The sequence below is a fragment of the Streptomyces sp. NPDC018000 genome, from assembly GCF_044328025.1.
Taxonomy (GTDB): domain Bacteria; phylum Actinomycetota; class Actinomycetes; order Streptomycetales; family Streptomycetaceae; genus Streptomyces.
The window spans coordinates 518916-576586 of the sequence record NZ_JBIRGM010000004.1 but is presented as its reverse complement, the minus strand read 5'-3'; the positions used below and the strand labels follow the sequence as shown (position 1 = coordinate 576586).

The window sequence follows — 57671 nt, the reverse complement described above, 5'->3', positions numbered from 1 at the left end:
CCGACATGGCGCAGGTCCGACGGTGATCGTCTCGCCGCTGCTGGCGCTCATGCGCAACCAGGTCGAGGCGGCGGAGCGGGCGGGTATCCGGGCGCGCACCATCAACTCGGCCAACCCGGAGGAGTGGGACACCATCTACGAGGAGGTCGAGCGCGGCGAGACCGACGTTCTCCTCGTAAGTCCGGAACGTCTCAATTCTATTGATTTTCGCGATCAGGTGCTGCCCAAGCTTGCGGCCACGACCGGTCTGCTGGTGGTCGACGAGGCGCACTGCATTTCCGACTGGGGCCACGACTTCCGGCCCGACTACCGTCGGCTGCGGGCGATGCTCGCGGATCTTGCCCCCGGCGTGCCGGTGCTGGCGACCACCGCGACCGCCAACGCGCGGGTCACTGCGGATGTGGCCGAGCAATTGGGTACCGGTGCCGGCGAGGCCCTGGTACTGCGCGGCCCGCTCGAGAGGGAGAGCCTGCGGCTGGGTGTGGTCCGGCTCCCGGACGCCGCGCACCGCCTGGCCTGGCTCGCCGAGCACCTGGACCAGCTGCCGGGCTCCGGGATCATCTACACCCTCACCGTCGCCGCGGCAGAGGAGGCCACCGCCTTCTTGCGGCAGCGCGGCTTCCCGGTGGCTTCCTACACGGGGCGCACGGAGAACGCCGACCGGCTGCAGGCGGAGGCCGATCTGCAGGAGAACCGGGTGAAGGCGCTGGTCGCGACGTCGGCGCTGGGCATGGGCTTCGACAAGCCGGACTTGGGCTTCGTGGTCCATCTCGGCTCGCCGTCCTCACCGATCGCCTACTACCAGCAGGTGGGGCGTGCGGGGCGCGGAGTCGAGCACGCCGATGTGCTGCTGTTGCCGGGCAAGGAGGACGAGGCCATCTGGCGCTACTTCGCCGATACCGCCTTCCCGCCCGAGGCGCAGGTTCGCCAGACGCTCTCGGCCCTTGCCGGTGCGGGACGGCCGCTGTCCGTGCCGGTCCTGGAGGCGTCGGTGGATCTGCGGCGCAGCCGGCTGGAGACGATGCTGAAGGTGCTGGATGTCGACGGCGCCGTCAAGCGCGTGAAGGGTGGCTGGACAGCCACGGGAGCCGAGTGGGCGTACGACGCCGAGCGCTATGCCTGGGTGGCGCGGCAGCGTGCGGCCGAGCAGCAGGCCATGCGCGACTACGTGAATACGTCCCGGTGCCGGATGGAGTTCCTGCGCCGGCAACTGGACGACGAGGGTGCGACCACGTGCGGCCGTTGCGACAACTGCGCAGGGGTCTGGGCTGATTCCTCTGTTTCGGCGGAGACGCTGACGGGGGCGGCGAAGGAGTTGGATCGCCCGGGGGTGGAGCTTGAGCCGCGCCGGATGTGGCCGACGGGGATGCCCGCACTGGGCATCGATCTCAAGGGGCGTATCCCGGCCAAAGAGCAGTGCTCCACCGGGCGTGCCCTGGGGCGGCTCTCGGACATAGGCTGGGGCAACCGTCTGCGCCCGCTGCTGGCTGAGAACGCGCCCGACGGGCCGGTGCCCGACGATGTCCTGCGGGCCGCGGTGGCGGTCCTCGCCGATTGGGCGCGCTCTGCGGGGGGCTGGGCGTCGAACGTCCCGGACGCCGCTGCCCGGCCGGTGGGAGTCGTCGCTGTGCCGTCCCTGGCCCGCCCGCAACTGGTCGGTTCTCTCGCCCAGGAAATTGCGACCATCGGCCGCCTCCCTTTTCTGGGCACCCTGACGTACACCGGGCCGAGCGGCGCGCACGCGGCACGCCGCAGCAACTCCGCCCAGCGCCTCAGGGCTCTGTCCGGCACCTTCACCATCTCTGAGGATCTGGCTGATGCCCTGGCCCGCTCTCCCGGCCCGGTCCTGCTCGTGGACGACTACACCGACTCCGGCTGGACCCTCGCAGTTGCTGCCCGCCTGCTCCGCCGGGCAGGCAGCGAACAGGTGCTGCCGCTGGTCCTTGCCGCAGCGGGCTGACCTCGCCTGTTCCACTCCCGCCACCGACCCGTCGCCAAGGACGAGGTCGGCGTCCTGCCCCGGTGGCGTTCCGACCTCGATCCGCGGGTGGCGACTTTCTGGGTGTGCCCGGCCTCCCGCGACCGAACACACCCAGTCCGTGCTTCCAGTGGAATGACGTCAAGTCAGAGGACCGGCACACTGTTCCAGGGGCGGACGGACTCGATCGCTGCCGCGGCTCGGAACACCGTGGTGTCGTCGTAGGTGCGTCCGACGACCTGTACCCCCGTCGGTACTCCGGTCGAGGCGAAGCCGGACGGCACGCTCAGCACCGGGCAGCGACTGGCTATGTTGAACGCTGTGGTCATCGCGGATTCCAGATAGAAGTCCAGCTCGACGCCGTTGATCAGGACCTTGGTCGCGAGGTAGTCGTCGTCCGCCTTGAGCGCCGGGATGGCGGTCGTCGGGCACAGCAGGACGTCATAGCGGTCCAGCAGGGCGCCGAGCGTCGTCTGCACGGCAGCCTCGATCTCAAGGCCCTGCAGGAAGCTGCCGGGCTCGCGGACGGCCTCGGAGGCCCGCTGGGCGAAGTCGAGCGCGTACGTGGTCAGCTGATCGCCGTGCTCGGCGGCGACCGACGCGATGTAGGGGCCGAAGATCGAGCCGAAGTGGATCATCGCTGCCCGCATCACGTCCGCCCGCATGATGGGGACCTCTACCTCCTCGACGACGGCTCCGGCCGCGCGCAGCGCCTCCGCGACCGCGCGGGTGTTGGCCTCGACCTCGGGATCGACCGGCCAGTCCCCGAGCGTGACCGAAAGCGCCACCCGCAGGCCTTCCACGCCCTCGAACCGCTCGGGCAGGACGAGCTTGGGCCGCAGCGAGACCGCGTCCAACGGGTGGGGCCCCGCGATGACGTTCTCCAACAGGGCGCAGTCGCCGACGGTGCGCGCCATCGGACCGTCGTGGCAGTACGTGTCGAGGTTGAACGGCGTCATCGCCGGCACACGCCCGTACGGCGGCTTGAAGCCGACTGTGCCCGTGTACGAAGCGGGGATGCGGATCGAGCCGCCGATGTCGGAGCCGGTTGCGAGCGTCGTCTCACCCGCCGCGAGCGCGGCGCCTGCGCCGCCCGAGGAGCCGCCCGGAGTGAACTCCAGATTCCACGGGTTGCGTGTGACGCCCCACAGCCGTGATTGTGTGTACCCCGCGCAACTGAACTCCGGGGTCGTGGTTCGCGCGTGCACGATGCCGCCGGCAGCCTGGACCCGCTCGATCACCGGGTGCGTCTGCTCGGCGATCTCACCCTGGAACGCCAGGGAGCCGTCCGTGATGCGGCGGCCCGCGATGGGCTGCTCCTCCTTCGTCGCGACGGCGAGGCCCTCCAGCGCGCGGGGGGCCTCGCCCTTCCCCCCGTACCGCGCTTCGGCCTCGCGGGCGGCGTCGAGCGCCTCCTCGAAGGTCCGCTCGGCAAGGGCGTTGACCTTCGGTTCGACGGCTTCGGCGCGCGCGATGACCGCGGTCATCAGCTCGACCGGTGACAGGGAGCGGTCGCGGAATCGGCGCAGGGCCTCGGTGGCCGGAAGATAGGCGATGTCGGTGAGGTCGCTCATGTGGCGGTCCTTTGCGATGAATCGGAAGAGTCGGGTGACGGGCGGCGGTCTTCGGAGATGCGGGTCGGACAGAGAGGGAGCCGATGCCCTCGTCACGCCGGCCGTCGACGAGCGCGTCGGCGAGGGAACCGGGGCAGCCGTGTGCCGAAGGTGCGGCCGTCAGGAGGCGGAGTGCACCAGCGCTCCCCCCACGTAGGTCTGCAGAACCCGGGCTGTGTGGATCTCCTCGGCCGGGGCGGTGAAGATGTCCCGGTCGAGGACCACCAGGTCGGCGAGGTGGCCCGGCCGCAGGGTGCCGGCGTCGTCCGTGCCGTTGACGTGGGCCGACCCTGCCGTGTAGGCCGCGACCGCGGTGGCGAGGTCGAGCCGTTGTTCGGGCAGGAAGACCCGGCCGTCTGTTGCCCCGGGCTCCATCCGGTTGACGGCGACGTGGATTCCGGCGAGAGGGTCGGGGCTGCTCACGGACCAGTCGCTGCCCGCGGCGAGGGTTGCGCCGGCCCGCAGCAGGGAGCCGAAGGGGTACTGCCAGGCGGCGCGTTCGGGACCCAGGAAGGGGATGGTCAGCTCGTCCATCTGCGGCTCGTGCGAGGCCCAGAGCGGCTGGATGTTGGCTATCGCACCGAGCAGGGCGAAACGCGGAATGTCGTCGGGGTGGACCACCTGCAGGTGAGCGAGGTGGTGTCGCGTGGCACGGCGGCCGTTGGCGGTGCGGGCCGCCTCGATCGCATCCAGCGCCTCGCGCACCGCGCGGTCGCCGAGGGCGTGGAAGTGCACCTGGAAGTCGAGCGCGTCGAGCTCGGTGACGTACCCGCGCAGCGCGACCGGGTCGACGAAGCTCAGGCCGCTGTTGGCGGTGGCGCAGCCGCAGCCGTCCAGGTAGGGGCTGGTCATCGCGGCGGTGAAGTTCTCCGCGATGCCGTCCTGCATGATCTTCACCGAGCCGGCCCGGAACCTGCCGTGGGCCAGTGCCTCGCGGCGGGAGACCAGCTCCGGGATCTGGTCGGATCCTCGGCTGCGGTCCCACCAGAGCGCGCCGTTGACCCGGGCGGTGAGGCTTCCCTCGCGGGCGGCGGTGAGATACGCGTCGGAGGGGTCGGGCTGGCCGTTGAACACGCCGAGCAGGGCGTCCTGCCAGCCGGTGATGCCGAGCGAGTGGAGCAGCCGCTGCGCGCGCAGCAGGCCGTCGAGGCGGTCGGCGGCGGTCTTTGCGGGCAGCAGTCGGGCCACCAGGCCGGTGGCGCCTTCCTGGAGGACGCCGCTCGGTGTACCGTCCCCCTCCCGTTCGATCCGGCCGTCGGCGGGGTCCGGGGTGTCCCGGGTGACGCCCGCGAGTTCGAGTGCGAGGCTGTTGGCCCAGGCACCGTGGTGGTCGCAGTTGACCAGGTACACCGGCCGGTCCGGCACCACGGAGTCGAGCAGCTGGCGGGTCGGAAGGCCGCCCTCGAAGCTCTCCATGGACCAGCCGCCGCCGGTGATCCAGGTGCTGTCGGGGTGGGCATCGGCGAACTCGCGGAGGCGGCGCAGGTATTCGTCGACTCCCACGGTGCCGGTGAGGTCGCACTCGGCGAGCTCCAGGCCGCCGTAGACGGCGTGGATGTGGGAATCCTGGAAGCCGGGCAGGAGCAGCTTGCCACTGAGGTCGACCACTTCGGTCTTCGGACCGATCAGCTCCCGTACCTCGTCATGGCCGACGGCCGAGATCCGCTCTCCGGTGACGGCGAGGCTGCTCGCCCGGGTGCGGGCGGGGTCCCCGGTGTGCACGGGGCCTTGGGTGAAGACCAGGTCGGCCTTGGTCATGGGAGGTACTCCTGGTAGGTCGGCGGTCCGCGAGCGGACCGCTTGAGGGAACGATGTGCCGCGCGTCAGCAGGGCACCGGCTGGCCGGCGCTGTTCGGTTCACTGTCAGCGGCGGCGTCGCGGTTACGGGTGAAGTAGGGCGACCGGCGGTGCCAGCGGGCCCACGCGGCGGCCAGCAGGCCCGAGCCGATCATCAGCACCGGGACGAGCAGTGCGAACCAGCCGTTGTCTGCGGAGACTTCGAAGTGGTCGGTGGAGCGATAGAAGGTCCAGGCGAGGTAGCCGCCGGTGGCGAGCAGCGCGAGCGCGCCCAGCACCGGTCCGACAACCGCGCGCAGGGCCTCCAGTGGTGAGGTGCGCAGCAGGTGGCGGAAGTGCACCGCGGAGGCCATGGCGGTGAGGGCGTAGTAGAGGGCGACGACGATGCCGATCGCGTTGACGGCGGCGAAGATCAAGTCGTTGACGGTGGGGATGACCAGGGCCATCGCGGCGAGGGCCAGGGCGATCGCGGTGATCAGCAGGGTGCCGACGGCGGGGGTCCCGTGCTTGGGGTGGAGGCGCGTCCAGACGGAGCCGAGAACACCGTCCCGGCCCATCGCGTACATTCCACGGGCAGTGGGGATGACCGAGGCTTGGAGCGACGCCACCGCGGAGAACATGAGGGCGATGAGCGGCAGCGCGGCCAGCGGCTGCTCGGCGAGCTTCATGCCGAAGTAGGCGAGCCCCTGCGCGCCGTTGTCGGCCAGTTCGTCCAGTGGCAGGACCCTCTGGAAGGCGGTGCCGGCGAGCAGGAAGAGGAGCAGCATGACGGTCAGGGCGATGAACCCGCCGCGGGAGGCGTCCCGCGGGTCACTGACCTCTTCACCGACGCTGAAGACCGACTCGAAGCCCCAGTAGCAGAAGACCGCGAGCACCATGCCCTGGGCGAGGGCTTCGGCCGAGGGGATGTCGAAGGGGTTGAACCACTGGAGCGAGAAGGGCTGGTCCCCGGCGAACAGGCCGTAGCCGCAGAAGGCGAGCAGCACGCCGTACTCGAAGATCAGCAGGTACTTCTGGAGACGCGCAGCGAGGTCGAGCCCGCGGACGGCGACCAGCGCGGCGGCGACCAGGACGGCCATGCCGAGGAGGGTGGACTGGAGGGTGGAGTCCGGATCGAGGGAGAGGCCGGCGACGCCGTGGACGCCGGCCTGGCCGAGGAGCTGGATGATCGCCGAGCCGGTCACCGTGGTGGTGTAGGCCATGAACACGATGGTGCCGACGACGTTGACCCATCCGGTCAGGAAGCCCAGCCAGGGGCTGAAGATGCTGCCGACCCACTTGTAGCTGCTGCCGGCGTTGGGTTCGACACGGTTGAGCCGCCCGTATCCGCCGGCTATGCCGAGCACGGGCAGGAAGGCCAACAGCATGATTGCCGGCAGATGCAGGCCGACGACGCTCGCCATCAGACCGAGTCCGATGCCGATACTGCTGGTGGCCGCAGTGCTCGACGCGGCGAGAACGATGCCGTCGACGACGCCTACGGACTTCCGCATCTCGGCCTGCGGAGCCTGGGCGTTTCTGCTCGGCGTGGTGCTTGCATTCTTCACTGGTATCACCAACGATCTTCACCTTGCTCGGGGGAGGGTGGCCGGAGGGGCCGGATGGCAGGCCATGAAACCGTTGACACCTTCACACGTCAATCACGTTGTCATAAGCTCCCGGTCATGACTGAGCGTGTGGTTCCGGAGCCGCAGCGGCGGCGCAGAAGGCCGACGAAGCAGGGCACGGTGCTGTCCGAACAGGTCATTGTGGAGACGGCCCTGCGACTGGTCGGCAGGCATGGTGCGGATGCGCTGACGGTCCGGCGGCTGGGAGCCGCACTGGGCGCCGATCCCAGTGCGCTCTACCGGTACTTCCGCAACACCGACGACCTGCTGCTGGCGGTCGCCGACGAGCTCATCGGCCGTGCCCAGCTGGGCTGGCAGCCCACCGGCGAGTGGCGTGCCGACCTGTGCGAACTGGGTCTGCGCGTCCATGCCTCGTACCAGGCGCACCCGCAGGCCGCCCTGTTGGCGGCGCACCGGACGACCGGGCGGGACAACGAGATCCGGGCCGTGGAGCTGATCCTCGGCGTGCTGCGGTCGGCGGGTTTACACGACCAGGAAGCGGTGCGGATCTATCACGCCTTCGTGGACCAGGCGCTCGCCTTTGCGGCCCTGGACGCGGCCGCGCTCGCTCTGCCGGCGCCCGCGCAGGCGGCCGATCTCCGGGTGTGGCAGGACCGCTACAGCCGTGTGGAGGCGAGCGCCCACCCCCACATCGCCGCCACTGTGCGCCTGCTGGCCGCCGACATGATGCTCAGTGGCTATCCGTTCGCGCTGGAGCTGCTGCTCGACGCCGTCGCGGCCAGGCTGCCCGGGGCAGGCAGGGAAGCCGGCTGAGTCCGGATCAGGCGCTCTCGCCATGCTCGCCCGGCTCGGCCTCGGCTTTGGAAGCCGACCTCCGCGTTCGACGCCGCGCTTCGTACGGTCTGGAATGAGGGCCGGTGAAGCGAGTGGCGTCCCTGCATCCGCTCCACGTTGTCACTGCGTCAGCGGTTGATCTCGACGAACCGTGTGCCGTCGTTGTTGAGAGGATTGGCATCGGTCGAGCCGGCTGGCTGGATGCTGTACCGGACGGCCTCCGGAATGCCGGTGGCTTCCCTGGGTATCTTGACCTTGAAAGTGAAGGTGGCCTGCGCCGGGATGTTCCCGAGGTGGCAGGTGACCGTCCCGTCCTTGGCGGGCATGGCGCACTCCTTGGGCCGCCCGTGCAGCGAGTATCCCGGGAAGGACTCGAGCCGGATCGTCCCCTTGGCGGGCTGCGAGCCCTGATTGCCGTAGTCGAAGTCGTACGTGACTACTCCATCGGCATCCGGCTTCGAGGCGCGGGGCGGCGGGAACATGAACAGGTCCACGTCGGCCTCCTTCTCCACGGCCTTGGTCTCGCTGACGCTGTCGCCCGGGGCGGAACCGTCGGCCACACTCTTCTCGGCCAACTTGACGCTCAGCGCGGGCTTCGAGGCGTCCCATCCGCCGTCGGGCGCCTGCAAACGAGCCTTGGTCGTACCGGACTTCGGCAGGTCGTCGTAGGTGATGCTCACCGTTGACCTGTTCACGCGCGTGCCCCTGCTGGCGACGGCCGCCCAGGTGAATCCGTTCTCCACGGTCATCCTCAGCTCGGCCCCCTCCGCCGGGCGCTCGCCCTTCCACCCGAAGGCCACGGGGACGGCCAGGCGGCCCCCGCGCGGCACGTTCAACGAATCCGCGGTCTGCACGAAGAGGCTCATGCGGGCACTGGTGGAGGCGGAGGCAGCACTTGGCGTGGCCTTCGCGGAAGAGGCGTCGGGCGACGAGCATGCGCCGACCAGCAGCGTGGCGGAGGCCAGTGCGGCGACGTAGACGCGTCGGGTGGCGCGTCCATGGGACGGATGTGCGTGCTGGGCAGTCATGTGGTTCGAGTCAACTCCGCGTAGACGATGATGTTGTCGGGCCTGTGGCCGTCGGCGAGGGAGCCGCCGCAAGTGACGATGCGCAGGGCGGCTGTGCTGGTGTCGCCGTAGACCCGCTCGGTGGGAAAGTGGTCCTTGGGGACCTGTTGCAGCTCCCGGACGGTGAACTCGGCCCGCGTGCCGTCCGCCCGGTCGACCAGAATCGTGTCCCCGGGGCGTGTACGGGAGATGTCGCGCAGCACGGCGGGGCCCTGGACGGTGTCGAAGTGGCCGATGAGCACGGCCGGCCCACGCTCCCCCGGAGTGACCGCTCCGGCGTACCAGCCCATGCGGTCCGCCTGTGCGACAGAGGGCACCTGCACGCCCCCGTCGCTGCGCAGGCCGAGTCGCAGCAGCGGGCCCGTGTCCACGCCCGCGGCCGCCATGCGGACCCGGACCGGCTCGGACCGGGCCAGGGGAGGTGCGGCAGCGGGCGTGGTCGTCAAGGGAGAGTTGTCTTGCCGGGAGGCTGCCGCCGGGATGTGCGCGCCCGTGTCGTCGGCCGGGACGCCCAGACCTCCGTACACGGCGATGCCGACCCCCAGGGCAAGCGAGCCCGCCCCCGCCACGGCGCCGCCGCCGGGGCGCCGCGGACGCGAGCCCGCGACGCCCCGGCGGCACGCATGCCTGCCGGTCATCAGGCGGCGGAGCCGCGGCGCCGCCTGATGACGGAGTAGCCGAGGGCCGCGGCACCGAGGGCGGCGACACCGCCGCCTACGGCGATGAGAGTGGTGTTGTTGTCCGTGACACCCTCGGCACCGGCGTCGACGCCACCCTTGGGCTTGTCAGCGGTCTGTCCGGCATCCTTGTCCTTGCCTGCGTCGGAGCCCGCACCACCGGCGGAAGCCTTGACGGCGAGACGCTCGCCGTCGGCGCCGACGAGGTACCAGGTGGTCCCGGCACCGGCCGGGGCGAGGCCGTGCCCCTTGACATCGCCGGCCGCGTCGTCCTTGGAGAAGTAGTACAACGGCTGGTCGTTGATGGTGAGCTGCTGCTTGCCCTTGGTCGGGGCCTGCGCGGAGTCGATGTGTCCGAGTTTGCCGGTCACAGCGCTGTCCGCCTCCTGCTTGTCGTCCGCGAGTGCGGCCGGCCAGGCCGCCACGCACTTGTCGTCGGCGCAGGCAGAGGTGCCCGCGGAGTCCTTCTCCCAGACGTAGAGTGCGTTGCCGTCCGAGTCGGCGAGCACCTTGCCGTACTGAGTGTCGATCAGTTTGAGTTCGCCGGTCACGGTGGACTCGGTGAGCGCGAGCGCGCTGGAGGCGCCGAGGCCGACGAGAAGGAAGGCGGCGGCAGTCGTGGTCGCGAGGCGCTTACTGGTCATGCTGTTGCTCCTGTTGATGTCGTCATGCGATGCAATGGTCGGCATTTCTGGGCCGAACTGCCGTACCGGAAAGGGAAGTGAAGCGGAACCGCGGCTAGATATGACGTTGTGTCAGATCCTTTTGCCGGGCGTCGAGGATGCTGATGTGGACGATGTCCTGGGCCTTGATGCCCGTGGCGCCGGTGACGCTGACCTTGCCGTTGTCGGGGCTGATCCAGGCCGCTGCCACTTCCTTGCGGCCGTCGCGGTTCTCGGTCACGAGCGTCACGCGCTCACGCGGTGGAAGGTCGCGCAGAGTGAGGCGTACTTCAGTGCCCCAGGGCCGGGAAGCAAGCTCGGCGCTGCCGGTGACCTGGCCGGGGGCTCCGCCGAGAGCGATATCACGTACGACGGCGGCCTGCGGCGGCGCGTCGTCACCGGACGTGGCGGTGCCGAGAGCGAAGCCGACCCCTGCGGCGCAGGCGGCCAGGGCGAGCCCGGCCGCGGCCAGCCGCCATCTCATCGGGCGTGCCGACGACGCCATGGTCTCGACGCGGCCTGGAGGCACCGGTGGGGCGCCTGTGGCCAGGACGTCGGGGACGTCGAGCAGCGCGTCGCAGGCACGGATGCACTCGGCGCAGGCCAGCAGATGGGCATCGACACGGGCTCGGTCGCAGGTGCTGAGTCCGCCCAGTACGTACGCCCCCAGCCAGCCGCTGACCTGCGCGTGCTCGGACGATGGACGGTGTTGCGGGTCATCCGGGTCGGACGCGCTCATGGCACCAGCCCCTGGTCCTGCAGGGCGGCACGCAGAGCACGGGCGCCGTAGTAGGCACGGGACTTGACGGTGCCTTCAGGTATACCGATGCGTTCGGCGGTCTCTGCCACGGTGCGTCCGTGGTAGTAAAGCTCCACAACTACCTCTCGATGGGATGGGGCAAGCCGGTCGAGCGCCGCGCGCACGAGCCAGACGTCCGCAAGCCGGTCGGTCTCCGTGGCCGGCGGGCTCGTCGCGTCGCTGAGGGCGACCAGTTCCTCGTGACCTCGGGTCAGTGCGGGCCGTCGGCTCTCGGCCCGGTGGTGGTCGACCAGTACGCTGCGCGCGATGGTGAACAGCCAGGACCGAATCTGGGCATGCGTGTACGGACTGTCCGGTGCGGGAACGCCCGAGCGCCAAGCCCGCAGGAAGGTCTCCTGGAACATGTCCTCGGCCTGGTGCCTGTCCCGCCAACGGGAATTGAGGTACGCGCGTACCGCAGGGCCGAACTCCAGCTGGAGCCCGTCGAGGCTGCGGATCGCCTCGGTCAACGGGGTGCCACGGCGGCTGCTGTCTGCTGGCGGGTTTGGTTCCTTCGCATGTCGACTCCCGGGTCACGGCATTTACCTTGCTCAGCACCCGGAACGGTGAGCCCGGGCGCCTGGTTCAACGGGAGGCGGATTTCTTTGAGCCCCATGAGACCCTCGGGGCCGGCGAAACGTGGAAGACATTCACATTCCAGGCGGAGTTGGAGCCTGACCTGAGTCAGCACGGCGATCGAGGATGGTCGGGGCCGAGCGCTCTTCCCTGGACACCGTCCCGCCGCAAGCCCGCCGCGCGCACGGAATTCGGCTGGCAGGGCACTTCTCCGGAGTCGACCGGCCCGTGCTCACGCGGCGCGGCGCCGTACGGGCGGGCTTCTCATGGATTGTCAACTTCTGGGCCGGTTCCAGTCCTGAGCGACTACCAAGTGAGTGTGTATGCATTCGTTCGGCATATCCCGGTCTCGCTTCCGGCCGGCCGCCGACGAGCATGTGATCGTGCTCTCCGAGCCGACGGCAGGGGACGAGGTGCCCGACGAGTTCGCGGCGGCCCGGAAGGAGTTGCTGGACTGCGGCCTGCATTGGTCATGGCCCCATGCAACCTGATGGATACGACAAACCGCGAACGGCCCCGCGGGCCTGTGGATAAAGTTATCCACAGGGGTCGCGGAATTTGTCCTCCCGCGGGACGGTCGTGCCATGAACCAGCACCACGAATCCACCGGTCCGGCCGACGAGCAGCAGATCACCCTGCGGGGGCCTGCCGAACTTGCCGATGCCCTCCCATATCTCATGGGGTTCCACCCGAACGACAGCGTGGTCATGGTCGCCCTCCACGGCGGCCGAGGCCGCTTCGGTGGGCGGCTCAGGCTCGGCATCCCGCAGTCGCCCCAAGAATGGCCACCCGTAGCCGAGCAGCTTGCCGAGTGCCTGATCAAGGGGAGCGAGCGGCGTGGGGAGCGCCCAGACGCGATCGTCATCTTCCTCTGCCAGGATCCTGCCGAAGGCGAGAGCGGCAGTCAGATCATGGAGCGGCTGAGGCCCCTTGCCCAGCGCCTGCGTACGGCCTGCGGTGCGCTCGACGTACCCGTACTCGAAGCGCTCTGTATTTCTGACGGCCGGTACTGGTCCTACTGCTGCCCGGACGAGCGCTGCTGCCCGACCGAAGGGAACCAGCTGGCTCTGCCCGGCACCTCGGTGATGGCAGCCGCCGCTGCTTACGCGGGCATTCAAGTGCGCGGAACACTTCGGGAGATGGAGGCCAGGCTTGCACCCCTGAATACGACGGCGGTTGCAGAGCAGCAACGGGCACTTGACTCGGCCGGGGCCGAGCTGGTGCCGAAGATCCTCGACGAGGTGGGACGCAAAGACGTGGCCCGAGATACCTTGGGGCTCGCCCGTAGGCTCATGAAACGCCTCAGGGAGGCACCGGTGACGGTGCCCTCCACGTCGGACATCAATGACGACGGGCTGATCAGCCATGACGAGGCCGCTGCGGTGATCCTCGGTCTGCAGGACCGGGAAACCCGTGACAAGGCCGCGGAATGGATGGAAGGACCCGAAGCCGATTCCGCCCTGCGGCTCTGGCGGGCGCTGTCCCGTCGCTGCGTCGCACCGTACGAGGAGCACGCCGCGGCGCCGCTGACCCTGGCCGGTTGGGTCTCCTGGTCGACGGGCGATGAACCGGGCGCACGGGTTGCGCTGGGTCTCGCCCTGCGGGTGGATCCCGGGTACACCTTTGCTCAACTTCTCCATGAGGCGTGCAACCAAGGCCTTGATCCGGAGGCGCTGCGCCGCTGCCTCCGAGGGGAGCGCAGTGCCCGGACGGGCCGCAGCGGCCACCGTACGGACCGGAGGACGCGGCCCCGCACGGCACGCCCGACCGCCGCACGGCGAAGGAAAACGCCATCCGGCTCCGCCCGCCCCGAAACGGCCACTACTCGACGCCGTCCCGGGCAGGCCTTCCCCAGCCGTCGCGGCTCCAGGAGCGGTCGATGACCCCTGTTCCTCGTCGCTCCGACCCAGCAGCTCTCCCTGACGGGGGCCCGCATCGCCCGGGTCGTCGTCGACGACGGCCCTCGCCGGAGGCTGTGAGGCGGCCTGGGTGCTGCGGAGGCACGCGGTATGAGAGGCCGGTGCCGGCCGAAGGGTGGCTGCGGATCGATCCCGTGCTGCATACCACGGCCGGCAGGAGTCGCGACTGTGCGAGGACTCGGTGATCTCCAGGGCGTCGGTGGCCGGCGCCCTGGAGATCACCGGCCGGTGAGCGGGCCTGGCCCCCAGCGAGCAATCCGGCTTCATGACGCACGAAGAGCACGGCGAAGGGAGTGTTTATCGTCAGGCAGACGACTATGATCACCGCATGCCGCCCTACGACCCGTCGACCTTCCCGCCCTTCGCTGTCACCGTCGACCTGGTCGTGCTCACGGTGCGCCGTCATGCGCTCTGCGCGCTGGTGGTGCGCCGCGGTGAGCCGCCGTTCCAGGGCCGATGGGCGCTGCCCGGCGGGTTCGTCAAAGCCGATGAGGGTCTCGGAGCCGCAGCAGCACGCGAGCTCGTAGAGGAGACCGGCCTTTGTGCCCAGGATCCGGCAGCCCCGGCGGTCGGCAACGGTGCTCATCTCGAACAGCTCGCCACCTACGGCGACCCCGGGCGGGACCCGCGGATGAGGGTCGTCAGCGTCGCTCACCTCGCTCTGGCCCCCGATCTTCCGGCCCCCCGGGCTGGTGGCGATGCGCACAGTGCGCGTTGGGCGCCTGTCGAGGATCTGCTCGGACCAGAGGGTGGCTTCGGCCATGAGGGCGAAAACCCGGCACCGCTGGCGTTCGATCATGCGCAGATCCTTGCCGATGGCGTTGAACGGGCGCGTTCCAAGATCGAGTACTCCTCTCTGGCCACCGCTTTCTGCCCGCCGGCTTTCACTGTCGGGGAGCTTCGGAGGGTGTACGAGGCGGTGTGGGGCGTGGTTCTGGACCCGCGTAACTTTCACCGCAAGGTGACAGGCACGCCCGGCTTCCTGGTGCCTGCCGGCGGGACGACCACTCGGCAGGGCGGCCGCCCTGCCCAGCTCTTCCGGGCCGGTGCGGCTACGGTGCTCAACCCGCCGATGCTGAGGCCAGAAGTCTGACCTCGTGGAACGCCCACGAGGTCGACGCTGCGCGAAAAGTCGGACATGTCGCGTTATATTGCTGCGGTAATGCTCAGCCGCCGAGCGGTCTCACCTTCCGCGAGAGAAGCGATGCTCCAGGCCATCGGACTCGCCAGTGCCCGCCGCCGTGGCCTTCCGGCCGCCGTGGACGATCTCACCTTCGAAGCCCGGCCCGGCTGCGTCACCGCACTCCTGGGCGCCCCCGGCTCGGGTAAGACCGCAGCCCTACGCCTGATGCTCGAACTCGACTCGGGGCGGGGGGTCACCCACTTCCGGGGCGCGAACTGCGCCGCCTCTTCGGTGTCAGGACAACAATCGTGATCACGGCTGCTGTTCTGGTCGCCTCGGTCGGGCTCTCCGTCCTCCTCGCCCGATCCGGTCATGCTCAGCTGCCGAAGGTGTCGGCGGCCTGGCCCTCGCTGCTGCCATTGCCGCCCGCAGCGGTCGGGGCCGGACTGCTCGGCGCTCTCTCGTTCGGCGACGAGTTCCGCTACCCGGCGCTCGCGGCGGGCCGAGGCGCCGTCCCGCGCCGCCTGGGGTTGCTCCTTGCCAAGCTGGTGGTGTCAGCGGGCGTCGCCCTGGTGCTGGCGCTGGCTGTCGTGCTGGCTTCCGCCGAAGCCTTTCACCTTGTGTACGGCAACGAATTGATCAAGGCCCCATCGAATTCGGTGTATCTGATGACGAGTTGGGCGGGGCTGACCGTGGGCTGCGCCTGGGCGGGCCTCCTGGCCGCCGGAGTCTTCAGAGCGACGGCGGCCGGTGTTGCTGCGGTACTTGCCGTTCCTGCGCTCGTTGTGCCGATTGTTCAGGGCTTGCTGACAGGTTTGGCCTCTCGCCCGGTCGTCGGGCTTCCGGTCGGGCTCCGCGAGCCGGTGTGGCCGCGCTGGTTGCAGGAGACGGACCGATGGGTGGCGGCTGTCGTGCGCGTGGTGGCACACCCGGTGGGGACTGCGTTGTCGTTGTCGGTCCTGATCTGCGCGTATCTGTTCACTGGCCTTCGTGGCAGGGTCCGTTGCTGATCGCAGGGCAGTGGTGGATCGCCCCGAGTCTCACAACTTCCTTAAAGGCGCCCGATTTCCACTAATAAGGCGTCAATTGGGGGGTGGGTGCCGATCACCCTTTCGTGTGCTTTTCACCAAAGACCTCAAGGGCTGGCTGGGCTGCGCCGACAAAGGATGCGTGAGTACCCTTGCGCACACCATGATGACCGCCGCCCGCTCCGCCGATTCCGGCCTCGCCGGCCCGGGTGAACTCGACCGCTACCCGTATGCGGAGGCGCCGGCCGGCGAGCGTGCCGCTCTTCGCTCCTGGGACGGCCCCGATGCCGAGCTCGGCCGGGCGAGCCGACGGGGCTCGGCCAGCCGGGGCCGTGGCCTCCATGGCCAACTCGTTCAGCAACTGGGCCAGATGATCGTCTCCGGCGATCTGGGCGCCGACCGCCCCCTCGTGCCGGAAGAGATCGGTCAGCGTTTCGAGGTCTCCCGCACCGTCGTACGCGAATCGCTGCGTGTCCTTGAGGCCAAAGGCCTGGTCAGTGCCCGGCCCAACGTGGGTACCCGGGTCCGCCCTGTCAGTGACTGGAATCTGCTGGACCCCGACATCATCGAATGGCGTGCCTTCGGCCCTCAGCGCGAGGACCAGCGCCGTGAGCTGGGGGAGCTCCGGTGGACGATCGAGCCGCTCGCTGCCCGTCTTGCCGCAGGTCACGGCCGTGAAGACATCCAGCAGCGACTCGGTGACATGGTCGAGATCATGGGACACGCTCTCGGGCAGGGTGACGGGATCACCTGCTCCCGGGCCGACGCGGAGTTCCACTCCCTGCTCATCCAGGCGGCGGGCAATCGCATGCTTGAACACCTCTCCGGCATCGTCTCCGCGGCCCTGCAGGTCTCGGGCGGTCCTGTCACGGGCTGCGACCGCCCCGGCGAGACATCCCTCGGTCACCATGCCCGGATTGTCGATGCCCTCGCATCCGGCGACTCTGCGGGCGCCGAAGCTGCCATGCGTCAACTGCTCGTCGTCCACCCCGAGGTGGAGCGGGTGGTGCCCGCACCCCGCGAGCACTGAGCGCAGCACGGCCAGGGTGTGCGAACCACGTGTCGCCGGGCCTCGGCGGTCCGGCGGCACAATTGTGGGGGGATGGCACCTCTGGTCACGTTCGTCGCAAATGAGGTGTGACTCGGGCCACGCGGATTGGGCGTAACACTCCTCGAAACAGTGCGATGACTTAAGAGGTGACAGCCGCGGAAGGAATACAGCAGCCATTAAGTGCGCTGTGCAGTTCTGAGGCCAAACCCGCGCCGTCGGTACATTCCCAACCCGGCGGTCGTCGGCTCCAGCCCTCCCCAGGGCCGGGCCGGAAGCCGTTTCCATCGTTCCGAGAGGTTGTTCGTGTCGGCCAGCACATCCCGTACGCTCCCGCCGGAGATCGTCGAGTCCGAGTCTGTGATGGCGCTCATCGAGCGGGGAAAGGCTGATGGGCAGATCGCCGGCGATGACGTGCGTCGGGCCTTCGAGGCTGACCAGATTCCGCCAACCCAGTGGAAGAATGTTCTGCGCAGCCTCAACCAGATCCTCGAGGAAGAGGGTGTGACGCTGATGGTCAGTGCCGCGGAGCCGTCAAAGCGTGCCCGCAAGAGCGTCGCAGCAAAGAGCCCGGTCAAGCGCACCGCCACCAAGACTGTCGCGGCCAAGACGACCGTGACCAGGACTGTTGCGGCCACTGCCGCCCCGTCGGCAGAGACTGTGGACGTGGTGGCCGGCGACGCTGCCGCGGCCGGCCCTGCGAAGAAGGCAGCAGCCAAGAAGACGGCTGCCAAGAAGACCGCCGTGAAGAAGACGGCGGCCAAGAAGACAGCAACGAAGAAGTCCGGAAAGCCGGACGACGAGCTCCTCGACGGCGACGAGGCGGCCGAGGAAGTAGTAAAGGTCGGCAAGGGCGAGGAAGAGGAGGGCGAGGGCGAGAACAAAGGCTTCGTCCTCTCCGACGACGACGAGGACGACGCGCCCGCACAGCAGGTCGCCGTCGCCGGCGCCACCGCCGACCCGGTCAAGGACTACCTGAAGCAGATCGGCAAGGTTCCCCTCCTCAACGCCGAGCAGGAGGTCGAGCTCGCCAAGCGTATTGAGGCCGGTCTGTTCGCTGAGGACAAGCTGGCGAACTCCGACAAGCTCGCGCCGAAGCTCAAGCGCGAGCTGGAGATCATCGCCGAGGACGGCCGCCGCGCCAAGAACCACCTGCTGGAGGCCAACCTCCGTCTCGTGGTTTCGCTGGCCAAGCGCTACACAGGCCGCGGCATGCTCTTCCTGGACCTCATCCAGGAGGGCAACCTCGGTCTGATCCGTGCGGTCGAGAAGTTCGACTACACCAAGGGCTACAAATTCTCCACGTACGCCACATGGTGGATCCGTCAGGCGATCACGCGTGCCATGGCCGACCAGGCCCGCACCATCCGCATCCCGGTGCACATGGTCGAGGTCATCAACAAGCTCGCCCGCGTGCAACGTCAGATGCTCCAGGACCTGGGTCGCGAGCCCACGCCTGAGGAGCTGGCCAAGGAACTCGACATGACCCCCGAGAAGGTCATCGAGGTCCAGAAGTACGGTCGTGAGCCGATCTCCCTCCACACCCCACTGGGTGAGGACGGGGACAGTGAGTTCGGTGACCTGATCGAGGACTCCGAGGCGGTCGTCCCGGCCGACGCGGTCAGCTTCACGCTCCTCCAGGAGCAGCTGCACTCGGTGCTCGACACGCTCTCCGAGCGTGAGGCGGGCGTGGTCTCGATGCGCTTCGGCCTCACCGACGGACAGCCGAAGACGCTGGACGAGATCGGCAAGGTCTACGGCGTGACGCGCGAGCGCATCCGTCAGATCGAGTCGAAGACCATGTCGAAGCTGCGCCACCCGTCGCGTTCGCAGGTGCTGCGCGACTACCTCGACTAGGTCGTAGGAGTACACGCGCCGAAGGCCCGGATCCCATGGAGGAGCCGGGCCTTCGGCCTATCTGCGGGTGCGGCCGGCGACGGGTCGGATGACTCTGGGTGGGAATGGTTCACCACAGAGTCAGGAGTGGGCATGTCCCGTACTGTCTTCCGCGCCATGGCCGGGCTGTTCGTCCTGATGGCCGTCACGGCTGCAATACCGCTTGGATCCGCCGCTCCGGCTGTTGCGGACAGCATCGTCATCGGTGGCCAGCCCGCACACGTCAAGGACAGCCCCTGGGTTGTGGCACTGTCCAGCCGCGACCGGTTCGGAGGGGCGCGTGCCGGGCAGTTCTGCGGCGGTGTCGTGGTGGCGCCGAAGAAGGTACTGACAGCCGCGCACTGCCTGAGTCGGGAGGCGCTCGGCGTCGATGTCGGCGAGGTGCACGATCTGCGGGTCATCTCCGGCCGAGATGTCCTGCGCGGCACCGGAGGGCAGGAGACGCCGGTACAGGCGGTGTGGAGCAATCCGAGGTTCGACCCCACCACGAACGCGGGGGACCTGGCGGTACTTACTCTGGCCGACTCGCTGCCCGCAACGAGCGTGATCCCGATGGCTGAATCCGGTGACGCGGCATACGAGCCAGGTACTGGCGCCGTCGTCTACGGGTGGGGCGACACGACCGGCAACGGCGACTATGCGTCGTCACTCCGCTCCGCCGAAGTGAGTGTCCTGCCGGACAGCCTGTGTCAGCAGACCTACCCGGGCGGCAGAGACGGTGTGTACGACGCCTCAGCGATGCTCTGCGCGGGCGAACTGCTGGGTGGGCATGACTCATGCCAGGGCGACAGTGGCGGGCCGCTGGTGGCGCGTGGGCGGCTCATCGGGCTGGTGTCCTGGGGAAAGGGCTGCGGCCGCGTCGGCAGCCCTGGCGTGTACACGCGGATCTCCGCTGCGATCCGCTGGATGTCAGGCGGTAGCTGAACGGTTTCGCTGCGTAGGCATGAGAGCGGGCGGCTCCCCGAATGGGGAGCCGCCCGCCGTCAGGTCCGGGACCTGACCCTGGCTCGTCGTGGACGCGAGGTGTCAGTGTTGTTCCTCTTCGGCGGCTTGGGCCTGCACGGCCGTCAGTCGGTCCGTCTCATCCTGTATCTCCGCGGCGATCTTCTTGAGTTCCGGCTCGAACTTGCGACCATGGTGGGCACAGAAGAGCAGTTCACCACCGCTGATGAGGACGACGCGCAGATATGCCTGGGCGCCGCAACGGTCACAGCGGTCTGCTGCGGTCAGCGGGCTCGCGGGGGTCAGAACAGTAGTCACGTCGCCTCTTCTCTAGCTCGACGAGCTGTCGTACCAGGGTCAACATCCAACCAGGCCGAAAACGTTCCCGCTCGTGGCTTTTCTTCGAAACTTCTTCTCAAGATGGCTGTCTGTTGCCGGTTGGCGGCGAATGTGCCGTATTGCGTAGCGCTACGGTTTCGCGTTGCTTGTCGTGGTGGATCCTCCCGGCTGGTTTGCCGGTTTGTTCATGAGGACGTGCCCGGAGCCTAAATGGTTCATGCCTGGAAGGGAACGTGATGTGTACGTCACTCCCACGAGGGATCGAACGTGTATGCGAAGCTGGACTAGTGTGAGGGTTCTCGGAGGGTGGCGTTACAACCGCTCTACCAGGCCTCGGTACCCTCTCAGCGGCGACCGAAGCCGAGCCCGTTGCCCACTGGGCCCCAAATGAAATTCAGCGAGGAGCGAACCGCGTGACCGCCGATACGTCCGTGCCGTCCACTGCGCTGCTGACCGGAGCAGACCGAGACGGTTCCAACTACACCGCGCGGCACCTGCTCGTACTCGAGGGGCTCGAAGCGGTTCGCAAGCGTCCCGGTATGTACATCGGGTCCACCGACAGCCGCGGCCTCATGCACTGCCTCTGGGAGATCATCGACAACTCCGTCGACGAGGCTCTGGGCGGCTACTGCGATCACATCGAGGTCATCCTCCACGACGACAATTCCGTGGAGGTCCGGGACAACGGTCGCGGCATCCCTGTCGACGTCGAGCCCAAGACGGGCCTGTCAGGCGTCGAAGTCGTGATGACAAAGCTGCACGCCGGTGGAAAGTTCGGCGGCGGCTCGTACGCTGCGTCGGGCGGTCTGCACGGCGTCGGTGCCTCCGTGGTCAACGCGCTCTCCGCCCGGCTCGACGTCGAGGTCGACCGCAACAGCGCGACCCACTCGATCAGCTTCCGGCGCGGAGTCCCGGGGATCTTCACCGAGCAGGGGCCGGACAGCCCGTTCGATCCGGCCAACGGCCTGCTCAAGGGCAAGCGGGTACCGAAGGCGCGCACCGGCACCAGGGTGCGTTACTGGGCGGACCGGCAGATCTTCCTCAAGGACGCCAAGCTCAGCTTGGAGACGCTCCACCAGCGGGCGCGGCAGACGGCCTTCCTCGTCCCCGGCCTCACGATCGTCGTCCGTGACGAACGCGGCCTCGACGGCGAGGGCAAGACCGAGGAGACCTTCCACTTCGACGGCGGAATCAGCGAATTCTGCGAGTACCTCGCTCAGGACAAGGCGGTCTGCGACGTCCTGCGCCTGTCGGGTCAGGGCACTTTCAAGGAGACCGTGCCGGTCCTGGACGAGCGCGGACACATGACGGCGACCGAGGTCACCCGCGAACTCGCCGTCGACATCGCTCTGCGCTGGGGCACCGGATACGACACCAACCTCAAGTCATTCGTCAACATCATCGCCACCCCCAAGGGCGGCACGCATGTGACCGGATTTGAACGCTCCGTGACCAAGACGGTCAACGAGGCGCTGCGCTCCGCCAAGCTGCTCCGCGTTGCCGAGGACGACATCGTCAAGGACGACGCGCTGGAGGGTCTCACCGCGGTCGTCACCGTGAGACTGGCGGAGCCGCAGTTCGAGGGCCAGACCAAGGAGGTGCTCGGTACATCGGCGGCCAACCGGATCGTCGCCAACGTCGTGGCCAAGGAGCTCAAGGCGTTCCTGACCTCGACGAAGCGCGATGCCAAGGCCCAGGCCAGGGCGGTCCTGGACAAGGCCGTGGCAGCCGCGCGCACCCGCATCGCGGCCCGCCAGCACAAGGACGCACAGCGCCGCAAGACAGCGCTGGAGTCCTCCTCGCTGCCGGCGAAGCTCGCCGACTGCCGAAGCGACGACGTGGACCGCAGCGAGCTCTTCATCGTCGAAGGCGACTCCGCGCTCGGTACGGCAAAGCTCGCCCGGAACAGCGAGTTCCAGGCACTGTTGCCGATCCGGGGCAAGATCCTCAATGTCCAGAAGGCGTCCGTCTCGGACATGCTGAAGAACGCCGAGTGCGGTGCGATCATCCAGGTCATAGGAGCCGGGTCGGGGCGGACCTTCGACATCGACGCCGCTCGCTACGGGAAGATCGTCCTGCTGGTGGATGCCGATGTCGACGGCGCGCACATCCGCATTCTTCTGCTGACGCTGTTCCAGCGCTACATGCGGCCCATGGTGGAGGCAGGCCGGGTCTTCGCCGCCGTACCCCCGCTGCACCGGATCGAGTTGGTTCAGCCCAAGAAGGGTCAGGACAAGTACATCTACACGTACTCCGACGGCGAGCTGCGTCAGCGGCTGCTGGAGCTGCAGCGGAAGAACATCCGGTACAAGGACTCGATCCAGCGTTACAAGGGTCTGGGCGAGATGGATGCCGACCAGCTGGCCGAGACCACGATGGACCCCCGGCACCGCACACTGCGGCGGATCAACATCGGCGACCTGGAATCGTCCGAGCAGGTCTTCGATCTGCTGATGGGCAATGAGGTGGCGCCGCGCAAGGAGTTCATCACCAGTTCGGCCGCCACCCTGGACCGCTCACGTATCGACGCATGAGCGACGCCGTCTCCACCCCTGGGTGGGGACGGCGACTTGCCCCAGGACCGACCCTTGAGCCGATCCCCCTGACCTGGTCGTTTCCGGAGCGTCGAAGGCGTTCGGCCTTCCCACATCTCGGAGGCCGGCCCCAGTCGCCGCCGGCGGCCGGCTGACCGTCACGACGCAGCCTCCGCCGCCCGGCCCGGCCCTGAGCCCCAGCTGCCCGACGGTCTGACGCCACATGAGCTGGAAGTGCCGGTCCTGATCGCGGAGAAGCTGTCCAACCTGGAGATCGCCCGCAGGCCGCTCATTTCGCAGGTTACCGTGAAAAGTCATACCAACAGCCTCTTTGCCAAGGCCGGATTGCGCGACCGAGCACAGGCCGTTCGCTATGCGTATGTTCGAGGCCTCGCACAGCCGCCTGGGTCAGTCTTCACCTGAAGTGGTGAAGACCAGCGAATGAATGCCCGGGATCTTCCCGATCTGCCCATTCTCGAGTATGCGGCCGAAGTGGTCCGTGGAAAAGGGGAGTTGTTCGGTGGAGAAGGAAGCAGGGCACGTGGCCGCAGCGTTGCGACTCGACGACCCGTGGGACGGTGTGCCGGCCTCCGGATGGGGCGAGCAGGAGGGTGCGGGGAGCTTCGCTTCCGCCGGACCACCCGGGCCAGCTGACCCGCGCTGCGCCGCCTACAGCGCGGCCGACATCTATGTGGAGGTGCAGCGCAGCGAGGCCTTCCAGGAAGTACGCCGTCGGTACAGGCGGTTCGTCATCCCCGCCACCCTCGCCTTCCTCGTCTGGTATCTCGCCTACGTCGTCGCCGCGATCACCGCACCCGGGCTGATGGCCCGCCCGGTGGCCGGAGCGGTCAATGTCGCGATGGTCGTGGGGCTCGGACAGTTCCTCACGACGTTCCTTCTCACCGGGGCGTACGCACGTCACGCACGATTGCGCAGAGACCGGGCCGCACTCGATCTGCGCTGGGAGACACAGGAGATGGCGCGGGGGATCGGGCGTTGAACGGGAACCAACAGACCTTGGCGCTCCTGCTGTTCAGCGCCTTCATCGCAGTGACGCTCGCCATCACCACCTGGGTGAGCCGTAACCGGCACGGCTCGGCCGAGGAGTTCTATGCGGGCGGTCGGCTGTTCTCCTCCATGGAGAACGGTTTCGCCATCGCCGGCGACTACATGTCGGCAGCGTCGTTCCTCGGCATCTCCGGTCTGATCGCCCTCTTCGGCTACGACGGCATGCTCTACTCGGTCGGGTTCCTCGTCGCCTGGCTCGTCGTCCTGCTGCTGGTCGCCGAACTGGTCCGCAATTGCGGCCGGTTCACACTCGCCGACGTGGTGGCGGCGCGGATGGCGGAGCGCCCGGTCCGGATTGCCGCAGGTACCTCGTCCATCACCGTCTCCGTGCTCTATCTGGTGGCACAGATGGTGGGTGCGGGCAGCCTGGTGGCCCTGCTCCTCGGCGGTACGAGCGGCGCCGCCCGTTCGTGGACCGTCATCGGTGTCGGGGCGCTCATGGTGATCTACGTATCGCTCGGCGGTATGCGCGCCACCACCTGGATTCAGATCGTCAAGGCCGTTCTGTTGATGGCGGGAGCGGTCGTTCTCACCGTGCTCGTCCTGGTCCACTTCCACGGCAACTTCAACGCCCTGCTCAACTCCGCCGCCGAACGGAGCGGGCACGGAAGCCGGTTCCTCTCGCCCGGCCTCCGGTACGGCGGAACCTGGACGGCACGCATCGACTTCATCAGCCTGGGCCTGGCCCTGGTACTCGGTACGGCGGGGCTGCCGCACATTCTGTCGCGGTTCTACACAGTGCCCACCGCCCGTGCGGCCCGCCGTTCGGTCGTCTGGTCCATCGGACTCATCGGCAGCTTCTACCTGATGACGATCGCGCTCGGATTCGGGGCGGCGGCACTGGTCGGCTCGGCCGAGGTACGGGCGTCGAATCCCGCGGGGAACACCGCGGTTCCGCTGCTGGCCCTGGTGCTCGGCGGTGGCGAAGGGTCCACCGGGGGAACGATTCTGTTCGCCGTAGTCGCCGCCGTCGCCTTCGCTACCATCCTCGCCGTCGTTGCGGGGATCACCCTCGCCTCGTCCGCCTCTGTGGCCCATGACCTCTACGCCTCGCTCAAGCGTCCGGGCTCCAAGCGGTACAGCGAGGTCACCGTGGCCCGGGTCGCCGCAGCAGGGATCGGGCTGGCCGCCATCGGGCTCGGTCTGATCGCCCAGGACCTGAATGTGGCATTCCTGGTGGGGCTCGCCTTCGCCGTCGCGGCTTCGGCCAATCTCCCGGTGCTGCTGTACTCCCTGTTCTGGCGGAACTTCACCACCCGGGGAGCGGTCTGGTCGGTCTACGGCGGGCTGATCCCCGCCGTGCTGCTCGTGCTGCTCTCCCCGGTTGTCTCCGGCAGCCCCACCTCGCTCTTCCCCGGCGCCGACTTGCAGCTCTTTCCCCTGGAGAACCCAGGCCTGGTCTCCATCCCGCTGGGCTTCCTGGCCGGCTGGATCGGAACAGTCACGTCCACCGAGCCGTCCGACGCCGCCAAACATGCGGAGACCGAGGTCCGTGCGCTGACCGGGGCAGGGGCGGTCTAAGGGCCGGCCTTCTGCGCGACGCGGGTGGTCGGCTGAAGCGCCAATATCCTGGAGCCGGCGGAGGGCGCGAAGATCATCAGCCCGGCGTTACGTCGGAACGTCCCTGCCGCAGCCGGTCCCGGCGTATTCACGTCCCCGAGGAAGGCCCCCGTTGAACCCGTTGTCCCCGCCCCGCAAGCAGCAGATCCCGGTCATCGTCCTTGCGGGGTTCCTGGGATCCGGCAAGACGACACTCCTCAACCACCTCCTCCGTAACCGTGCGGGAAACCGGATCGGCGTGATCGTCAACGACTTCGGCTCCATCGAGATCGACGCCATGACGGTCTCGGGGCAGGTCGGCTCGACGGTCTCGCTGGGCAACGGATGTCTGTGCTGCGCGGTCGACGCGAGCGAACTCGACACGTTCCTGGAGACGCTGACCCGGCCTGCCACCCGCCTCGATGTGATCGTCATCGAGGCCAGCGGACTGGCGGAGCCGCAGGAGCTCGTGCGCATGCTCCTGGCCAGCGACAATCCGCACATCGTGTACGGGGGACTGGTGGAGGTCGTCGATGCCGCAGAGTTCGACGCCACCCGCAGACGCCACCCGGAGATCGACCGCCATCTTGCCGTCGCCGATCTTGTCGTGCTCAACAAGACCGACCGGGTCGGGAGCGAGGAACAGGCCCGTATCCGGGACGTCATCGCTGCGGCAGGAGCCCCGGCCGGCAATGGAGCGGCGGGTGGCGGCGCGGGTGCCGTCGTCTGCGCCACGTACGGACGCATCGACCCCGAGCTGCTCTTCGACCCGGCGCTGCGGCCGGATGGTGAGAAGAAGGCGCGCCAGCTCACCTTCGAAGATCTGCTTCTGGCGGAGCGGGCCGAGGAAGAGGCCGGCGCCGGGCATGATCACCATCTGCATGCCGCGTACGACAGCGTGTCCTTCACCGCGGACGCACCCATGAACCCCCGCCGATTGATGGAGTTTCTCGACTCCAGGCCGCAGGGTCTCTACCGGATCAAGGGGTTCGTCGACTTCGGTGAGGGCGACCGGGGCAACAAGTACGTCCTGCACGCGGTCGGCAGGTTCCTGCGGTTTGATCCGCAGCCGTGGACACGCGACGAACCGCGCCTCACCCAGTTGGTGCTGATCGGCTCAGGCATCGATCCGGAGCAGCTGCACAAGGAGCTGGCCGGCTGCCGCGAGAGCGCCGCGCCGGCGCCTGACACGACGCAGGACGCCGCACATGAGCGAAGCATGTGGGGCGTCCTGCGGTACGTACAACGGCCCGACGACAACGCGTAGCGGCAGGCCACCCGTCGTCGGCCGGCTGGCTACACCGGTCCCGCGACCACCGCGACCGGCTTGGCCAGCGGTGTCCCCGAACCGTCGCGCCGCGGGTCGGGTTCCGGCAGCTCGGTCGGCGTGCCGTTCTTCTGCGCGGCCCGGGCAGGCGTCGCACCCGCCCAGCCGAACACCAGAACGTCCTCACCCTTGAGGAACCGCTGACAGCGCACGCCGCCGGTGGCCCGGCCCTTGCGCGGATACTGGTCGAACGGGGTGAGCTTGGACGTCAGCACCGAGTCGTCCAGCGTGCCGTGCGAGCCCGCCACCGTGAACACCACGGCGTCCGCCGCCGGATCCACCGCGGTGAACGAGAGCACCTCGGCGTCCGCCGCGAGCTTGATCCCCGCCATACCTCCCGCGGGCCGGCCCTGCGGCCGGACCTGTGCCGCCGGGTAGCGCAGCAACTGCGCGTCGGATGTGATGAAGACCAGGTCCTCCTCGCCTGTCCGCAGTTCGGCCGCGCCGACGATCCGGTCACCGTCCTTGAGGCTGATGATCTCCAACTCGTCCTTGTTGGCCGGGTAGTCCGGCACCACCCGCTTGACGACACCCTGAAGGGTGCCGATCGCCAGGCCGGGGGAGGCCTCGTCGAGCGTGGTGAGGCAGATGACCTCCTCGTCGCTCTCCAGCGTGAGGAACTCGGAAACCATCGCACCGCCCGAAAGGTTGGGCGCCGCATGGGTGTCCGGGAGCTGGGGCAGATCGATCACCGCGAGCCGCAGCAGCCGCCCCGTGGACGTCACCGCGCCCACATCGCCACGGGCCGTCGCCGGTACGGCAGACACGATCACATCGTGCTTGACACGCTTGGCATCCTCGGCGAAGACGATCGGATCGTCACTGGCGGTACGGGCCAGCAGGCCGGTCGAGGACAGCAGTACTCGGCACGGGTCGTCCGCGACCTCCAGCGGCACCGAGGCGACCTGCGAACCGGCCGACTCCAGCAGCACCGTACGCCGGTCGGTGCCGAACTTCTTGGCGACCGCGGTCAGTTCGGAGGAGACGAGCTTGCGCAGCTCGGTGTCCGATTCGAGGATGGTGGTCAGCTGGTCGATCTCGGTGTTGAGCCGGTCCCGCTCGCTCTCCAGCTCGATCCGGTCGAACCGCGTCAGCCGGCGCAGCGGGGTGTCCAGGATGTACTGCGTCTGGGTCTCGCTCAGCGAGAAGTGCTCGATGAGCCGTTCCTTCGCCTGTGCCGAGTTGTCGCTGGACCGGATGAGCCGGATGACCTCGTCGATGTCGATCAGCGCGACCAGCAGGCCCTCGACCAGATGCAGCCGATCGCGACGCTTGCCCCGGCGGAACTCGCTGCGCCGGCGCACCACGTCGAAGCGGTGGTCGAGATAGACCTCGAGGAGCTCCTTGAGGCCCAGCGTGAGCGGCTGTCCGTCGACCAGTGCCACATTGTTGATGCCGAAGGAATCCTCCATCGGCGTCAGCTTGTAGAGCTGCTCCAGCACGGCCTCCGGCACGAAACCGTTCTTCACCTCGATGACCAGGCGCAGGCCGTGCTCGCGGTCGGTCAGGTCCTTCACGTCCGCGATGCCCTGGAGCTTCTTCGCCGAGACAAGATCCTTGATCTTGGCGATCACCTTCTCCGGGCCGACGGTGAAGGGCAGTTCGGTGACGACCAGACCCTTGCGGCGCGCCGTCACATTCTCCACGGCGACGGTCGCACGGATCTTGAACGTGCCACGCCCGTTGGCGTACGCATCCTTGATGCCGCCGAGGCCCACGATCCGGCCGCCGGTCGGCAGATCGGGACCGGGGACGAACCGCATCAGGGTCTCCAGGTCCGCACCCGGATGCTTGATCAGATGACGGGCGGCGGCGATGACCTCGCCCAGGTTGTGCGGCGGCATATTGGTCGCCATGCCGACCGCGATCCCGGACGACCCGTTGACCAGGAGGTTCGGGTACGCGGCCGGAAGAACGGTCGGCTCCTGCTCCTGCCCGTCGTAATTCGACTGGAAGACGACGGTGTCCTCGTCGATCGACTCCGTCATCAGTGACGTTGCGTCGGCCATCCGGCACTCGGTGTAGCGCATGGCGGCCGGCGGGTCGTCGTTTCCGAGCGAGCCGAAGTTGCCGTGGCCGTCGACCAGGGGGAGCCGCATGGAGAACGGCTGCGCCAGACGGACCAGCGCGTCGTAGATCGACGCATCGCCGTGCGGGTGCAACTTGCCCATGACCTCGCCGACCACACGGGCACACTTCACGTAGCCGCGGTCGGGGCGCAGGCCCATCTCGTTCATCTGGTACACGATGCGGCGGTGCACCGGCTTCATGCCGTCACGGGCATCCGGCAGGGCCCGTGAGTAGATCACCGAGTATGCGTACTCGAGGAAGGAGCCCTGCATTTCGTCGACGACGTCGATGTCGAGGATCTTCTCCTCGAAGTCGTCCGGCGGCGGGGTCTTCGTGCTGCGGCGGGCCATCGCTGCTGCGACTCCTTCACGGATTCTGTTCGGGCAACCTCAGGTTCTGACGCGGACCATTGTGGCCCGCCGCACTGACATCGCCGACCTCGACCCGTCCCAAGAGCCGTCCGGGCCCCTTCCGAGGTGGTCTCACGACCCGTCCCGCGGGGGACGAGCTTCTCTTTCACGCGAACTTCCGCGGTATGGGAACTTCGCCAGGTGTCTGTGCGCTTGCTTACAGTGGCAGGGCTCGCAAGAAATCCAGTATCGCGATCGAAGGGACCTACATGCCCATGGGTCACACGGCCACAGCCCAGGCCGGCTCCGGCGGCTTGACAGCGACCGAGCACCGTCTGGCCAACGGCCTGCGCGTGGTGCTCTCCGAGGACCATCTGACCCCGGTCGCCGCGGTCTGCCTCTGGTACGACGTCGGCTCGCGCCACGAGGTCAAGGGACGCACCGGTCTGGCTCACCTCTTCGAGCACCTGATGTTCCAGGGCTCCGGCCAGGTCAAGGGGAACGGGCACTTCGAGCTGGTGCAGGGAGCCGGCGGTTCGCTCAACGGGACCACCAGCTTCGAGCGCACCAACTACTTCGAGACCATGCCCACGCACCAGCTGGAGCTGGCCCTCTGGCTCGAGGCCGACCGGATGGGCTCGCTGCTCGCCGCGCTCGACGAGGAGTCCATGGAGAACCAGCGCGACGTCGTCAAGAACGAGCGCCGCCAGCGTTACGACAATGTCCCCTACGGCACGGCGTTCGAGAAGCTGACGGCACTGGCCTACCCCGAGGGCCACCCGTACCACCACACGCCGATCGGTTCGATGGCGGACCTGGACGCCGCGACCCTCGAGGACGCCCGCACCTTCTTCCGTACGTACTACGCGCCCAACAACGCGGTGCTCTCGGTCGTCGGTGACATCGACCCGGAGCAGACCCTCGCCTGGATCGAGAAGTACTTCGGCTCCATCGCGTCCCATGACGGCAAGCAGCCGCCGCGCGACGGCACGCTCCCCGAGATCATCGGCGAGCAGTTGCGCGAGGAGGTGCGCGAGGAGGTGCCGGCGCGGGCGCTGATGGCCGCCTACCGGCTGCCGCACGACGGCACCCGTGAGTGTGACGCGGCAGACCTCGCGCTGACTGTGCTCGGCGGCGGTGAGTCGTCTCGGCTGCACAACCGCCTGGTCCGCCGTGACCGTACGGCCGTGGCAGCCGGGTTCGGGTTGCTGCGGCTGGCCGGTGCGCCCTCGCTCGGCTGGCTGGACGTCAAGACGTCCGGCGGCGTCGAGGTGCCGCAGATCGAGGCCGCGGTCGACGAGGAGCTGGCCCGGTTCGCTGCCGAGGGCCCCACGCCCGAGGAAATGGAGCGTGCGCAGGCCCAGTTGGAGCGCGAGTGGCTGGACCGGCTCGGTACGGTCGCCGGCCGCGCCGACGAACTCTGCCGGTTCGCCGTGCTGTTCGGCGATCCGCAGCTCGCTCTGACCGCCGTACAGCGGGTGCTCGATGTCACCGCGGAAGAGGTCCAGGCGGTCGCCAAGGCCCAGTTGCGCCCCGACAACCGCGCGGTGCTGGTCTACGAGCCGGTTGAATCGGCCGAGCCCGCAGACGCAGCGGCCGCCGAGACCGGCGCCGACGACACTGACGACACCGACGCGCACGAAGGAGCGGACAAGTGACCGACGCTGCCGCGACTGGAGTTTCGATGCAGTACCACCCGCAGCCGGCCCCCGGCGTCGCCCGCCCCTGGGCCTTCCCCGCTCCGGAGCGGGGCGCCCTGCCCAACGGCCTCACGGTGCTGCGCTGCCACCGCCCCGGCCAGCAGGTCGTGGCGGTCGAGATCTTCCTCGACGCCCCGCTGGACGCCGAGCCCGAGGGCCTCGACGGCGTGGCCACGATCATGTCGAGGGCGCTGTCCGAGGGAACCGACAAGCACACCGCCGAGGAGTTCGCCGCCGAGCTGGAGCGCTGCGGCGCCACCCTCGACGCGCACGCCGACCACCCCGGCGTCCGGGTCTCCCTGGAGGTTCCGGCCTCCCGGCTGGCCAAGGCTCTCGCACTGGTCGCAGAGGCGCTGCGGGCGCCCGCGTTCGAGGACAGCGAGATCGAACGGCTGGTACGCAACCGGCTCGACGAGATCCCGCACGAGCAGGCCAACCCGGCCCGGCGCGCCGCCAAGCAGCTCTCCAAGGAGCTCTTCCCGGCTGCAGCGCGGATGTCGCGCCCGCGCCAGGGCACCGAGGAGACGGTGGAGCGGATCGACTCGGCGGCCGTGCGTGCCTTCTTCGACGCGCACGTGCGGCCGTCCGCGGCGACCGCCGTGGTCGTCGGCGACCTCACCGGCATCGACCTGGACGCCCTGCTCGCCGACACCTTCGGCGACTGGTCGGGAGACACCGCGGAGCCCCGTCCTGCCCCGCCGATCACCGCCGACGACACCGGCCGAGTGGTGATCGTCGACCGTCCGGGCGCGGTGCAGACGCAGCTGCTGATCGGCCGGATCGGCGCCGACCGGCACGACAGCGTATGGCCGGCCCAGGTGCTGGGCACATACTGCCTGGGCGGCACGCTCACCTCCCGGCTGGATCGTGTGCTGCGAGAGGAGAAGGGCTACACCTACGGCGTACGGGCCTTCGCTCAGGTGCTGCGGTCGTCGGCCCCGGATTCCGCCTCGGGGGCGACCGGTGCCGCGATGCTGGCCATCAGCGGATCGGTGGACACGGAGTCCACGGGGCCGGCGCTGAAGGACCTGTGGACGGTCCTGCGGACCCTGGCCGCGGAGGGGCTGACCGACGAAGAGCGCGAGACGGCCGTGCAGAACCTCGTGGGTGTCGCCCCGCTGAAGTTCGAGACGGCGGCCTCGGTCGCGGGCACCCTCGCCGACCAGGTCGAGCAGCACCTCCCGGACGACTACCAGGCACAGCTGTACGCCCGGCTCGCGGAGACCGGCACGGTCGAGGCGACCGCAGCGGTGGTCAACGCCTTCCCGGGTGACCGGCTGGTCACGATCCTCGTCGGTGACGCGGCACAGATCGAGGAGCCGGTCCGGGCCCTGGGCATCGGAGAGGTGTCGGTGGTCGCAGGCTGACGGTCGTACGCACCCGCCGCGGACGCCGGACGACCGGCCGGCCGGCCCGTCGGGTGTGCCGGTTCACCGGTCGACTGTCGCGTTCGACCGAGCACCGACCGCACCGGCCGGTCCACCGGCCCGCCACATTTCCGCATAACGGGACAAAAGGAATGCCCCTGTGAGTGAGATCTCGCCGGGGTATTCCTTTTTGTCCGTTCCGGTGGAGAGGTTGCCTGCCTGTCCTGTGGGATGCGCTACAAAACGGCCTGTCCGTTTGGTGAATGAAAGTGACCCCACTTAGCGTCGGCTGGGCTGTCCGTCACTCGTATGCCGCATCCGCGACGTACCGGGCAGCCATCGCCGAGTCCCCGTCAGGCGCGAGCCTGGGGAGCCGGGGACCCATGCAGTCCCTGGGGTGAATCGGATTCCTGAGCCTCGATGGGGCCGGGGCGTCCGTAGGAGACCTTCCTGCTCCGAACCCGTCAGCTAACCCGGTAGGCGAGAAGGAAGGAAAGGATCAGCCGCTTCATGGCGTTCACCCGTGCCACCGGGAAGCATCGTGCCCCGAGTCGACTGACGCGCAGGAGTGCGAAGATCGCCGGCGCCGCGACCCTGGCCACCACCGGCGTCATCGGCGGCATGGCCTCTCCGGCTCTCGCCGCGGACCCCTCCGTCAGCGACACCGGCCTGAACCAGCTCATAGCCATCGAGGGCGCCGTCGCCGACCAGATCGAAGCCCAGGCCGACGCGCAGAAGCGCCAGGCCGATGCCGCGGCGAAGGCGAAGGCGGAGGCCCGGCAGAAGGCGGAGGCCAAGAAGGAGGCCGAGGCCAAGAAGGAGGCCGAGGCGCGCGCCGAGAAGGCCCGCGCCGCCCGGTCTGCCGAGCGCACACGCCTGGGTTCCTTCCAGCTCCCGGTAGCTGGTTCGTATGTCACCACCGGCTACAAGTCGAGCGGTTCCCTCTGGTCCTCCGGCAGCCACTCGGGCATCGACTTCCACGCCGCGTCCGGCAGCCCCGTCGTCGCTGTCGGCGCCGGTACGGTCGTCGAGGCGGGCTGGGGCGGCGCGTACGGCAACAACGTCGTGTTGCGGATGGCGGACGGCACGTACACCCAGTACGGCCATCTCTCCTCGATCGGTGTCTCCGTCGGCCAGAGCGTCGGGGCGGGCCAGCAGATCGGCCTCTCCGGCTCGACCGGCAACTCCACCGGACCACACCTCCACTTCGAGGCCCGGACCGCGCCGTCGTACGGCTCCGACTTGGACCCCGTCGCATACTTGCGCGCCCACGGCGTCAACGTCTGACCGACGCTCCACCCGCAGCGCCCTTTCGAAGGCCCCGGCAGCACGCCGGGGCCTTCGCTGTGCCCGGCCTCCGCGCCTGCCGGCAGTACCCGCTCCTCGAGCCGTCCTGTGGCCAAGAGATATTCATGGATTTCCACCCGGCATCGGAAAGGCGACCGCATCGCAATGGAGCCGCGGCACAGGCGCCGGTCGGCCGTTTTGAGCTGTCCGAATTCTCTCCGGTCGTCGGGTTGGCGAAGCGAAAAAGCCGCGGCCCCGGACAAAGGGTGCCGCGGCTCTTTCGCGCGAAATGGTTCAGACGGTTTCCGGAAGCTCGTCGAGACCTTCGGCGACAAGCTTCGCCAGACGGTCCAGGGCGACTTCGGAGTCGTCGGCCTCGGACGCAAGCACGATCTCGTCGCCGCCGTGCGCGCCGAGACCGAGCACCGCGAGTATGGAGGCGGCGTTCACCGGGTCGCCGTCGGCCTTGGAGATCGTCACGGGGACGCCGGAAGCCGTGGCGGCACGGACGAAGATGGAAGCGGGACGGGCGTGCAGCCCCTCGGCCCAACCGACGTTGACGCGACGCTCAGCCATGGTTCCGCCCTTCACGAATCAATAGTTGTCTAGACCAGACTCTCATGCGGTGCGCGATTTTCCCGCCGAACCGCGGAATGCCCACAACCCGTGCGGTACCGCCGATCGGCCCCCTCAGACTGCCCTGGCCCCAAGCCCTACGCGACCGCTGACGGAGCCGTAGGCTTTGCGCATGCAGCCCTCGCCGGAGCAGAGTCCGCATCACGTGTACCCCGACCACTGGGAAGCGGACGTGGTCCTCCGCGACGGAGGAACCGCCCGGATCAGGCCCATCACCACGGACGACGCCGAACGGCTGGTCAGCTTCTACGAGCAGGTCTCCGACGAGTCGAAGTACTACCGCTTCTTCGCCCCGTACCCCCGTCTGTCCGACAGAGACGTGTACCGCTTCACCCATCACGACTACGTCGACCGGGTGGGGCTCGCGGTCACGGTCGGCGGCGAGTTCATCGCGACCGTCCGCTACGACCGGATCGACGAGCGGGGCAGGTCTGCCTCCGTACCCGCCGACGAGGCCGAGGTCGCCTTTCTGGTCCAGGACGCGCATCAGGGCCGGGGTGTGGCATCGGCGCTCCTCGAACACATCGCGGCCGTCGCCCGCGAGCGCGGCATCCGCCGCTTCGTGGCCGAGGTGCTGCCCGCCAACAACAAGATGATCAAGGTGTTCCGGGACGCCGGGTACACCCAGCAGCGCAGCTTCGAGGACGGCTCCGTCCATCTCACCCTGGACCTCGAACCGACCGCCGAGTCGCTCGCCGTGCAGCGCGGCCGTGAGCAGCGGGCCGAGGCGCGCTCCGTGCAACGGCTGCTCGCGCCCGGATCCGTCGCCGTCATCGGCGCAGGCCGCACTCCCGGCGGGGTCGGCCGCACGGTCCTGCGCAACCTCCTCGGGGCCGGGTTCACCGGCCGTACGTACGCCGTGAACCGCGCCTTCGCCGCCGACCAGGGCACGATCGACGGTGTCCCCGCTCACCGTTCCATCAGCGAGATCGACGAACCGGTCGACCTCGCGGTCGTCGCCGTCCCCGCAGACCGGGTTCCGGAGGTCGTCGCCGACTGCGGTGAGCACGGCGTTCAGGGCCTGGTCGTCCTCTCCGCCGGATACGCCGAATGGGGCGCCGAAGGCAGGGAGCGGCAGCGTGAACTGGTCCGCCAGGCCCGCTCGTACGGGATGCGGATCGTCGGCCCGAATGCCTTCGGCGTCATCAACAACGCCGAGGCCGTCCGGCTGAACGCCTCCCTCGCCCCCGAGCCGCCCGCGCCCGGACGCATCGGCCTCTTCACCCAGTCCGGAGCGATCGGCATCGCGCTGCTCTCCGGGCTCTACCGGCGCGGCGCCGGCCTCTCCACCTTCATCTCCGCCGGCAACCGCGCCGACATCTCGGGAAACGACTTCCTGCAGTACTGGTACGAGGACCCGGACACCGATGTCGCCCTGCTGTACCTCGAATCGCTCGGCAACCCCCGCAAGTTCACCCGCCTCGCGCGGCGCACCGCGGCCGTGAAGCCGGTGGTCGTGGTGAAGGGCGCCCGGCACAGCGGTTCCACCCCGCCCGGCCATGCGGTGCCGGTCAGCCGGGTCCCGGACGCGACGGTCTCCGCGCTCATGCGGCAGGCGGGCGTGATCCGCGTCGACACAGTGACGGAGATGGTGGACGTCGGTCTCCTCCTCGCCGACCAGCCCCTTCCGGCGGGCCCGCGGGTCGCGATCCTCGGCAACTCCGAATCGCTCGGCCTGCTCACGTACGACGCCTGCCTGGCCGAGGGGCTGCGCCCTCGCCCGCCCCGCGACCTCACCACCGCCGCCACCCCGCAGGACTTCCGGGAGGCCCTGACCGAGGCCCTCGCCGACGAGGGCTGCGACTCGGTGGTCGTGACGGCGATCCCCTGGGTGGGCGAGAACGGCGAAGCGGAATCGGGCGACGGAGAGGTGCTGGCGACCGCGCTGCACGCGGCAGCCGCGGCCGGTCCCGCCAAGCCGGTGGCCGTCGTCCATGTGGAGATCGGCGGCCTGGCGGAGGCCCTCGCCGCGGCCACCAGCACGGTCGCGCTGCCGCATCCTTCGGCAGAGCCCTCCCCAGCCGCGACGCCCTCGCGCGCCGGAGCCGCCACCACGACCGGCCACGACCCTGCGCGTACCCCCTCGGCACCCGGAACCAGCAGCGGCACAGCCACCGCCCCCATCGGCGCGGGCACTGACGGCGGCCCCGGCATCCGGATCGGCCGGATACCTGCCTACCCCGCCGCCGAGCGGGCTGTGCGTGCCCTGGCCGAAGCGGTGAGGTACGCGCAGTGGAGACGGCAGGCGGCCGTGCCCGGCAAGGTGCCCGAGTTCCTCGACGACACCATCGACGAGCCGGGTGCCGCCGGCCTGATCGACGCCCTCCTCGGCCCCGACCCCGACCCGCGGGGCAGGCCGCTCGCACACGACGAGGCGCGCGAACTTCTGGGCCGCTACGGCATCACCGTGCGACCGACGCTTCCGGCCTCCGACCCGGAAGCCGCCGTTGCCGCAGCCGCGCAGCTCGGCTATCCCGTGGCGCTCAAGACCACTGCGCCCCATCTGCGTCACCGCGCCGATCTCGGCGGTGTCCGGCTGGACCTCGCCAACGAGGGCGCGTTGCGCCGGGCGTACGGCGAACTGACCGACCTGCTCGGCAAGCCCATTGAGCTCCAGCCCGTCGTCCAGGCCATGGCACCGCGCGGCGTCGACACCGTCGTACGCGCCGCGATCGACTCGGCGGCAGGGGCCGTCCTCTCCTTCGGGCTCGCGGGCGCGCCCTCCGAACTCCTCGGTGACACCGCCCACCGTCTCGTTCCGGCCACCGACCGCGACGCCGCCGAGCTGATCCGGTCCATCCGGGCGGCACCGGTGCTGTTCGGCTGGCGTGGCGCGGCGCCCGTGGACACCGCGGCGCTCGAAGAGCTGCTGCTGCGGGTGTCCCTGCTGGTCGACGACCATCCCGAGGTGGTCTCCATCGCTCTGGAACCGGTCGTGGTCGCCACCCAGGGGCTGACGGTCCTCGGCGCGAGCGTCCGGCTCGCGCCGCCCCCGGCCCGCACCGACCTCGGCCCGCGCCGCCTCCCCAATTACTGACCGGCAGCGCACCGTCTCGTTCCCGATCGCCGGACGGGTGCGAAACCAGGTCCCTTCGCCGCTCGGGCCCGGTCCACCCTGCCGCGGAACGTCCACGGCAGTCATCCGTCCCCCGTAGGATGGTCCTCATGGCAAAGACCGGTACGACGACCCAGGGGCTGCGCGCGGCGATCGAGCGCAGTGGCTACTACCCGGCCCTCGTGGCCGAGGCGGTGGAGGCCGCCGTGGGCGGTGAGCCGGTCGCTTCGTACCTGGTGCACCAGGAGACCACCTTCGACTCCAACGAGGTGCGCCGCCATGTCACGGTCCTGGTCCTGACGGACAACCGGTTCGTCGTCAGCCACACCGACGAGCAGAATGCGGACACCAGCTCCCCGACGCCGTACGCCACCACCTCCACGGAGTCGGTCAAGCTCGACCGGATCTCGTCGGTCGTGGTCAGCCGCGTCGTGGCCAACCCCGAGAAGTACGTACCGGGCACGTTGCCCCGCGAGGTCGTCCTCACCATCGGCTGGGGTGCGGTCTCCCGCATCGACCTGGAGCCGGCCGCCTGCGGCGACCCCAACTGCGAGGCCGACCACGGCTACACCGGCAGCTCCACCGCCGACGATCTGAGCCTGCGGGTCAGCGAGGCCGGTGACGGCCCGGACACCGTGCGTCAGACCCTCGCCTTCGCCCAGGCGCTCTCCGAGGCCACGGCCGCGACCGCGGCGACCGGCCGCTGATGGTCCAGCCGGCCTGGCAGGACCCCGTTCTGCTCCCCGTCGACACCGCCCCCGTCCCCGAGTACGGCAGCGGCTCGCTCTCCGATCTGCTTCCCACCCTCGCCGCTGGACAGGGCGTACCCGGCTTCACCACCGCGATCCCCGAACTCACCCCCGCCGACCGGAACTGCGTGTTCCTGATCGACGGTCTCGGCTGGGAGCAGATCAAGGCCCATCCCGACGAGGCACCGTTTCTGCACTCCCTGCTGCCCACCTCGCGAGGCGGCACCGGCCGCCCGATCACGGCGGGCTTCCCTGCCACCACCGCGACCTCACTGGCCTCGGTCGGTACCGGACTTCCGCCGGGGGAGCACGGCCTTCCCGGCTACACCGCGCGCAATCCGGAGACCGGCGAGCTGATGAACCAGCTCCGCTGGCAGCCCTGGACCTCGCCGAAGGCCTGGCAGCCGTACCCCACCGTCTTCGGGCTCGCCGACGCCGCCGGTGTGCGCACCGCTCAGGTCTCCGCCCCCGCCTTCGAGCAGACCCCGCTCACCAAGATCGCGCTCAGCGGGGGCTCGTTCCTCGGCCGGCTGTCCGGAGAGGAGCGGATGGACGTCGCCGCCGAACGGCTGGCCGCAGGTGACCGGTCGCTCGTCTACACGTACTACAGCGAGGTCGACAGCAAGGGCCACCGCTTCGGCGTCGACTCCGACGCCTGGCGCGGACAGCTGATGTACGTGGACGGCCTGGCCCGGCGGCTGGCCGAACAGCTCCCGCCCCGCTCGGTGCTGTACATCACCGCCGACCACGGCATGATCGACATCCCCTTCGACGAGCAGTCCCGGATCGACTTCGACGAGGACTGGGAACTGCACGCGGGTGTCGCCCTGCTCGGCGGCGAGGGCCGGGCCCGTCATGTGTACGCCGTCCCGGGGGCCGAGAACGATGTGCTGACCGTCTGGCGGGAAGTGCTCGGCGAGCAGTTCTGGGTGGCGAGCCGGGACGAGGCGATCGCGGCCGGCTGGTTCGGCCCGAAGATCGACGAACGCGTCCACGGCAGGATCGGCGACGTCGTCGCGGCGGCCCGCGACGACGTGGTGATCACCGCCTCGGTCAATGAGCCGCACGAGTCCGCGATGGTGGGCATGCATGGTTCGATGACCCCCGCCGAGCAGCTCGTCCCACTGCTCGAAGTACGCTCGTAGGCGCGTTTTCCCTCTCCAGCGTTCCCCCACCACCATTTCCCTGCCCTGCTTCGCCCCGCCCGAAAGGTGCTCAGCCCCTCATGCCCGAGCTCGTGTTCTTCTCCGGAACGATGGATTGTGGGAAGAGCACTTTGGCGCTCCAGATCGGACACAACCGCTCGGCCCGGGGTCTTCAAGGTGTGATCTTCACGCGGGACGACCGGGCGGGGGAGGGGAAGTTGTCCTCGCGGCTGGGCCTGGTCACGGAGGCGGTCGAGGCCACAGAGGGCATGGATCTGTATGGGTATCTGGTCGATCGGTTGTCCACGGGCGGCAAGGTCGACTATGTGATCGCCGATGAGGCGCAGTTCCTGGCGCTGGAGCAGATCGACCAGCTGGCGAGAGTCGTTGACGACCTCGGGCTTGACGTCTTCGCCTTCGGTATCACCACCGACTTTCGTACCAGGCTCTTCCCCGGTTCGCAGCGGCTGATCGAACTGGCCGATCGGGTCGAGGCCCTCCAGGTGGAGGCCCTGTGCTGGTGCGGCGCCCGGGCTACGCACAACGCCCGAACGGTGGGTGGGGAGATGGTCGTCGAGGGCGCCCAGGTGGTCGTCGGCGACGTCAACCGACCGGCAGAGGTGATCGGTTACGAGGTTCTGTGCCGCCGTCATCACCTTCGCCGGATGACCGCTGCTTCAGCCCACGCCGGCGCGCTGTCCCCCGACGTCCTGCCGGTGACATCCGCTTGACGGCAACGCCGAGCTCAGCCAAGTTGACAGCATCCTTTCTCCTTCGACTCGGGCCTCTGCGGGCCCATGGTGCCCTATGCTCGACCCACGACATGTGCTCTGGAGCGGCGGAGGGCGTCCGTGGACCTGATTGCACCTGAACTGCTCATGGCCCTTGCCGGAGGCACCGCGGGCGCGGCGGGGGAGCAGATCTGGACGTCTTTGCGAAGCCTGCTCGGACGACGGCCGTCGGACGGAGAGCCGTATGGCGAGGGCGAGTTGACGGCCCTCGCCGAGGCGGCTGACAGCGCGGAGCGTGCCGCGGAGTTGGCCGAGGTGCTGGCTCTCCGCGCCCGGCAGGACCCCGCCTTCGCCGAGGCGCTCGCGGCCTGGCGGCGGCAGGCCGAGGCACTGGAGGGCATGCGGACCGGCGCGGGCGACGTGCACAACGCGATCTCCGGGGGCACTCAGGGCAATGTCGTCCAGGCCCGGGACGTTCACGGTTCCATCAATTTCGGTGGCTGACGAGGTCGTGCATGGCTTGGTGGTGGGGGTTCGAGCCCGGCAGGTGATCGCGACACGCTCCGCTGACATGCCGTGCCCTTTGGTCTACTGTGAGCGACGTGTCGGAATGTGTCGAACCCTGCGCGCATGCAGCTGAGTTCACCGCTGCACTCGCTCGTCAGCAACAGCTCGCCGAGCGCCGTGAGGAGATTGTCACCAGGCTGCACGACGAGGTCGAGCGGCTGCGCCGAGGCGAGATCGAGGTGGCGCTCGACCTTGTGCGCCACTCCCTGATTCGGCTCCACGACCAGATCCTGCGCCAGGCCGAACACGTCGCCGATCCGCTCGGCATCGACGAACTACGGGCCCTGCTGACCGCACTGGCCGACGAGGCGGCCGACACCGTGGCCAGGACCGGCGTCGAGCGGTACGTTCCCTTGCCCGGCGAGGCATTTGACATGGCGTTGCAGCGCCCGGTGGGCCGCGCCCCCGCCGAAGGGCCTGAGGCGGACCGGACGGTGGCGCGTGTTGTGGCGGCCGGATTCGTTCAGGGGGAGCGGGTCGTGCGCAAGGCCGACGTCGTGGTTTCCTGGTGGGAACCGGATGCCCCATGAGCGTTCACTTCTCCAAAGGAACTGCTCACAAGGGAAACTGACGGAACAACAGACAAGGCGGGCGTCACGCGCGGCCGTCTCGGTGGCAGGAGACCGTATGGCCGTATACGGCATCGACCTGGGGACCACGTACTCGTGCGTCGCACGGATCGACGACGTCGGCAGGCCGACCGTGCTGCGCAACCTCGAAGGGGCGGACACCACGCCGTCCGTCGTCTACTTCGAGAGCGCCGACAGCGTCGTCGTGGGGCAGAGCGCCAAGGACGCCACCGTCCTGGACCCCGAGCACGTCGTGCAGCTCATCAAGCGGGACATGGGCGATGTGGTGCCGCGCGAGTTCCACGGCCGCACCTACACACCCGAGGAGATCTCCGCTCGCATCCTGCGCAAACTCGTCGAGGACGCGAAGGCCGCCGGTGGCGACGAGGCGTGCGACGTGGTGATCAGCGTGCCCGCCTACTTCGGGCTCGCCGAGCGGGACGCCACCCGCAAGGCCGGCGAGATCGCCGGACTGCGCGTCCTCGACGTGGTCGCCGAACCCATCGCGGCCGCGCTCGACTACGGGGCCGTGGAAGGGGGCGAGGAGCGCGGGGACCGGGCCATTCTCGTGTACGACCTGGGCGGCGGCACCTTCGACACCACCGTGCTCACCCTGCGCGGGCGCGAGCTGACCGTGCTGTGCACGGACGGCGCGAAGGAGCTGGGCGGCAGCGACTTCGACGACCGTATCGTCATGCACTTGGTGGAACGATTCCGCGAGCGCTTCCCGGACGTCGGCGACCCGCTGATCGACCCCCAGTCCGAGACGCAGCTGCGCAAGGACGCCGAGGAGGCGAAGAAGGCACTGTCCTTCCGCGAGCGCTACACCGTCCGCGTCATGCACCAGGGCAGGGTCGAACCGGTGGAGCTGACCCGGGGGCTGATCGAAGAACTGACCCGCGACCTGCTCGACCGCACCGTCGACATCACCCGCCGCACCGTCGAACTGGCCGCGGAGCGGGGCGTATCGACCTTCGACGATGTGCTGCTCGTCGGCGGCGCCACCAAGATGCCTGCCGTCGCCGCCGCCCTGCGCACCCAGTTCGGCTTCGAGCCCAGGCTGCACAACCCGGACCTCGCGGTGGCCCGCGGCGCCGCGCTCTACGCCGTCGACCGAGCCACGTACATCCTCTCCAGCGGCGAACTCCCTGCCGAACAAGCACCGGACGTGCCGGAGACCGGCCTCACCCACCGCCCGTACAAAATTTCCACCGTCGCCTCGCGCGGTTATGGCATCACGGTCACGGACATCGACACCGGCCGGGAGTACGTCACCCACCTCGTGCATGCCAACGACATCCTGCCGGCGTCGGTGACCGACGACTTCTACACCCTTCGCGACGGCCAGCGGCAGGTCCGGATCCAGGTGATGGAACAGGCGGGCGCGGTGGAATCGGAAGAGCCGGCGCACAACACCACGGTCGCGCAAGGGGCATTGAAGATCCCGCCGGACAAACCCGCGCGCTGGCCCTTCCAGTGCGTCTTCACGCTCGACACCTCCGGGCTCCTCACGGCCGTCGCCACCGAGCGCGAGACCGGCGAGCAGATCGAGATCTCCGTTCAGATCGGAGGGCTGTCCCAGGAGGCGGTCGACGAGGCGCGGGTCGCGATGAACCGCCAGCGGATCGGCTGACCGAGGGGAGGGTGGGGGCACAAGACCGTGGCCTTCGACGAGTTGCGCTACCGGCGCGAGGTGCTCGACGCCGGTCTGCCCGTGACCGAGGACCTTCGCGCACGCTACCAGTTGCCGCAGCACCTCGACGGGCCCGCGGTTGCCGAGGCGGTCGCCGCGGTCCGCGCCTGCTGGCGCCGCAGCCGGTCGCGGCTCAAGTACCGTGCGGTCATCGAGCAGTTGGAAGCCGGGCACCTCATTCACCGGCCGTTGTTGGACGCTGCCGCCGCCGGGGATCCGGGACGATTGCGGGCGGCCCTTGAAGCGCACGGCCGGCGCACCGAATCCGAGCGGGTCCGGCTGCGCGCGGCCCTCGAGGAGGCCGCGGGCGGGCTCGGCATGATCGCCGAGAGCACGGTCGCGGAGATTGCCACCGCCCACCACGTCCGCGAGGACGGGGTATGGGACCTGCTGCCGGCCCTGGGGCTGCGCATCGCCGAGCCCGACCCGCTGCCGTGGTCGGTGCCGCACCCGGCGTACGAACGCTGCGCCGGCCACCTGGAGGTGCTGGGGCTGCGGCACCTCGGCGACTTTCTCGCGACGAGCACGCCCGGCGGGCGGACCGAGCAGCCCGTACGCGTCTTCGACGCGCCCCCGGCCGACCTGCCGATCGTCGAGGCGGGGGCGCGCCGCTGGGGTCGGCTGCCGCACGGCGCCGCGCACACCGCGGCCCAGGCCGTGACCGCCGCCGTACGTGGCGTGCTGACCGAGCAGGGCCCGGAGGGACTCGCCCGGATCCTGCTCCATGAACTGGCGGTGCCGCTGCGGAAGCGGTGTGCCGCCCGTGCGACCCCGGCCACGCTCCTCGCGTACGCGGTGGGAGAGCTGTCCGTCGCCGAGGACGACGCGCGGCGACTGGTGTTCGCGGTGCTGCACGAGGCAGCCGGGGACCCTGTGTCGGAGCGGCTGCGCCGCCTGGCCGCGGACGGGCGGCTCGTCGAGGCGGCGGCCGTGGCGGACCGGGTGCCGCCGGACTCGCTCGCCGAGGACGTGTGCGCGCTGGTCGAGCATCTGCGCGGGAAGCTCGCCGAGGCGCGCGGCGTGGTGGACCGTGCGCGCCGACTGCCGCCGGACGAGGCGGACCGGGCCTGGGACCTGCTGGAACTGGCGGAGGTGGCAGTCCGCGATCTGCCGGGAATCGACGCCGTGCGCCGCGGCCTCGCGATCCAACCGGTGTCCGGCCTCACCGCGACCCCGGACGGCGCGGGCGTCACCGTCCGGTGGCGGCCCTCGCCGTCCACGGCGGGCGAGCCCGAGTATGTTCTGCTGCGCACCGAGTGGCGGCCGCCGCGCCGCGCAGCCGAGGGCACGGTGCTGCCGCTGGCGTCGCCGCTTGCCACCTCGTACCTGGACGGCTCGCCCCCGGCCTGCGTCCCGCTGTACTACGCGGTCGCCGTACGCCGGGCCGCCGAACCCGGCAGCGCGCCCTCGCCGCTCGTGGTGCTCGGGCCCATCGTGTACCGGCCCGAGGTCACCGGCGCCCACCTGCGCCCCGGGGACCGTCGGATCAGCGCCGACTGGACCTGCCCGGACCGGGCCCGGTCCGTCGAGGTCGTCCGCACCGCGCCGGACGGCGAGGAGGCGCGGGTCGCCGCCCGCCGCGACGGCTTCACGGACGGCGGGCTCGTCAATGGGGCGACGTACCGCTACCGCATCCGCGTCGTCTACCGCACCGACGGCGGACTGCCCGTGCGCACGGAGGGCGTCCGGCACACCGCCACGCCGCTCGCGCCGCCCGAGCCGGTCACCGACCTGGACATCCGCCTCGTCGACGGCTGCCTCCTCGCGCGCCTCGACCCGCCGCCCGGCGGCGAGGTGCGCCTGTACGGCTTCGACGACGTGCCCCCGTGGCCGGCCGGCACCCGACTGCGCACGGCGGAGCTTCCCGGGCATCCGATCGTGGCGCAACCCGCCCCGGAAGGGCTGCGGTTCGCGCCGCCGGGCCGGCCCACCATGGTGCTCGCGGTCACTGTCGCCGGGGAACGTGCCGTCATAGGAGCACACGCCGCGGCCGCCGGGCCGGCCCTCGGCACGCCCATGCTCACCCGGCACGGCGGCACGGGCGTAGCCGTCGTCTTCGACTGGCCGCCGGACAGCGGCGACGAGGTCGAGGTCACCTGGCGGACCGCCGGCGGGGCAGGCGAGCAGCGGCGCGCCGTCACCCGCACCGCATACCGGCACGAGGCGGGCGTACGGCTGCCCATCGCGGACGGCGCCGGGATGGAAGTGGAGGTGCGGCCGATCGCCGTGCTCGGCGGGCTGCCCGCATACGGTCCGCCGAGCACGGCGGTACTGCCACCGCGCGCCGACGTCGACTATCGGCTGGAACGGCGCGGCCTGCCCGGACGCCGCACGGTCACCGCCGTGTTCACGGCGCGTACCACCGTACGAGCCGAGCGGCTGCTGCTCGTGCGGTCGCGCGGCCCGGTCTGGCCACTGGAGCCCGCCGACGGAGACGTCCTCGCGGAAGCCACCGACGTGACGCTCGGCCCGGGGCAGGACGTGAGGCTCTCGGCGCGCCTGGCCCGCGGCCAGGGCGGCCGGCTGCGCTGCTTCGCCGTCGGCGAGGCGCTTGTGCTGCGCGACCCGCCGCAGCACACGCTCAAGGTCACGCAGAGGGAGTGGACGTGAGAATGCCGTGGCGCCGCACCTGGGTGTGCCCGCACTGCTTCCGGAGCATCTCCCGAACGCGGATCGCGTACGTCTGCGTGAGCGGCGCCGCCGCCTGCGCCGACGACCGGGGCCTCGCGTCCGCCGCTCCCCGGGCCGGTTCGGCGGTCTGCGGCACCTGCGGCCGCACCACCACCCGCCTGCGCTGCACCGCCTGCGCGGGCCGGCTGCCGGAGGGCTATCTGCGCACCCCCGGAAAGCTGGTGGCGCTCGCCGGACCGGTCAGCTCGGGCAAGAGCACCTACATCGGCGTCCTCGTGCACGAACTGCTGCACCGCCTCGGCGCCGAGCTCGACGCCGCGCTGCTGCCCTGCGACGACGACACGATGGCCGACTACCACGAACGGTACGAACGGCACCTGTACGAGGAGCAGCACACCGTCCCCAAGACCGCCGAGCACGACGCCGGCCGACCCCTTGTGCACCGCCTCAGCCGCACCCGGCGGGGCCGTTTCGGACGCGCCCGCAAGCGAGTGCTGACCCTGGTCTTCCTCGACACCGCGGGCGAGCACTTCACCTCGCGCGACCGCATCGAGACACAGCTGCGCTACTTCGCCGCGGCCGACGCCGTCGTCGTGCTCGTCGACCCGCAGGACCTGCCCGGCGCACCTGTGAAGAACGGCGACGGGGTGCCGGGCCGATCGGGCGAAGTGCTCGCCCGGGTACTGGGCCACCTCGGCGGCGGCCGGAAGGTGACCGTGCCGGTCGCGGTCGCCCTCACCAAGGCCGATCTCCTGTGGCCGCACCTGCCGGGCAACTCCCCGCTGCACAGCACCCGCCGCCCCGGACCCGTCTTCGACGCCGACGACCGAGCCGCCGTCCATGCCGAGCTGCAGGCCCTGCTGCGGCGCTGGCAGGAACACCAACTCGACGCGCGGCTGGACCAGTTCTGCACCGACTACCAGCTGTTCGCGCTGTCCACGCTCGGTACAGCGCCCCGGCACGGCGGCGGCCTCGGACTCGGCGGCATCGTACGCCCGCACCGGGTGGAGGACCCCCTGATGTGGCTGTTGCACCGCTTCGGAGCCCTCGACCGGGGACGGGGGTGACGCGTATGGCAGGACAGGCGCACTACACGTCCGCTCCGCCCTCGGCCGACGCACGCCACGGCGGCTTCCGCTTCACCGCCGTCTCCCCGGCGGCCCGCCCCGCACTCGACGTCCTGCGCCCGCTGACCGGGTACGCCCGGTCTCCGGGCGCGGACCGACACCGGAATTTCCCCGTGGCCTTCGCCTACGACCGACCGGGCGACGACGTGGCCGTGCTGACCCGCACCCGCTTCACCGGACAGGACTACACCGGCCGCTGGGGCAACCACTTCTGCCACGCCTTGTACATCACCCCCGGCGACCTGGCCGGTCTGCGCCCCGTCGAGCTGTGGGACACACCTCACTGGGCAGCGACGCCGGCGCCCGACGACGGCCATGACCTGCCCGACCTCACCCAACTCGTCCCCGGCAGCGCCGTCGGACCTGACCGCGTGGGCCGCTTGCTGGCCGGCGCCGGTGCCCCCGGCATCCGCCTTCTGGAGCGGCTGCTCACCGCGGCCCTGCGGGCGCTGGCCGGCGAGGGCCCCGGCGCCACTCTGGTCTCCGACGACCCGGACCGGGTCGTCGACTGGATCGCCGCCGTCTCCTACACCCTGCCCACCGGCCTGGCCGCCCGGCTGACGTTCACGACGTACACCGCGCGGCCGGAGGACGACCACCGCCATCTGACCGGGACACGGCCGGAGACCGGGGAGCGGGCACCGGGTCCGGTGTTCCACCTCGACCGACTGGCCGGGGACGGCTGTCCGGAGCCCAGCCCGACGGCCCGGTTCCTCGCGGATGCGTGGGGGAGCGGGCGCCTCGACATCGTGGACGCGGTCGCAGAGCTGTGGGACGCGGGCCCCGCAGTCGGCGTCGGGGCGGGCGTACGGCGGCTGCGGACCGGGTGCGCGCTGCTCGCGCCGGACGGCGATGCGGGGGCCTTGGGCGGGGAGGGCCCCCGGCTCGTGGGCTTCGTACGTGCTGTTACGGAGCTGCGGCCGCAGGAGGCAGGCCTGGCGCCCGAGCGTCTGCGGGACGCCGCCGCGCGACATCTCGCCGACGCGACGGCACCCCTTGGCGACGTACGGGCCGCGCTCGCTTCGCTGCCCGAGCCGTACCGGCGGTCCGTCCTTGCCGGGCTGCTCGCCGCCCTCGAAGCCTCCGCCGAACTGCGGACCGCAGCCCTGGACGCGCAGGCGTGCGCCGTTCTGGCATCCCTCGCGGACGAAGCACCGCACGTGCTCGCCGCCGCCCCCGGCACCGCACTGCATGTGCTGCGCCGGGCACCCGGGGAGCCGCGGCCGGCCGCGCTGCGGATCCTGCGGCTGTTCCGGCAGGGGCTGTGGGAGGAGACGGAGACCTACGAGGCCCTGCGCGAACTGGTGCAGGCCGAGGAACCGGAGCCGCAGTCGGAGCGGGCGCCACGGCTGCTGTGGCGACGCGGGCCGGCCCGGGAGAAGGAGTGAGCCGTGGCGAACCCCGTGATTCTGCTCCTGGCGATCGCGCTCATGGTCGTCCTGACCGTCGGTCACGGGGTCCTCGTCACCCTGCCCAAGCTGGTGTGGACACAACTCCACACCGTCTGGCGGACCTTCGGCCGGCCCGTACACACCCCACCCGACCCGCACGGAGAGCCGGCCATCCCCTCCTACCTCCGCGTCACCGCCCCGCGTGACCTGCGCGCGACCTGGTGGGACGGACTCGAGCAGCACGAACGTCTGATGGGCGACGCCGAGCGGTTCATGGCCGGCCGGGTGAGCGACACGTTCCGCCGGTCGCAGCAGGGCGGGACCGGTGGGCGGGGCTGCCTGATGATCTTCCTGCGCCCGGCTTTCCTGCTCACGGCCGTCGCCGTCGTGCTGACCGCGACTGCGCTCAGCATCCTTCCGCTGCTGTTCGCGCTGCTGACGTGGGCGCTGTGCTGTGCACTGTGGACCCTGTGGTGGGCGGTGGGGGCGGCGGTCGCGCGGACGGGGCGCGCGCTACGCCGCGGGCCGGCGCCGTGCCCGTACACGGGCTGCGGGCGCACCATCGACCGCCCGGTCAGGCTGTGCCCGACGTGCCGGGCCCGGCACCGGCAGCTGGTTCCCAACCGGTACGGCGCCCTTTACCACCGCTGCCGCTGCGGCGCCCGCCTGCCTGCCATCGTCGGTGTGCGCCGCCTGGACGCGTGCTGTCCGCACTGCGGGAAGGTGCTGCCCGCCGGATACGAACGGGCGCGTGTCGTGGTGCTCGTCGGGGGCTCGGGCGCGCAGCGCGGGGGAGTGCACCGGCAGGGGCTGGCCGAGTTGGGCGCCACGCCAGGGACCGAGCCGCCGCTCGTGCGCACGGACGGGAAGCCCGTCCTGTGGTACGACCCGCCTGGTGACGCGTACGGCAGTCAGGAGTCGGTGGCCGCGCTGGACGTTCTGCGCCGGGCCCACGGGCTGCTGCTGGTGGTGGACGACCCTGCCGTGCACAGCGATGCCGTGCACGCCGTCACCCGGGTCCTGCACGTCCTTGCCGCTTTGCCCGCGCGCCGCCGTCCGCACCGTCTCGCGCTGCTGTACACCCGAGCCGTACGGGGCGACGACACCGCCGTGCGCGCGCAGCTGGATGCGGCCGATGGCGGCCATCTGCTGCGCGCGCTCGACGCCACGAGCACCCCGTTGCGCTGCATCCCTGCCTCGGCTCTCGCGGGGACGCTGTGGTGGCTTGCCGGTACGACGGGTACCGCGGGCTCCGGGGAGAGCATGGCGCCCCCGCCCGTGCACCGACCCGAGAACACCACGTTCCGCTTCCCCCGGCACCGCGCCGCCCGCCACACCTTTCTGCTCACCCACCTCGCCGGGTACCTGGTCGTACCGCTCGCCCTGGCTCTCCTGCAGGCAGGTGTGCTGCCGCCGGCCTCCTTCTTCGGTCTGCCCGGCACGTACGACAAATGGCGGCATCCGCTGGCCGGTTCGGTCCGCCAGGTCGACCTCACCGCGGCCGCCACCCGGGACTGGCCGAAGTTCAGCGCCAGTTACTCGGCGCCGGGACATCCGCCGTCCGCCGCTCTGCCGGGCCACGCGGGCTACTGGTCGGTCAAGGGATCCCCGCAGAAGGGCAACTGGCTGAGGATGGACTTCGGGATGCCGCTGCCGCTGAGCGAGGTGTCGGTGGACTTCGACCCGGACAGCGTCAAGTCGCTGTTCGTGCTGGAAGTCGACGTGGAGGGCCAGGTCGGTGTCCGCACCGTCGACTTCCGGGGCAGGCACCCTCACGAGCAGAAGGTAGGTACCTACTTGAAGAAGACGTACGGCTACGACTTCCCCGTCCCGGACACCGTCGACTCCGTCCGCATCGGCCTGGGCTCCGGGCCCGACGAGGACAGCGGCGAGGAACAGCAGCTCCGGCTGCGCGAGTTCAACATCCGCTGGACCAGCTCCGACGCCCTGCGCCTGCACCCGGCGGACGGCGGCGGGCTCGCCGTGGAGAACGCCACCGCACGGGACCTCGCCATCACCGTACGTCCGCCCCTGCTGCCCGCGGGCTGGCACGCCACCCCCGTCGGACGCCCGCCCCGGGTACTGGGGGCGCACGACACGTACGAGGCGCGCTGGCGGATCACGGCTCCCAAGGGGGCCACGGGCCGCGGCACCCCCATCGCCTACGCCGTCGACATCACCGAGGACGACCGGACCGTCACGGCACGCTGCCTGGCCCTCCTCACGGCCTCCGCGGACGTCGAGCCGCTCTGCTGAGAGCTCAGCGGCCACCGGACGACGATGTCCACCGGGGCCCCGCGAAGCCGGCCAGAGCCGCGGCGAGTTGGGGATCCGTCCGCGACGAGAGGCCGAGCGGCAGGACGTAGAACCAACCCTCGCCCATGCGGGAGCGGCGCGGCGGGCGCGGGGCGCCGGCGAGCAGCCGCACCTGCAGCGCGTAGAAGCGCGCGTCCCGGCCCTGCACGATCGCACGGCGCACGGTGATCTCCTCGACGTGCCGCCACTCGTAGGAGTGTCGTCTGCGCCCGATCACGGAGGTGACGCCGTCCCGGGTCAGCTCCAGTTCCAGCCGCTGCCGCGGCATGAGGAACCCGGCCACGGTGATCACGGCGCCGACGAAGGGCCAGAAGAGCAGTATCAGCCAGGCGGCCGGGTCCTGCCACTGTCCGGACACGCTGAGCCGAACGATGAAGAAGCCCATGAGCGGGCCGAGCACAGCCCAGTGGGCCAGCGGAAGCCTTCGCGACCGGCCGCAGAGGCGGTAGTGGTCGGCGGTGTGTTCCACCGTGAAGTGACGGGAGTCCGCGAGCGCGGGGAGGGGGGCCGGCTCGGGGCTGGGCGCAGTCGTTCGCCGTTCCTGGGCGCGCCGCCCCGCCAGATGGTCCTGGAGCCTGCGGTTACGGAAGCGGTAGGTGCCGCCCGAGAGCTGCAGCAGGCCCGCCGTGCGTGCGTCCTTGAGGAACGTCATCAGCGACCAGGGCACCCGGCCCGTCGCCGCGAGGGAGCATCTGGCCAGCGTCCAGCGACTCCACGGACTGAGCAGCACCAGCATGGCCGAGGCGCCTGCCCAGCTGCCGATCGCCGCCTCCCAGCCGCCGCTCCCGCCGTTGAGCCGGGAGAACGCACCCGAGCCGGCCCCGATCAGCGGGGCCACCAGCGTCAGCGTCGTGATGAGCGCACTCTGCTCGCCGCGCAGGAGTTCGTCGGGAGTGGCGGCGTCCACGGTGTCGGCGGGAGCCGCGTACACGATCATCAGCAGGACGGGTAGTACGCCGCCGATGGACAGCCACACCAGGGTGGGGTCCGGCGTCACGAAGACGTACATGGCGAGAAGGAGGACGACGAGGGCGGGACCGCCCGCGAGCGCCGCGAGACGGACCTGCGGGCCCACTCGCGCGTGCCGGTCGAGGGAGCGCAGGGCCCGGATGAACAGCAGCGGATTCGCACTGCGCCGAGGCTCGGCCAGCCGCTGACCGAACCAGGAGGCGGTCACGGTCCGCGCGATGGCCGCGAAGGAGACCCCGACCACCACTTCGGACGTGACCCTGAGGTCGCCCAGCAGGGAGTTCTCGGCATAGCCGGACCTGCCCGCCTTGATGACCAGGGAGAGCAGGATGCCGGTCGCGAGCAGCGCGGGCAGGGCGAGCAGCCGGGGCAGTGGTGCCGTGTACAGCCGCCACCAGGCCAGTTCGGACTCCTCACGACGGTTCAGCAGCAGCGCCAGGTGCGAAAGCCAGGCTTCGGCCCGTTCGGCGTCCCAGGCGCGGGGCGGGTGCAGCCGGCTGGGGTTCGGGGGCTGCGGCGGAAACGCGGCGGGAACGATCCGGTCGAGCAGGTGTGCCTCGACGGCATCCCGGGTCGGAAACCGCCCGCGGTCCGTCAACTCCCTTGGATCCGCCGGATGCTGCTCGTACGACCGGCGTACCAGCCACACCATCAGCGGACTGCTCAAGGCCCAGGCGACCGGCGCGGAGGGTTCCTTCTGGAGGGTCTCCAGCAGACGCGCCCAGGCGGCGGCACGGGCCGGAGGCCGGGCCCTGTGGAGGTAGTTCGCCACCTCGTCGGGGCGCAGCGGCAACGACTCGATCACCGTGGCGTGCCGCAGACCCTTGCCTTCCTGGTCGAGGTCGGCGTACTCGGCCGTGCGGGAGACCAGTACTACGTCCCCTTCGCCGCCGAGGCCGGCGTTGAGTGCGTCAAGGACCTCGGCGCGGCGATGCCCGGGCAGTTCGTCGAGGCCGTCGAGGACGGGCAGCACCCGCCGCTCGAGGACGAGCCGACGGGCCGGGTGGACGCCGTCCACGGGCGGCAGACCGGGGTGGTCCTGGCGCAGCCGGTCCACCAGCCACTCGGTGAGCGACTGCCGCCGGGTGTCCCAGGACTCGAGCGACAGCACGAGCGGGATCGGTACGTCGTCCTCGCCCTGCGTGAGCCGGCGTGCGAGGAGTTCGAGGGTGAGCAGGACGGAGAGCACGGTCTTGCCGGACCCGGCGGTGCCCAGCACGACCAGCCGCCGTCGGGGCCGGAGCCTGAGGAAGGTCCCGGCGATGGTGTCGGTCCCGGAGCCCGCGGGCACGTACTCTCCGGCGGAGGCCACTTGTCGGCTGGGCGTCCAGCGCACGGGCAGCGGCTCGGGATCGGTCATGTCCCAGGCGTCGGCCTCGGCCCGCCACCGGTACAGGAGACTGCGTGTCAGCCTCCGCTCGGCCGCGGCCAGCGGAGCGTCGTCATCGGGCGGCGGGGGCTCCACGCGCAGGGTCAGATTGAGATCACCTTCGAGGATCCCGATCTGGATCAGATACTCGGCCGTGCAGTCGACCGCGGTGTTGGTGATGTGCGGCCCATCGCCGGAGCCCGTCTGCCTCGCCATGTACGTCCGCCCCCGTCGTCCGTGAGTTGCCCGGTTCAGGATTCCGTCGGGTCCCTGTGAAGGCGTACCGTGCCGAGGATCTTCATGATCGTCGAGTCCGGCAGCTCGTCCTTCACGCCCGTGGCGCCGTAAAGGCTCCATGCGACGAAGCCGCCCGCGGAGTTCTTGAAGGCGAACGTGATGGCCTTGCCGTCGCTCGCACATCTGCCCTTCTGGGGCGTGTTCCTGGACCGGGCCCAGGCGATGCTGCCCTTGAGACCGGACTTGGCCGTGTACGGCTTCGCCGTCTTGTCGTAGACGATGCTCTTCGTGTCCGGCTGCGTGTAACCGCCGTACACCCACCGGTCCACCTGGCTCAAGGCGGCATCGCCGGTGCTGTCGGCGCCCTTGGCCCCCTTGGTGCCCGCCGCCACCAGCGCGGTGCCTTCCATGCGCCCGTCCTTGTCGTCGTCGGACACGCACCAGTTCTCCCGGAGGACTGCCGGTGCGCCCATGATGATGATCAACTTGCCCCAGTTGCCGGGGTCGCTGTAGTCGACCTTGCTGTCCTCGAAGCCGATCAGCAGGTCCGGCTCCTTGACGTCCCAGTCCGGCGGCACGTCGAAGGCCGTGCCCCACTCCGGGTTGATGACGACCTTCCAGCCCGGGACGGTCGGCCTCTCGGTCTCGCTGCCGCGCGGGTCGTCGGATGCCGGCGCCGTCGCGCTCTTCGAGGCACTGGCCGGCGCCTTCGTGTTCCTGCTGCCGCCGTTGGCGTTGTCGTCCTTGTCGCCACCCAGGAGCAGGGGGCCGGTGAGGCCCACGGCTACGACCACGGCTGTGGCCGCAGTGACTGCGACGACCTTTGCCCGGTGCCCGCCGCCCCCGCCGCTGGGCGGTTGCGGCCCCCTCGGCTGCTGGTGGGGGTTCTGGCTGTGAAGGTTCTGCTCGCCCTCGGGCGGCTGTCCTAACCACATGGTCAGTAACCATAGCCCCGGGCTTTCCTGAGGGGAGCCCTCCGGCAGGTGATCGAGAAAGCAAGGGGACCTGGGGCAGGGCGACCGCCCCTCGGGCGTCCGGTGCGGATGCTTAGGATGACGCTGTGAACACGGTGAGCGGAGAAGCGGCCGCGTCCGGATCGGGCCCGCTGGGCAAGGTGCAGCCGAGGCAGCTGATCGTGACGGTCTACGGGCTGTACGCGCGCGACACCCATGGCTGGATGTCCGTGGCCTCGCTGATCCAGCTGCTCGCCGACCTCGGCGTCGAGGGGCCGACCGTACGGTCCTCGGTCTCCCGGCTGAAGCGCGCCGGACTGCTCGAAGCCGAATCGGTCTCCGGAGCTGCCGGATACCGGATCTCACCCGAGACCGAGCGGATTCTGCGCGACGGCGATCCGCGGATCTTCGCGGCCCGGCGGGCCACCGTGGACGAGGGCTGGGTGCTGGTCGTCTTCTCGGTGCCCGAGTCCGAACGCGCCAAACGGCACACCCTGCGCACCCAGCTCACCCGGCTCGGCTTCGGTTCCGTGTCTGCCGGGGTGTGGATCGCACCGGGACATGTGCACGACGAGGCGGAGGACATGCTGGCCCGGCACGGGCTGCGCTCGTACGCCGACCTCTTCCGGGCCGACTATCTGTCGGTGGGCGCAGACAAGGACGGGAGCGGGGACCTTGCGGCAAAGGTGCGCTCCTGGTGGGACACCGTCCGGCTGCAGCAGCTGTACGTCGATTTCCTCGCGGTGCACCGTCCGGTGGCCGAGCGGATCGCGAGTGGAAGTCCGGTGACGGACCGCGAGGCGTTCACCACGTACATCAGGGTCCTCACCGATTGGCGTCGGCTCGTTTACCTCGACCCCGGTGTCGCGCGAGAACTGCTGCCGGCCGAGTGGAGCGGAACCGAGGCGTCCGAGCTCTTCGACGAGCTGCACGCCCGGCTGGCCCGCCCCGCCCATCGACATGTCGAACGGGTCAGGACCGAGTGACCCACTCCGGCAACCCGGCGGCTCAGCGAGCGGCCGACCGTACGATCGTGAACACCGCGCCCTCCGGGTCCGCCACGGTCGCCAACCGGCCGCTCGACCCGTCCCGGGCGGGCTGCAGGATGTATCCGCCGAGATCCACCACGCGGTGCGCGGCCTCGTCGGTGTCGGTGACCTCGAAGTACGTCATCCAGTGCGGGCCCCGGTCGCGTGGCAGGGCGTGGCCCACGCCGTGCAGCGAGGCCACCGGACGGCCGTTCAGATGCAGGGTCTGGTAGTCGAAGTCGGCCGAGACGACCGCTTCCGGCTCGTACCCGAAAACCGTCTGGTAGAACTTGCAGACCGCCGAGGTCTCGCTGGTCACCAGCTCGTTCCAGACCGGTGTGCCGTGGGCTCCCGCGAGCGCCGTACCGATGTGCGCGGCGGCCTGCCAGATTCCGAAGACCGCGCCGCTGGGGTCGGAGGCGATGGCGAGCCGGCCCGCCTCGCCCGCGTCAAGCGGTCCGACGGCGACCGTGCCGCCGCAGGAGCGGATCATCTCCGCCGTGACATCGGCGTCGGCGGTGGCCAGGTAGGTCGTCCAGGCGACCGGTAGATGGCGGTCGGGCGGCAGCTGTCCGATGCCCGCGACCACTTTCCCGTCGATCAGTGCGCGGACGTACGGACCCAACTGGTCCGGGCCGGGCACGAACTCCCAGCCGAACAGATCGGCGTAGAAGTCCTCGGTCGTGCTCAGGCCGTGCACGATCAGACTCACCCAGCATGGTGTTCCGGGCGTGCGCCGAGCGGCAGCCTCGGTCATCGTCACTCTCTCCTCGGACCATCGTGGTGGCCGTATGGGGGGAACGGGGCCGGTGTGCCGCTGTGCGGTACAGGATGGGTACGCCCCGTGCAGATGCTCGCACCACCCGGCGCACGATGTGCCCCGGCCGCGCCGCACTTTCCGGGATCTCGACGAAGAGGGGCCGGTTTGATGCGATACGTCCGTTTCGGAGGTGTTACGGGTGGGGCGGCTCCTGCGCGAGGATGGCACCCATGAAGCCCATCATCTCCGCATCCGAATGCGTGAGCGAGTCGGCGGGGCCGCGTCCGCCGGTGCTCCTGGACGTACGTTGGCAGCTGGGCGGCCCGCACGGCCGTCCCGACTACGAGGCCGGGCACATCCCCGGTGCGGTTTTTGTCGATCTTGATGCGGAACTTGCCGGTCCGGCAGGCAGCGGCGGCCGTCATCCGCTGCCCGATCCGGAGGAATTCGGCGTGGTGATGCGCCGAGCCGGTGTCTCCCGGGAGAGTGCGGTGGTCGTGTACGACGGTGGCCAGGGCTGGGCGGCGGCGCGCGCCTGGTGGCTGCTGCGCTGGACGGGGCACGAGGACGTCCGGGTCCTGGACGGCGGTCTCGCGGCCTGGGAGGGGGAGCTCCAGACGGAGACTCCGACCCCGGCCGAGGGCGACTTCCGGCCCGTCCCCGGCGCTCTGCCGCTGCTGGACGCGGATGGGGCGGCAGCACTGGCTCGCTCGGGTCTGCTGCTCGACGCGAGAGCCGCCGAACGCTACCGGGGTGATGTGGAGCCGATCGACCGGGTGGGCGGCCACATCCCGGGTGCCGTCTCGGCCCCGACCTCCGAGAACGTGGGGGACGACGGCCGATTCCTGCCCGCGGAATCGCTGGCGGCCCGCTTCGAGAAGCTCGGCGCCGGCCGGGCGCCGGAGGTGGGCGTCTACTGCGGCTCCGGTGTCTCCGGCGCCCATGAGGTGCTGGCCCTGGCCGTTGCCGGGATCCCTGCGGCGCTGTACGCGGGCTCCTGGTCCGAGTGGTCCGGCGACGAGTCGCGCCCGGTCGCAAAGGGCCCCGACCCCCAGTAACAGAGCGCAGACCGGCCCGAGGGCATGGAACCGCCGCAACAGGTTCCGTACGCGCACGGCGCGAGCGGCGCACGCGGTGCGGGGGACGCATGCGCGCACGGCACGAGGTCCGCATGCCGCACGAGGGCCCGTACGCAGCGGCGTACGGGCCCTCGTCATGCTGCGGTCGCCCCGCCTCAGTCCTGCTTCTTCCGGCGCGTACCGAAGACGATCTCGTCCCAGCTCGGCACGGCGGCCCGGCGGCCCGGTCGGACGCCGTCCGCCTCGGCCTGGCGGTCCGTCGTCCCGGTCAGCCGGTCGCGATGGCCGGCCACCGCCCGCGGCATGAGCACATCCGCGTAGGCGGAACCGGCGCCTGCCGCTGCCGGCGATTCATCGGCCTCCGGATCCTGCGCGGCGGACTCGATGGCCGGAGGCTCGGGCGGCGCGGGCCGCTCCGGCACCACCATGTCGCCGCGGAAGCTCGGCACCGCCTCCAGCAGGCTGGTCAGTGAATCGCGCTCACCGGCCGAGATGCCGCCGATGTGCTCCTCCGGCTCGGATACGGGTGCCGGCGCCGCGGGACGCTCCATCTGGCGGTCCAGAGTACGGTCCAGCGGCCGGTCGCGGGGCAGCCGGGCGATCCGGGGTACGAACGGGAAGCTCGGCTCCGGCGCGGCGACGTCGTCGGTCTCGCCGATCAGCGAACGCGCCTCGTCGTCCACGGCCTGGACCAGCCGACGCGGCGGGTCGTACGTCCAGCTCGCCGAGTGCGGCTCGCCGGCGACCCGGTAGACCAGCAGGACTTCCCAGGTGCCGTCGTCACGGCGCCATGAGTCCCACTGGACGGTCTCCTTGTCGGCGCCGCGCAGCAGCAGCCGCTCCTGCACCGCCTCACCGAGCTGAGGGCCGGTGTTCTCGCCGGGGCGGCGTACAGGAGTCTTCCGGGCCCGCTCGGCCATGAAGGCACGCTCTGCGAGCACGGGGCCCTCGAAGCGGCGGACACGGTCGACCGGAATCCCCGCGAACTGAGCGACCTCCTCCGCGGAGGCGCCGGCTCGTATCCGGGCCTGGATGTCGCGGGGGCGGAGATGGCTCTCCACCTCGATCTCGATCTGGCCGAGCCGCGCGCGGTCGTTGCGCACGGCAGCTCGAAGCCGCTCGTCGATCGGAAGCGTGTACTCCGTGCTGTCCGCAGCCTTGAGCACCAGTCGTGTGCCGTCATTGGAGACGGCCACGACACGCAGTTCGGGCATGGGGACCTCCCGGGTGGTGCCTGCCGACGTCACGTGCGTCGCTGCTTCCGCTAGTCGAGTGTGGCCTGCCCGGGTGCAGCCTGCCACAACATTGCCGTGTTGCCCGGCGTGTCGGGCGTGAGCCCTTGATCGCCGGTATGACACGGTGACCTATTGTGCAACAAAAAGTGACCGATGGTCACTCCATGTAGCCAGTCCGTCCCCGTGCAATGCCGTGGCGCCGCCGGATCGAGTGCCTCCTTCGGCCCCCTCCCGAAGTTCCCGGACATCCATCGAGGAGTCCGGCCCCAGGGCTCGCCACAGTACTCCATTCGGGCCATGTGGGTGGACCGCCGCGCCGCCGG

At 70.1% G+C, this 57671-nt stretch carries 45 protein-coding genes, 1 pseudogene and 1 riboswitch (1 of these 47 only partly in view); of the genes and pseudogenes, 31 read left to right on the top strand and 15 right to left on the bottom strand.

Translation table 11 applies throughout. The features are described 5' to 3' along the window. On the top strand, window positions 1-1960 hold the 3' portion of the coding sequence (locus ACH4EW_RS14150; protein ID WP_398255858.1) for a RecQ family ATP-dependent DNA helicase. Its footprint begins 200 nt before the window's first position; 1960 of the gene's 2160 nt are visible here — the last part of the coding sequence; the start codon falls outside the window, past its left edge; its stop codon occupies window positions 1958-1960. 164 nt (window positions 1961-2124) lie between these two features. Here ACH4EW_RS14150 and ACH4EW_RS14145 read toward each other — a convergent pair whose 3' ends face one another. From ACH4EW_RS14145 to ACH4EW_RS14135, 3 genes are all read right to left on the bottom strand, one after another. Beyond that, a complete protein-coding gene (locus tag ACH4EW_RS14145; RefSeq protein WP_398255856.1) occupies window positions 2125-3552 on the bottom strand; it encodes an amidase in 1428 nt (475 codons plus the stop codon). Between the two features lie 159 nt (window positions 3553-3711). Beyond that, complete coding sequence (locus ACH4EW_RS14140) at window positions 3712-5349, bottom strand: amidohydrolase (RefSeq protein WP_398255854.1); 1638 nt, start codon at window positions 5347-5349, stop codon at window positions 3712-3714. 65 nt (window positions 5350-5414) lie between these two features. After that, window positions 5415-6881: an APC family permease gene (locus tag ACH4EW_RS14135; RefSeq protein WP_398256083.1), complete on the bottom strand. Its 1467-nt coding sequence runs from the start codon at window positions 6879-6881 to the stop codon at window positions 5415-5417. Window positions 6882-7052: 171 nt separating this feature from the next. Here ACH4EW_RS14135 and ACH4EW_RS14130 point away from each other — a divergent pair, with 171 nt between their 5' ends. Then, window positions 7053-7769, top strand: coding sequence for a TetR/AcrR family transcriptional regulator (locus ACH4EW_RS14130; protein ID WP_398255851.1), 717 nt, complete (start codon window positions 7053-7055; stop codon window positions 7767-7769). Window positions 7770-7918: 149 nt separating this feature from the next. On the opposite strand, the gene ACH4EW_RS14125 is transcribed toward ACH4EW_RS14130, so the two are convergent. The 5 genes from ACH4EW_RS14125 to ACH4EW_RS14105 form a co-directional block, all read right to left on the bottom strand. Beyond that, window positions 7919-8818, bottom strand: coding sequence for a hypothetical protein (locus ACH4EW_RS14125; RefSeq protein WP_398255849.1), 900 nt, complete (start codon window positions 8816-8818; stop codon window positions 7919-7921). Next, window positions 8815-9495, bottom strand: coding sequence for a class F sortase (locus ACH4EW_RS14120; RefSeq protein ID WP_398255846.1), 681 nt, complete (start codon window positions 9493-9495; stop codon window positions 8815-8817). Before ACH4EW_RS14120 ends, ACH4EW_RS14125 begins: the two co-directional genes overlap by 4 nt. Then, entirely contained in the window at window positions 9495-10178 is a 684-nt protein-coding gene (locus ACH4EW_RS14115) for a hypothetical protein (RefSeq protein ID WP_398255843.1), read from the bottom strand. The genes ACH4EW_RS14120 and ACH4EW_RS14115 overlap by 1 nt, the downstream gene beginning before the upstream one ends. A 94-nt stretch (window positions 10179-10272) precedes the next feature. After that, entirely contained in the window at window positions 10273-10935 is a 663-nt protein-coding gene (locus ACH4EW_RS14110; protein ID WP_398255841.1) for a zf-HC2 domain-containing protein, read from the bottom strand. Further along, window positions 10932-11465, bottom strand: a complete 534-nt coding sequence (locus tag ACH4EW_RS14105) for a sigma-70 family RNA polymerase sigma factor (RefSeq protein WP_398255838.1) — start codon at window positions 11463-11465, stop codon at window positions 10932-10934. The genes ACH4EW_RS14110 and ACH4EW_RS14105 overlap by 4 nt, the downstream gene beginning before the upstream one ends. Window positions 11466-11894: 429 nt before the next feature. Between ACH4EW_RS14105 and ACH4EW_RS14100 the strand changes: the two genes are divergently transcribed. The 8 genes and pseudogenes from ACH4EW_RS14100 to ACH4EW_RS14065 all read left to right on the top strand — a co-directional run bounded on the left by ACH4EW_RS14100 (window position 11895) and on the right by ACH4EW_RS14065 (window position 19509). Next, window positions 11895-12062 carry a hypothetical protein gene (locus tag ACH4EW_RS14100; RefSeq protein ID WP_398255836.1) on the top strand — a complete coding sequence of 56 codons (168 nt, stop codon included), beginning with the start codon at window positions 11895-11897 and terminating at the stop codon, window positions 12060-12062. Window positions 12063-12155: 93 nt separating this feature from the next. Then, window positions 12156-13454 (top strand): DUF4192 domain-containing protein, encoded by a 1299-nt coding sequence (locus ACH4EW_RS14095; RefSeq protein ID WP_398255834.1) that lies wholly within the window; start codon window positions 12156-12158, stop codon window positions 13452-13454. A 364-nt stretch (window positions 13455-13818) separates the two neighbouring features. Then, entirely contained in the window at window positions 13819-14583 is a 765-nt protein-coding gene (locus tag ACH4EW_RS14090; RefSeq protein WP_398255832.1) for an NUDIX domain-containing protein, read from the top strand. Window positions 14584-14694: 111 nt separating this feature from the next. Then, complete coding sequence (locus tag ACH4EW_RS14085; RefSeq protein WP_398255829.1) at window positions 14695-14925, top strand: hypothetical protein; 231 nt, start codon at window positions 14695-14697, stop codon at window positions 14923-14925. Continuing rightward, a pseudogene (locus ACH4EW_RS14080) lies at window positions 14886-15623 on the top strand (ABC transporter ATP-binding protein); the annotation flags it as partial. The gene ACH4EW_RS14085 and the pseudogene ACH4EW_RS14080, both read left to right, overlap by 40 nt. Window positions 15624-15783: 160 nt before the next feature. Then, window positions 15784-16671: a FadR/GntR family transcriptional regulator gene (locus ACH4EW_RS14075; protein ID WP_398255826.1), complete on the top strand. Its 888-nt coding sequence runs from the start codon at window positions 15784-15786 to the stop codon at window positions 16669-16671. A gap of 324 nt (window positions 16672-16995) precedes the next feature. Then, window positions 16996-18546, top strand: coding sequence for an RNA polymerase sigma factor (locus tag ACH4EW_RS14070; protein WP_398255824.1), 1551 nt, complete (start codon window positions 16996-16998; stop codon window positions 18544-18546). 132 nt (window positions 18547-18678) lie between these two features. Further along, window positions 18679-19509, top strand: a complete 831-nt coding sequence (locus tag ACH4EW_RS14065; RefSeq protein ID WP_398255822.1) for a S1 family peptidase — start codon at window positions 18679-18681, stop codon at window positions 19507-19509. 102 nt (window positions 19510-19611) lie between these two features. On the opposite strand, the gene ACH4EW_RS14060 is transcribed toward ACH4EW_RS14065, so the two are convergent. Then, window positions 19612-19845 carry a hypothetical protein gene (locus tag ACH4EW_RS14060; RefSeq protein WP_024489001.1) on the bottom strand — a complete coding sequence of 78 codons (234 nt, stop codon included), beginning with the start codon at window positions 19843-19845 and terminating at the stop codon, window positions 19612-19614. Between the two features lie 434 nt (window positions 19846-20279). Here ACH4EW_RS14060 and ACH4EW_RS14055 point away from each other — a divergent pair, with 434 nt between their 5' ends. The 5 genes from ACH4EW_RS14055 to ACH4EW_RS14035 all read left to right on the top strand — a co-directional run bounded on the left by ACH4EW_RS14055 (window position 20280) and on the right by ACH4EW_RS14035 (window position 26274). Beyond that, a complete protein-coding gene (locus ACH4EW_RS14055; RefSeq protein WP_398255819.1) occupies window positions 20280-22400 on the top strand; it encodes a type IIA DNA topoisomerase subunit B in 2121 nt (706 codons plus the stop codon). A 114-nt stretch (window positions 22401-22514) separates the two neighbouring features. Beyond that, window positions 22515-22823 carry a LuxR C-terminal-related transcriptional regulator gene (locus ACH4EW_RS14050; RefSeq protein WP_398256081.1) on the top strand — a complete coding sequence of 103 codons (309 nt, stop codon included), beginning with the start codon at window positions 22515-22517 and terminating at the stop codon, window positions 22821-22823. A gap of 130 nt (window positions 22824-22953) precedes the next feature. Continuing rightward, the gene (locus tag ACH4EW_RS14045; protein WP_398256078.1) at window positions 22954-23400 is read left to right on the top strand and encodes a DUF485 domain-containing protein; all 447 of its coding nucleotides are present in this window, start codon (window positions 22954-22956) and stop codon (window positions 23398-23400) included. Then, window positions 23397-24989, top strand: a complete 1593-nt coding sequence (locus ACH4EW_RS14040; RefSeq protein ID WP_398255816.1) for a cation acetate symporter — start codon at window positions 23397-23399, stop codon at window positions 24987-24989. Before ACH4EW_RS14045 ends, ACH4EW_RS14040 begins: the two co-directional genes overlap by 4 nt. A gap of 160 nt (window positions 24990-25149) precedes the next feature. Then, window positions 25150-26274: a CobW family GTP-binding protein gene (locus ACH4EW_RS14035; protein ID WP_398256075.1), complete on the top strand. Its 1125-nt coding sequence runs from the start codon at window positions 25150-25152 to the stop codon at window positions 26272-26274. Between the two features lie 29 nt (window positions 26275-26303). Here the strand turns inward: ACH4EW_RS14035 and ACH4EW_RS14030 are convergent, their stop codons facing one another. Then, entirely contained in the window at window positions 26304-28754 is a 2451-nt protein-coding gene (locus ACH4EW_RS14030; RefSeq protein ID WP_398255814.1) for a DNA topoisomerase (ATP-hydrolyzing) subunit A, read from the bottom strand. Between the two features lie 269 nt (window positions 28755-29023). Between ACH4EW_RS14030 and ACH4EW_RS14025 the strand changes: the two genes are divergently transcribed. The 3 genes from ACH4EW_RS14025 to ACH4EW_RS14015 all read left to right on the top strand — a co-directional run bounded on the left by ACH4EW_RS14025 (window position 29024) and on the right by ACH4EW_RS14015 (window position 33108). After that, the gene (locus ACH4EW_RS14025) at window positions 29024-30412 is read left to right on the top strand and encodes a M16 family metallopeptidase (protein ID WP_398255811.1); all 1389 of its coding nucleotides are present in this window, start codon (window positions 29024-29026) and stop codon (window positions 30410-30412) included. Window positions 30413-30438: 26 nt separating this feature from the next. Next, the gene (locus ACH4EW_RS14020; protein WP_398256072.1) at window positions 30439-31821 is read left to right on the top strand and encodes a M16 family metallopeptidase; all 1383 of its coding nucleotides are present in this window, start codon (window positions 30439-30441) and stop codon (window positions 31819-31821) included. Window positions 31822-32151: 330 nt separating this feature from the next. Then, window positions 32152-32319: riboswitch (cyclic di-AMP (ydaO/yuaA leader) on the top strand. A 12-nt stretch (window positions 32320-32331) separates the two neighbouring features. Next, complete coding sequence (locus ACH4EW_RS14015) at window positions 32332-33108, top strand: M23 family metallopeptidase (protein ID WP_398255808.1); 777 nt, start codon at window positions 32332-32334, stop codon at window positions 33106-33108. 294 nt (window positions 33109-33402) lie between these two features. Here ACH4EW_RS14015 and ACH4EW_RS14010 read toward each other — a convergent pair whose 3' ends face one another. Then, entirely contained in the window at window positions 33403-33684 is a 282-nt protein-coding gene (locus tag ACH4EW_RS14010; RefSeq protein WP_398255805.1) for an HPr family phosphocarrier protein, read from the bottom strand. 172 nt (window positions 33685-33856) lie between these two features. Between ACH4EW_RS14010 and ACH4EW_RS14005 the strand changes: the two genes are divergently transcribed. The 11 genes from ACH4EW_RS14005 to ACH4EW_RS13955 all read left to right on the top strand — a co-directional run bounded on the left by ACH4EW_RS14005 (window position 33857) and on the right by ACH4EW_RS13955 (window position 49658). Continuing rightward, window positions 33857-36781, top strand: coding sequence for a GNAT family N-acetyltransferase (locus ACH4EW_RS14005; RefSeq protein WP_398255803.1), 2925 nt, complete (start codon window positions 33857-33859; stop codon window positions 36779-36781). A 128-nt stretch (window positions 36782-36909) separates the two neighbouring features. Beyond that, a complete protein-coding gene (locus ACH4EW_RS14000) occupies window positions 36910-37506 on the top strand; it encodes a DUF5998 family protein (protein ID WP_398255801.1) in 597 nt (198 codons plus the stop codon). Then, the gene (locus ACH4EW_RS13995) at window positions 37506-38693 is read left to right on the top strand and encodes an alkaline phosphatase family protein (protein ID WP_398255798.1); all 1188 of its coding nucleotides are present in this window, start codon (window positions 37506-37508) and stop codon (window positions 38691-38693) included. The genes ACH4EW_RS14000 and ACH4EW_RS13995 overlap by 1 nt, the downstream gene beginning before the upstream one ends. A gap of 80 nt (window positions 38694-38773) precedes the next feature. Further along, window positions 38774-39424 carry a thymidine kinase gene (locus ACH4EW_RS13990; protein WP_398255795.1) on the top strand — a complete coding sequence of 217 codons (651 nt, stop codon included), beginning with the start codon at window positions 38774-38776 and terminating at the stop codon, window positions 39422-39424. Window positions 39425-39544: 120 nt separating this feature from the next. Continuing rightward, the gene (locus tag ACH4EW_RS13985) at window positions 39545-39928 is read left to right on the top strand and encodes a hypothetical protein (RefSeq protein ID WP_398255792.1); all 384 of its coding nucleotides are present in this window, start codon (window positions 39545-39547) and stop codon (window positions 39926-39928) included. A gap of 98 nt (window positions 39929-40026) precedes the next feature. Continuing rightward, window positions 40027-40521 (top strand): nucleotide exchange factor GrpE, encoded by a 495-nt coding sequence (locus ACH4EW_RS13980; protein WP_398255790.1) that lies wholly within the window; start codon window positions 40027-40029, stop codon window positions 40519-40521. Window positions 40522-40618: 97 nt separating this feature from the next. Further along, complete coding sequence (locus ACH4EW_RS13975; RefSeq protein WP_398255787.1) at window positions 40619-42193, top strand: Hsp70 family protein; 1575 nt, start codon at window positions 40619-40621, stop codon at window positions 42191-42193. 27 nt (window positions 42194-42220) lie between these two features. Further along, entirely contained in the window at window positions 42221-44863 is a 2643-nt protein-coding gene (locus ACH4EW_RS13970; protein WP_398255785.1) for a hypothetical protein, read from the top strand. Window positions 44864-44865: 2 nt separating this feature from the next. Beyond that, window positions 44866-45951 (top strand): ATP-binding protein, encoded by a 1086-nt coding sequence (locus ACH4EW_RS13965; protein WP_398256069.1) that lies wholly within the window; start codon window positions 44866-44868, stop codon window positions 45949-45951. Window positions 45952-45956: 5 nt separating this feature from the next. Next, complete coding sequence (locus tag ACH4EW_RS13960; protein WP_398255782.1) at window positions 45957-47399, top strand: hypothetical protein; 1443 nt, start codon at window positions 45957-45959, stop codon at window positions 47397-47399. A gap of 3 nt (window positions 47400-47402) precedes the next feature. Beyond that, window positions 47403-49658 (top strand): hypothetical protein, encoded by a 2256-nt coding sequence (locus ACH4EW_RS13955; protein ID WP_398255779.1) that lies wholly within the window; start codon window positions 47403-47405, stop codon window positions 49656-49658. 4 nt (window positions 49659-49662) lie between these two features. Here ACH4EW_RS13955 and ACH4EW_RS13950 read toward each other — a convergent pair whose 3' ends face one another. Both ACH4EW_RS13950 and ACH4EW_RS13945 read right to left on the bottom strand, forming a co-directional pair. After that, window positions 49663-52272 carry an NACHT domain-containing protein gene (locus ACH4EW_RS13950; protein WP_398255776.1) on the bottom strand — a complete coding sequence of 870 codons (2610 nt, stop codon included), beginning with the start codon at window positions 52270-52272 and terminating at the stop codon, window positions 49663-49665. A gap of 35 nt (window positions 52273-52307) precedes the next feature. After that, window positions 52308-53228, bottom strand: coding sequence for a hypothetical protein (locus ACH4EW_RS13945; protein ID WP_398255773.1), 921 nt, complete (start codon window positions 53226-53228; stop codon window positions 52308-52310). 125 nt (window positions 53229-53353) lie between these two features. On the opposite strand from ACH4EW_RS13945, the gene ACH4EW_RS13940 reads away from it, so the two are divergent. Continuing rightward, the gene (locus ACH4EW_RS13940; protein ID WP_398255771.1) at window positions 53354-54232 is read left to right on the top strand and encodes a PaaX family transcriptional regulator C-terminal domain-containing protein; all 879 of its coding nucleotides are present in this window, start codon (window positions 53354-53356) and stop codon (window positions 54230-54232) included. A gap of 22 nt (window positions 54233-54254) precedes the next feature. Here ACH4EW_RS13940 and ACH4EW_RS13935 read toward each other — a convergent pair whose 3' ends face one another. Further along, on the bottom strand, window positions 54255-55031 hold the full coding sequence (locus ACH4EW_RS13935; protein ID WP_398255768.1) for a VOC family protein: 777 nt from the start codon (window positions 55029-55031) through the stop codon (window positions 54255-54257). A 233-nt stretch (window positions 55032-55264) separates the two neighbouring features. Here ACH4EW_RS13935 and ACH4EW_RS13930 point away from each other — a divergent pair, with 233 nt between their 5' ends. Then, window positions 55265-56092: a sulfurtransferase gene (locus ACH4EW_RS13930; RefSeq protein WP_398255765.1), complete on the top strand. Its 828-nt coding sequence runs from the start codon at window positions 55265-55267 to the stop codon at window positions 56090-56092. A gap of 176 nt (window positions 56093-56268) precedes the next feature. Here the strand turns inward: ACH4EW_RS13930 and sepH are convergent, their stop codons facing one another. Further along, window positions 56269-57327, bottom strand: coding sequence for a septation protein SepH (gene sepH / locus ACH4EW_RS13925; RefSeq protein WP_398255763.1), 1059 nt, complete (start codon window positions 57325-57327; stop codon window positions 56269-56271). Between the last annotated feature and the right edge of the window lie 344 nt (window positions 57328-57671).

Bases quoted from the DNA above. Each gene is read 5' to 3' on its own strand.
- ACH4EW_RS14145 (WP_398255856.1), bottom strand. From the start codon at position 3,552: ATGAGCGACCTCACCGACATCGCCTATCTTCCGGCCACCGAGGCCCTG.
- ACH4EW_RS14140 (WP_398255854.1), bottom strand. From the start codon at position 5,349: ATGACCAAGGCCGACCTGGTCTTCACCCAAGGCCCCGTGCACACCGGG.
- ACH4EW_RS14135 (WP_398256083.1), bottom strand. From the start codon at position 6,881: ATGCGGAAGTCCGTAGGCGTCGTCGACGGCATCGTTCTCGCCGCGTCG.
- ACH4EW_RS14130 (WP_398255851.1), top strand. From the start codon at position 7,053: ATGACTGAGCGTGTGGTTCCGGAGCCGCAGCGGCGGCGCAGAAGGCCG.
- ACH4EW_RS14125 (WP_398255849.1), bottom strand. From the start codon at position 8,818: ATGACTGCCCAGCACGCACATCCGTCCCATGGACGCGCCACCCGACGC.
- ACH4EW_RS14120 (WP_398255846.1), bottom strand. From the start codon at position 9,495: ATGACCGGCAGGCATGCGTGCCGCCGGGGCGTCGCGGGCTCGCGTCCG.
- ACH4EW_RS14115 (WP_398255843.1), bottom strand. From the start codon at position 10,178: ATGACCAGTAAGCGCCTCGCGACCACGACTGCCGCCGCCTTCCTTCTC.
- ACH4EW_RS14110 (WP_398255841.1), bottom strand. From the start codon at position 10,935: ATGAGCGCGTCCGACCCGGATGACCCGCAACACCGTCCATCGTCCGAG.
- ACH4EW_RS14100 (WP_398255836.1), top strand. From the start codon at position 11,895: ATGCATTCGTTCGGCATATCCCGGTCTCGCTTCCGGCCGGCCGCCGAC.
- ACH4EW_RS14095 (WP_398255834.1), top strand. From the start codon at position 12,156: ATGAACCAGCACCACGAATCCACCGGTCCGGCCGACGAGCAGCAGATC.
- ACH4EW_RS14090 (WP_398255832.1), top strand. From the start codon at position 13,819: ATGCCGCCCTACGACCCGTCGACCTTCCCGCCCTTCGCTGTCACCGTC.
- ACH4EW_RS14085 (WP_398255829.1), top strand. From the start codon at position 14,695: ATGCTCCAGGCCATCGGACTCGCCAGTGCCCGCCGCCGTGGCCTTCCG.
- ACH4EW_RS14065 (WP_398255822.1), top strand. From the start codon at position 18,679: ATGTCCCGTACTGTCTTCCGCGCCATGGCCGGGCTGTTCGTCCTGATG.
- ACH4EW_RS14030 (WP_398255814.1), bottom strand. From the start codon at position 28,754: ATGGCCCGCCGCAGCACGAAGACCCCGCCGCCGGACGACTTCGAGGAG.
- ACH4EW_RS14025 (WP_398255811.1), top strand. From the start codon at position 29,024: ATGCCCATGGGTCACACGGCCACAGCCCAGGCCGGCTCCGGCGGCTTG.
- ACH4EW_RS14020 (WP_398256072.1), top strand. From the start codon at position 30,439: ATGCAGTACCACCCGCAGCCGGCCCCCGGCGTCGCCCGCCCCTGGGCC.
- ACH4EW_RS14015 (WP_398255808.1), top strand. From the start codon at position 32,332: ATGGCGTTCACCCGTGCCACCGGGAAGCATCGTGCCCCGAGTCGACTG.
- ACH4EW_RS14010 (WP_398255805.1), bottom strand. From the start codon at position 33,684: ATGGCTGAGCGTCGCGTCAACGTCGGTTGGGCCGAGGGGCTGCACGCC.
- ACH4EW_RS14005 (WP_398255803.1), top strand. From the start codon at position 33,857: ATGCAGCCCTCGCCGGAGCAGAGTCCGCATCACGTGTACCCCGACCAC.
- ACH4EW_RS14000 (WP_398255801.1), top strand. From the start codon at position 36,910: ATGGCAAAGACCGGTACGACGACCCAGGGGCTGCGCGCGGCGATCGAG.
- ACH4EW_RS13995 (WP_398255798.1), top strand. From the start codon at position 37,506: ATGGTCCAGCCGGCCTGGCAGGACCCCGTTCTGCTCCCCGTCGACACC.
- ACH4EW_RS13990 (WP_398255795.1), top strand. From the start codon at position 38,774: ATGCCCGAGCTCGTGTTCTTCTCCGGAACGATGGATTGTGGGAAGAGC.
- ACH4EW_RS13975 (WP_398255787.1), top strand. From the start codon at position 40,619: ATGGCCGTATACGGCATCGACCTGGGGACCACGTACTCGTGCGTCGCA.
- ACH4EW_RS13965 (WP_398256069.1), top strand. From the start codon at position 44,866: ATGCCGTGGCGCCGCACCTGGGTGTGCCCGCACTGCTTCCGGAGCATC.
- ACH4EW_RS13960 (WP_398255782.1), top strand. From the start codon at position 45,957: ATGGCAGGACAGGCGCACTACACGTCCGCTCCGCCCTCGGCCGACGCA.
- ACH4EW_RS13950 (WP_398255776.1), bottom strand. From the start codon at position 52,272: ATGGCGAGGCAGACGGGCTCCGGCGATGGGCCGCACATCACCAACACC.
- ACH4EW_RS13945 (WP_398255773.1), bottom strand. From the start codon at position 53,228: ATGTGGTTAGGACAGCCGCCCGAGGGCGAGCAGAACCTTCACAGCCAG.
- ACH4EW_RS13935 (WP_398255768.1), bottom strand. From the start codon at position 55,031: ATGACCGAGGCTGCCGCTCGGCGCACGCCCGGAACACCATGCTGGGTG.
- ACH4EW_RS13930 (WP_398255765.1), top strand. From the start codon at position 55,265: ATGAAGCCCATCATCTCCGCATCCGAATGCGTGAGCGAGTCGGCGGGG.
- sepH (WP_398255763.1), bottom strand. From the start codon at position 57,327: ATGCCCGAACTGCGTGTCGTGGCCGTCTCCAATGACGGCACACGACTG.